This window comes from Arcobacter ellisii, from assembly GCF_003544915.1.
In the GTDB taxonomy this organism is placed as follows: Bacteria; Campylobacterota; Campylobacteria; order Campylobacterales; family Arcobacteraceae; genus Aliarcobacter; species Aliarcobacter ellisii.
The window spans coordinates 173,014-230,684 of the sequence record NZ_CP032097.1 but is presented as its reverse complement, the minus strand read 5'-3'; the positions used below and the strand labels follow the sequence as shown (position 1 = coordinate 230,684).

Here is a 57,671-nt window from a genome sequence, read left to right as displayed (position 1 = left end):
TTGAAAGTTTTTCCAAAGGATAATCTCTAAAAGAACCTCCACTTGCAGTTATCATCATAGAATCAATTTTTTTATCTTGAAGTAAATACCAAAGTCCAAAATGTTCACTATCAATTGGACGTAAATTTTTTTGGTCTATAAACTTTCCTGCAACAACAAGTGATTCTTTATTTGCTAATGCAATCTTTTTGCCACATTCTATTGCTTTTAATGTTGGTTTTAGTCCCAAAAATCCTACAAGAGCATTTACTACTGTTTTAGAGGTACTATTTTCTATTGCTTCTAAAATTGCAGCTTCTCCAAAAGATACATTATCATGTAAAACCAATTTTATATCTTCAGCTCTATCTATAACAACTTTTTTAGGTTTAAACTCTTGTATTTGTTGATTTAATAAATCAATATTTCTTCCTGCAACTAAAACCTCAACATTTAAGTTAAACTTTCGTGCAATGTTTAAAGTATTTACACCAATAGAACCTGTACTTCCAAGAAGTATCAAATTAAAATCCTTAAAACAACAAGCATTGCAATTGAACCAAATAAATAACCATCTGTTCTATCTAATATTCCACCATGTCCTGGTAAGATTGAACCACTATCTTTTACTCCAGCTTCTCTTTTTAGATAGCTTTCAAATAAATCACCAAATACAGAGGCAAAAGATACAATTATTGAAACTAAAACTGCCCCGATAAAATTAATCTCATTTATAGAAGATAAACTTCCTAAAACAACAGCAAAAACAACTCCACCAATTACACCTTCAATAGTTTTATTTGGACTTGTTTCACAAAACTTTGTTTTTCCAAAAGTTCGACCTACAAAATAAGCCCCAATATCAGTACTTGCAACAATTACTAATAACCATAAAAGAGTCATTACTCCATATTCACTATAAAGTGTTAATAAGAATAAAAACGAAGCTGTTGGATATAAAAGAGGTAAAAATAATTTTTGATTTAATGTTCTTTTATAAGCTAATTGAGATGCATAACCAATAGCTACAACAAATATTAAATCAATTGGCATTGGGTAAAAAAATGCTGCAAACCATAATAGTGCAGTATAAACATAAATACTATCACTTTTTAAACTATATAATCTTTTTGATTCAGAAATTGAAATCATTAACATAATTCCAAAAACAAGCCAAAATAAGAAATATGAATCAATATAGCCAAGTATCAACATAGCTAAAATTAAAACAACACCAGTTTTTATACGAGTTGAACTCTCGTTTATTATCTCAGACATTTATCAAACCTTAAATTTAAAAGTTTTCTATTATACAAAATTTTGGCTTTTGGTTGGTTTTTTTTATTATTTTTGATTGTTGTTAGTATAAATAAGAAACACCCTATCTTACTAGATAGGATGTTAATGTAATATAGATATTAGAATAATCCTGCAATTTGACTTGCAATTTGTTTTTCTAAAATTGGTGTAGCTTCTTGTAATGTTAAATTCATTTTTGTTGCTTCTGCAAATAACATCGTTTTATGTTCTATATAATCTGTTTCATATTGTTGAGCAGTTGCATTTGCCATATTTGAATTTAATTTTCCAGAGGCATCAGTATTTTTGATATTTCCTCCAAAACTATTCATAAATCCAGCTTTACTCGAATCACTTACACTTGATTGTCCATTTGCTGTCGCACTTGAAGTATAAACTTTTCCTGAAGCTTTTTCTCTAATCATTATATCAACTTGCATTTGATAAATAGTGTCTTCTGTTGCTTTTGCTATTAATCCACCAACAAGTGCAGCTCCTAAACCAACACCAATTGTTTTTCCAGCTCCTCCACCATTATAAGCTGCAATTCCTGCACCTGCAGCACCAGCTCCTAAAGCTCCACCAACTGCATTATTTTCTTGTTTTTTATCACAATATAATACATTCATCATCAAAACGTATGTTGCTTGTTCTGGGTCATCAACAACTGTATAACCTTTTGTTTGTAATTCATTTAATATACTATTTTCAAGATTTATTTTTTGTCCACTTGTATTTTTACTTGATACAAATATTAATCTTTTACTTTTTGCTACAGGATTAATAAACACACTTTGTGTCATTTTCGCATTTGTTTGTAATTCAGTTGTTGCACAACCTGAAAAAAACAGAGTTGCCACAGCTATACTTAATCCAAATGTTTTAATTTTATTCATCTATTCTCCCTTTTATTAATTAATAAAGTAAATTATATTATCAAAAAGACTCTTATTTGACTCTTTTTTTAATTAAATCAGAAAAATTATTAAATTTTAACAACCGTTGTCGTATATGGATTATATAAAACATTTGCACCCGATTGAATTTTTACATTTCTTCTTTGTGTAAAATCAACTTCATAAACTCCTGAATAATCAACAGAAAATTTTGCGCATAAAGTTGCTGCTTTATTTATAACAGAATCAGGTAACTCTTTTTTTGTATTTTGAACAATTACATGACATGAAGGTCTATCTTTTAAATGAAACCAAAAATCACTTGCTTTTGAGTTTTCTAAAAGATATATATTTTCCCTTTCACTTGTTCCTAACATTATCTTAAATCCTTCAAAAAAGAAACTTTCACACTGTTGAGATTTTTTTGTTTTTGTTTGATTTTTCTCTTTTTTTGGATATAAAAATTCACAATCTTCTAAAGAATTAGCATTTTTTATATTTTGAATTAATCTTAATAAAAACTCTAGTTTTTCAGTTAAATTATCTTTTTCTAAAGAGATATTTGAAGCTTTTTGTTTTGCTCTTTTTGCTTTTTTAAACAAATCATTTGAATATTTTGAAGCACTTGCTTTTCCTTCTAAATCAATTTCTATTTCATTGCCTTCATAATTGTAAACCTTAAAACTTTTTTGATATGGTTTCAAATTATGTAAATTTGATAAAATCAAGTTTGCTTTTTCATATAAACTATTTGACTCAAGTTCAAGTTCCTCTTTTTTAGGCAAAGAATCAATTGTCATTTTTAGTTTTTTTGCTTTTTTTTCAATCAAAGAAATTTTTTGTTTTTTTAAATTTTCAAGATTTTCTTGTTCTCTTTTTTCATAAATTTCATACAAATACTCTTCAATGTTTGGAATAATCTCAATTTTTGGAACAAAACTTTGTTTTGGTATCTCATCTAATTTATGCCCTACTTTTACAACTCTACTTGATGAAAATTCATCAACATGCCGTAATGCTTCTATAACTATTCTATTTTCATCTAAAATAATAACATTTGTATGTTTACCTGTAAACTCTAATTGTAAAATTGTTGTTAATTTTTTATAAGAAGATGAAGAATTAACTTTTATATTTAAAATTTTATCATCATTATATAGTTCAATATTTTCAATTTTTGAATTACTAAATCTCTTTTGTAAACTCACATCAAAAGGGGCATTAAAATCTTTTTTTGAAGATAAAATTTTTTTATGTTTAAAAATTGTTGCATTTCCTTTAGATATATCAAAATATAAAATATTCTTATTATTAAATTCAGTTATAATTAAATTGTTGTCTATTCTTCTAATAGACTTGATTATTTGGGCATTTTCTTTTAAGTAGTTTACTATTTCTTTCAGTAAAAAATATTTCATTTTAATTCACTTTTTTTTATAATTTATAAGATTTGTTTTATCTACATTAGGTATAATTGTAGCTAATTTTTCATTAGGGAGTATAATATGAAATTATTAAAATTAGTTATTGCTAGTACATTAGCTCTAAGTGTGGCATCTACGTCTTTATCTGCTGATGCAGTAAAAGGTCAAAAATTTTTTAGTAAATTACTAAAAGAACCTTGTGGTATGACAGGAGCAAAATTTGCTGCAAAACATACTCAAGAAGAATGGAAACAAATAAAAGAGTCTGGAAAATTTGAAGAAGAAATTATTAAAATTTGTCCAAATGTAAAAGCTGGTGATGTTAAAGAATCTGCAATTGAACATATATTTGATTTTTCAGTTGAATTTGCAAGTGATTCTGGAAACGTTCCATCTTGCTAAAAGTTATAAGTTAAAAGATACTTATTTTAAAGGGTGAATTTTATTCACCCTTTTTTAATGCTTTATAAAGATTTTATAAAGCTATAATAAAGGATTAATATGAAAAAAAATTTGATTAGATTATCAGTAGTCGCTGCGCTAACTACTTCTTCTTTTGCAAGTGATATAAACAAAGAAATGCTTAACCAAATTCAAGCTTTAAAAGCACAAATTGAAGCTTTAGAAAAAAAAGTTGCAGAACAAGATGTAAAACAACAAGCACAAACATCTGCTGTTACAACAGTTGATGAAAAAAGAATTGAAAAAATTGAAAAAAAACTTGATACAGTTTCAAACACTGCAACTGCTGCAAAAATCCAAAGTGGAAATGATAATTTAAAATGGGATGTTGATTTTAGAACTCAAGTTGATAATATTCAATACAAACACGCAGATGGTTCAAAATCAGAAAACAATGCACTTTTAACAAATAGATTATGGTTAGGAATGGCTTATAAAGCTGATGATAATTCATCTTTCCATGGAAAATTATCTTACAATAAAGCATTTGGAGATACAGCAAATCATTCTCAATCAAATACAAATCCAGGGTATGCAAATTTTGATTGGGTTACAAATGAAAATGCAACAGATAATACAATAAAACTAAAAGAGGCTTATTGGTTATATACTCAAGAAAAACTTTTTGGTTCTGATATTCCATGGGCTGCTTCAGTTGGTAGACGTCCTTCAACTGATGGATTACCAATTAATATTAGAAATGACCAACAAGCAAACTCTCCATTATCTCATGTAGTTGATGTAGAATTTGATGGTTTCTCTATCAAATTTGATACAGATACATTAACAGGTCTAACTGGTTCTTGGTTAAAAATTTGTGGAGGAAGAGGGTTAACAAACGCTGTTCCTAGATTTGATATGTTTAGTCCAGCTTATTCACAAGATGACGATAAAAATGTTGATGTAGATATGTTAGGATTTATTGCTGTTCCTTACGATGATGGTCAATATTCTGTTCACATGAATTATGCAAAAGCTTGGAATTTGATTGGATTTGATGGACAATCTTTACAAAGCTTTAACACTGCATATGGGGCATATCAATCGTCTCCTTCTTCAACAACAGCCTATAACTTACAAATGGCAACACCATCATTTAAAGATGTTGGAGATATAGATTTCGCAACAATTTTATTCAAAACAGAAGGAATTGGTGATGGTATTTCTGATTATTTAGACAATACAATTGCTTTTGCATCTTTTGCAGCAAGTAAAACTAACCCAAATTCATTAGGAATGTTAGGTTCAACTGATTCTGAAACTGGAACTTCTGTTTGGTTAGGAATCAATGCACCATGTCCTATAACTCCTGATGTTGCAAAAATTGGCTTTGAATGGAATAAAGGAAGTAAATACTGGAGATCTATGACTTATGGTGAAGATACGTATGCAGGAAGTAAAATTGCAACTCGTGGTCAAGCTTGGGAAGTATATAGAAATCAACAACTTACAAAATCTCTAACTTGGGGAGTAAGTTATGTATTTATGGATTATGATTATACAGGTTCAAACTCTTTCTTTGGAGCTGATGGAACACCAATGACAATGTCACAAGCACAAGCTGCTGGTCAAAATCCTGTAGCAGAAGCACAAGACGTTAGAACTTATATAAGATATAAATTCTAAAAATAAAAGAGCTTAGTCTCTTTTATTTTACAAAATTATATTTATCAAACTTATAGATTACATTTTCTGCAAGCTCAATCATTTTTATATTTAAAGCTCTAAACTCTTTATTTTTTATTTCAATTAATAATTTATCATAAACTTGAGAATAAGGATACAAAAGAAAATATATATATTCTTTTGAACGTGATTCTTTATTCAATTCTTTAAACCATACAGCAAGTAATGAAAAATATAACATAGAAGGATTAAAAGCCTCATTCTCTTTTAAATTTTTAGATATTTCGTCATTTATAAAATTGTATCCATCTAAGACAGCCTTAATTCTATAATGTTTTCTATTTTGTAAATAATAATTTTGAGGAAAAGTAACATTTAAAATTTGTTTTAACATATCATTTCCAATGTTATTAAATTTTTCAATTACCTCTTTATCCATACCATAATCATTTACATCAACTCTATCCTTATATGATAAAATCAAATCTTTGCAAAATAACAATAAGCTTTCTGTTTTTATTTTAGATACGTTTAAAATCATGTCTAATTGTAACGAAATTTCACTAAATTAAGTCATATCTTAATAACTTTAAGTCACTTTGAGGTAAAATAGGCATAATTTAATAAATAATTAAGAAAAAAAGGAAATTATTGGAACCTATTGGTATATTAAAAGATGGTCAAATTTATGACCTTCAAACTGCAGAAGCGTTAAATATCCAAGGAGAAGAGATTAAAGCTGATGATTCAAAAGAATCTTTAGATATTTTAAGACACTCATGTGCTCACTTAATGGCTCAAGCTATCAAAGAACTTTATCCTGAAGCAAAATTCTTCGTTGGACCTGTTGTAAAAGAAGGCTTTTACTATGATTTCAAAGTAGAGAGTAAAATTTCAGATGACGATTTATCTACTATTGAAAAGAAAATGAAAGAAATTGCTGATAGAAAACTTCCTATCACAAGACATGAAACCTCAAAAGAAGAATTCTATGAAAAGTTCAAAAATGATGAATTAAAACAAGCTGTTCTTAAAAATATCAAAGATGAAACTTTAACAATCTATAAGCAAGGTGATTTTGAAGATTTATGTAGAGGTCCTCACTTACCAAATACAAGAATGATAAGAAGTTTCAAACTAACAAGAGTAGCTGGTGCTTATCTTGGTGGTGATGAAAAAAATGAAATGATTACAAGAATCTATGGGATTGCATTCTTTGATAAACAAGCTTTATTTGATTATACAAGAATGCTTGAAGAAGCTAAAAAAAGAGACCATAGAAAATTAGGAACAGAATTAGAACTATTTACATTCAATGATGATGTAGGTGCTGGTCTGCCTATGTGGTTACCAAAAGGTGCAAGATTAAGAAGTAAATTAGAACACCTACTTTATAAAGCGCACAGAATTAGAGGTTATGAACCTGTTAGAGGTCCAGAAATTTTAAAAGCTGAAATGTGGAAAATCTCTGGTCACTATGCAAACTATAAAGAAAATATGTATTTTACAACTATTGATGACCAAGAGTATGGTATTAAACCAATGAACTGTGTTGGACACATTCAAATATTTAAAAATAATCTTGTTTCATATAAAGAACTACCAAAAAAACTTTTTGAATATGGAGTTGTTCATAGACATGAAATGAGTGGTGCAATGCATGGATTATTTAGAGTTAGAGAATTCACTCAAGATGATTCACATATTTTTTGTACACAAGACCAAATAAAACAAGTTATTTTTGAAGTATTAGAGTTTGTTGATACTTTATTAAAAGCTTTTGATTTTAAATATGAAATTGAAGTTTCTACAAAACCAGAAAAAGCAATTGGTGATGATATTTTCTGGGAAAAAACAACAAAAGGTATTATGGATGCCTTAGATGAAAATAATATTTCTTATGGAATTGATGAAGGTGGTGGAGCTTTCTATGGTCCAAAAATTGATATTAAAATTCTTGATGCTATTGGTAGAAAATGGCAATGTGGTACAGTTCAAGTTGATATGAACTTACCTTCAAGATTTGAAGTTGAATATATAAATGAAAAAGGTGAAAAAGAACAACCTGTTATGATTCATAGAGCAATCTTAGGTTCTTTTGAAAGATTTATTGGAATTTTAACTGAACACTGCGCTGGAGAATTCCCATTTATCATTGCTCCAACTCAAGTAATTTTTGTACCAATTGCTGATTCTCATGTTGAATATGCAAAAGAGTTACAAAAATGCTTATTAGAAAATGATATGGATTCTGAAATTTACAACATGAATGAAAGTTTAAATAAAAGAATCAGAATGGCAGAAAAACAAAGAGTTCCAATGATAGTTGTTATTGGAGATGAAGAGGTTGCTAATAAATCTGTTGCATTAAGAAATAGAAGAACTAGAGAACAATCAAATATGAGCAAAGATGAGTTTATATCAATGCTAAATGAAATCAAAAACGGGAGCAAAATTTGAGTAAAGACAAAAGAAAAGATGATGTAATCATGAATGAAATGATTACAGCTAAAGAAGTTAGATGTACAAGTGATGAAGGAACAAACTACGGAATTATAAGCACACAAGATGCATTAAACCTTGCAGATGAAATGGGCTTAGATTTAGTATTAGTTGCTCCAGATGGTAAACCACCAGTTGCAAAAATTATGGATTATGGTAAATTTAGATACCAACAAGAAAAAAAGAAAAAAGAAGCTAAAAAAAATCAAAAAGTTATTGTTATCAAAGAGATTAAACTTTCAGTTAAAATTGCAGAAAATGACATTAATTATAAAGTAAAACATGCAAGAGAATTCTTAGAAGAAGGAAACCATGTAAAATTTAGAGTTTTTCTAAAAGGTAGAGAAATGGCTAATCCTCAATCAGGAATTGAAGTTTTAAATAAAATCTGGCCAATGCTTGAAGATATTGCAATTATGGAAAAAGAACCAAAACTTGAAGGAAGATACGTTAACTTATTAGTTCTTCCTAAAAAAGACTAAAACTCAAATATAAAGAAGAGATTTTTTCTCTTCTTCTCCCAAAAACTTTTATTTATTTAAACTTAAACTAAACAACTTTTAAGTATAATCCAAAACTTTTTCATAATTTAATGAAAATGCAAATTTATAAGGAGGATTCTTCAAATGCCAAAAATGAAAAGTGTTAGTGGCGCTTTAAAAAGATTTAAAGTGAAGAAAAACGGGTCAATCAAAAGAGGTTCTGCTTTCAGAAGCCATATCTTAACTAAAATGACTCAAAAAAGAAAAAGAAATCTACGAGGACCAAAAACTGTACATAGTACAGATGCTGGAAGAATACTTGTAGCATTATGTAAAGCGTAATTACTTAAAATATTAAGTAATTTTTTGTCCCTCCATCAATGATGGATAAGTTCAGCATATGCTGACACCTTATTAAAAATAATGGTAAAGAAAGGAAATATATATGCCTAGAGTTAAAACTGGTGTTGTAAGAAGAAGAAGACATAAAAAAGTATTAAAAGCTGCTAGAGGTTTCTTCAGTGGAAGAAGAAAACACTTTAGAAAAGCTAAAGAACAATTAGAAAGATCTTTAGTTTATGCTTTTAGAGATAGAAGACAGAAAAAAAGAGACATTAGAAAATTATGGATTATAAGAATCAATGCAGCTTGTAGATTAAATGATATTAACTACTCAAGATTCATGAACGGATTAAAATTATCTGGTTTAGAATTAGATAGAAAAATCTTAGCTGATATGGCTATGAATGATTCTGCTGCATTTGCATCATTAGTAGTTACTGCTAAAGCTGCACTAAAATAAATTTGCAACAAAACAAATAAAAAGGGATAGAAGAAATCTTCTATCCCTTTTTTTATGTCTCTAAATAAATCTAATTATTCTAATGGTTCATTTACATCAATTTTACAATCATTACCTTTGCAAGAAATATTTGCATCTAAATAATAAATCTCTGAAATATCAAATTTCTTAGCTTTTAATTTAGCCCAAGCTTCTATAGATCTACCGCCTGCTGTACAATTAAAAATAATTGTTTTTCCTTTTGGTAACTTACTAATTAACTCTTCAGCTGTTAATTTTGCTGCTTCGATATTTATTGCACCTTTTATATGACCATTTTTAAACTCATTTGGTGCAGTTACATCAACAATTTGTATAAATTCAGGTACTTTGTCCTCAAGAATCAACTTTTTAAGCCATTCCCCATCAACACTTCCTTCATCAACTCCAAGCTTCATTCCGTTTTTGCTAAATTGCTCTTTTTTCTCAGTTTTTTCTTCTTTTTTTACTTTAGCATTTGCAGTTGTTCCAAGTCCACTCTCTTTCCAAGCAGGAAGTCCACCTGCATAAACAGTAACATCTTTATAATCTAAAGAGATTAGTTTATTTGCAATAATATGAGATTTTTCACAACTAAATCCACCACAAAAAATTACAATCTTTTCATTTTTATTAATAGGAAATCTTCCAATTAATTTATCTAATTCTGTATCAGGAATTGAAATTGCTCCAGGAATTGTCTCTTGTAAAAATTTTACATAAGGTCTTGCATCTACAATAAAAGCTGAATTATTTTCTTGATAAACTTTCACAACTGAAGTATCAATTTCTAAATAACTTTTTTTAGCCCATTCAGGTTCACCAGCAGAATAAACTTTTACATTTTTATGCCCTTTATCTCTTAAAAGTTTAGCAACAGTTGGACTTTTTGTGCAGTTATATCCACCACAATAAACAATAAGCTCTTTATCCTTTGGAATATCTTTTAAAATATTATAATACTCATCAAAATTAGTATCAGGAATATTTAAACTTGAAGGAATTGTTCCTCTTTGATATTTTATTTCAGGTCTTGCATCAATCAAAATAGAACTTACAGAATTTCTATTTCCATTACCAATTGCACTTTTAACATAATTAAAATCAACCTCTTCAAGATTATATTTTTTAATTAATTCATAAACAGCTTCTGTTGGTTTATTTAAACTCTCTACTTCTTGTGAATAAACAAATCCGTTAAATAACAGAAATGAAATCAAAACACTATTTTTTAAAACTCTTTTCATTAGACTTCCTTTTAAATAATTTGAAAACTAACCTAGGCAATAAAATTATAATATAAATAACAAATGAGAATATTAAAGGATGAAAAACTCCTAAACCATAAGCTCCTGAATTTGGTAAATTAGTTATCTGTTCCAATGGATGATTTAGAAACTCTTTATAATGCATTCCTATAGTTAAAACTATAAGAATGATTAAAAAAATTGTTAACTCTTTTTTCAAAAATTAACCTTACGCTTTTCCGCTTAACATACCATATTGAGTCATTGGTTTTAATAAATAAACTTTTAATAACCACCAAATATATCTTTCTTGAGTTGGGTCAAGAGGGAATGATGGAGTTGGTTTTGCTGTCCAATCAAATTCTGCAAGCATAACTTTTCCAATATCAGTAATTAATGGACAAACTGTATATCCAGCAAATTTTGCTGTTGGTTCTTTACCTTCCATAACAGAAACTAAATTGTCAACTAAAACTTTATATTGTTTTCTAACTGTTCCACCTGTTTTTCCCATAGGAACAGCTGCAATATCACCTAATGAGAAGATATTTTTATATTTTACGTGTTGTAATGTTTCTTTATCAACTGGTACCCAACCTTTTGCTGAACCAATTGCAGATTTTCCAATTTCATCAGGAGCTTTTTGTGGAGGAGTTACATGTAAGAAATCAAATGGTACTTCTACATTTTGGTGTTTAGTTACCATTTCATACTCTTCTAAATCTTTATCATATGCACCTTTTTCTTGCCAATGTTTGTCAAATATAGCAATTTTTTTAGAAATATCTACACCAACTAAATTGTGGTTAAAATTCCATTTCATATCTCTTGCAATAAATTGTTTTTCAATTGCATCAGCATACTCTTTTACACCAAATAATTTTCCACTATCTGCATAAAAAGTTAATTCAGCATTTGCTCTAGCTTTTGCTTCATTTAATCTAGCATTTGTTAAATACATAACTTTTTTAGGTGCTCCACCACATTTTATTGCAGTATTTGGGTCTGTAAATACACCTTTTACTTTTTGTCCATCTTTAGCTTTTTGTATAAATTTTTGCATTTGTTCCCACATAGCAACAGCAGAATCTATATTATAAACAGATGTAATTCCTGTATCTCCAAATACTTTTAAAATTTTTGAAGCATCACCTGCACTATATGCATCACCTATTTCTTCAAATCCTTTAATAGCACCATAATCTAATGCTAATCCAGCTGCAACAATTAAAAAGTCATATGTCAATGTTTCACCTGATTCTAATTCAATTTTATTTGCTTCAGGATTAAAATCTACAGCTCTATCTTTTAATAAAGTTACACCTTTTGGTAAGAAATCTTTTGTATCGTAATCAACATCTTCTCTTTTATAAACACCAGAAGCGATTAAAGTAGTTCCTGGTTGATAAGCAACTGATTTTGGGTTTGGTTCAATAATTGTGATATCAGGATTTGATAAAGTATTTACTAATCTTGCTGCAGTTGAAATACCTGCTAATCCTCCACCAACAATAACAATTTTCCCAGTTGCTTCACTAGCTTTTGCTTCTGTATTAGCTTCTGCTTCACTTCCACCCATTAAAAAAGCAGCACTTCCAAGTCCTGCTAATTTAAAAGCATCCCTTCTTGAAATTCCTGCTTTTTTAATTTCTGAATCGACTAGCTCTAATGCTTCTTCAAGTTCATTTTTAGCCATTTTGTTTCCTTTTTTTATAAAAAAATATATTACTAGGATAACAAAAAAGAAATAATAAGATACTTATAAATTGCAGATTCTTATTTATAAGTATTATAAATATTACTTATATACACCAATGCATCGTTATATTCATTTTTATTATTTATATTCATAAACTCATTATTATTAGTAAAAGTTATAATTTTATGCTTATTATTTTTAATTAGATAGAATATTTTGTGAATATCTGTTTCAATCATTGTTTTAATTGTTGAATTTATATTTGAAGAAAAAACTCCACATAAATTATGAGTTTTTTCAGTTTGCGCAATACAAATATCAACATCAGCTGATTCATCAATAATTTTTTTTATTGATTCTGTTGTTACAAAAGGAGTATCAACTGTTATTATAAAAACTTTTTGATTATTTAATTTTTTAAAAATTGTATTTAATGCAAGGATAGGAGAATAAATATCTTTATTTTCATCTAAAATAAGACTTTTTTCATCAATAAAATCAAATTTATTAGTTTTAGAAGAGATATAAATATCTTTAAAATAAGGTTTTAATCTTTGGTATTGATATTTTATTATTGAATCATTATTAAGAAATGGAAGAAGAGATTTATCTTCTCCCATTCGTGAGCTTTTACCTCCACTTAAAATTACACAAGGTATTTCAAATGGAAATATATTCATTATAAACTTCTTGGGTCTGTAATATATCCAGAAATTGCAGATGCTGCTGCAACAGCACTATTTGCTAAATAGATTTTTGAACTTCTACTTCCCATTCTTCCAACAAAGTTTCTATTAGTTGTAGAAATACAAACTTCTCCATCCCCTAAAATTCCCATATAACCACCTAAACATGCTCCACATGTAGGATTTGATACAACTGCACCAGCATCAACTAAAGTATCAATGTAACCTAATTTTGTTGCTTCTCTAAGAATTTTTTGAGTTCCAGGAGTTAAGATAAGTCTTACGTGACGTGCAACTTTTTTACCTGCTAAAATTTCAGCAGCCATTTTAAAGTCACTTAATCTTCCATTTGTACATGAACCTATAAATACTTGGTCAACTCTTATATTATCACTTACAGCTTGAGAAACTGAGTGACCATTTGATGGTAAAAATGGATATGCAATTACTGGTTCTAATTTAGCAACATCTATTTCAATTACTTGACAATAGTTTGCATCTTCATCACTATAATGAATTTTTGGCTCAGCTCTTAATCCACCATTAGCAGCACTTACTTTATCTAAAAACTCTTTTGTTATTTCATCATAAGCAACAATACCATTTTTAGCACCTGCTTCAATAGCCATGTTACATAAAGAGAATCTATCATCCATTGATAAATATTGAATTGTATCACCAGTGAATTCTAAAGCTTTGTATAAAGCTCCATCAACACCTAAAATTCTAATAATTTCTAAAATTAAATCTTTACCAGTTACAAATGGTGCTGGTTTTCCTTTGAACACTACTTTGATTGATTCAGGAACTTTAAACCAGTTACCACCTGTAATCATTCCAAAAGAAATATCAGTACTTCCCATACCTGTTGAAAATGCTCCTAAAGCACCATGAGTACATGTATGTGAATCTGCACCAATAATTACATCACCTGGAATTACTAAACCTTTTTCAGGTAAAAGTGCATGTTCAATTCCCATATCTTTTTCATCAAAGAAATTCTTTAAGTTGTGTTTCATTGCAAAATCTCTTGAGATTTTTGCTTGATTTGCACTTGCTATATCTTTTGCTGGGATAAAGTGGTCTAAAACAATTGCAAAACCATCTGGATTAGCAAGTTTTTCAAAACCACCATCTTCAAAAGCTCTAATTGAAATAGGAGTTGTAATATCATTTCCAATTACCATATCAATTGGACTTCTTACGATTTCTCCTGCATAAACTTTTTTACCTACGTGTTCACTAAAAATTTTTTCTGTTATCGTTTGACCCATAAAATATTCCTGCTATTTTCTAAAATTTGTTGGATTATATCTAAATTTATTTTAAGCTACAAATCTAGTATTAAATCCCATTTTTCTTCTTTTCTTCTCTTGATTGTTTAATTTGTTTATAAATTATTATCACTACACCTAAATCAATCATTACATCTGCAAAATTAAAAATTGCAAATTCAAATCCATAATGCCAATAAAAATAATCAACTACTCCACCATAGGTAAACCTATCAAGTATATTTGATAATCCACCTGCAAAAAGTAGTGCTATTGGTAAATAATACTCTTTAAAAACCGTTTTGTTCATAAATAAATAAATAGTTGCAATTAAAACTATTACCAATTGAATATATTTTAAATAATGTTCTAAAAAAGAGAACATAGAAAATGCCACTCCATAATTATATGCCAATTTTAAAGACATATATGGACCATCAACATCCCAACCTAAATTTGCAAAACCATATTTAACAACTTGGTCTATTATAAATACAACTACAAATATAGTTGCTGCAATTTTTAACTCTTTTTTCATAATGCTTTTTTAAAAAATGATATTAAAGTTTGTATTCCATCTTCAACATCTTTTTTATTTTTACCTTCTAAAAGAAGTCTAATTTTATTTTCAGTTCCAGAGTATCTAATCAAATCTCTTAAACCTTTATCTCTTAAAGGTTTTAAAAGTTCATCTAAACCTTTAATTTCATTTAATGGTATTTTTTCACTAACTTTCATATTGTGTAAAATTTGAGGATATAATTCAAAAGGATTTAAAACTTCACTTGCTTTTTTTCCTGATTTAATAATCAAGGCTAAAACTTGTAAAGCTGATGCTAGTCCATCTCCTGTTTTTGCAACATCAGAAAAAATAATATGTCCACTTTGTTCACCACCAAAGTTTATATTTTTTTCTTTCATTACTTCTAAAACATATTTATCTCCAACATTAGATCTAAATAGTTTTATTTTGTGATTACTTAAATAATCTTCTAAAGCTTTATTTGACATAACAGTTGCAACACAACCATTACCTTCTAATAAATCTTCATTTTTTAGATAAACACAAAGTGCACCTATTAATTTATCACCATCAACTATTTCACCATTTTCATCAACAACTACTAATCTATCAGCATCTCCATCAAGTGCAAGTCCAATGTCAGCTCTATACTCTTTTACTAATTTTGCAACTGTTTCAGGATGCATTGCACCACAATTATCATTTATATTAAATCCATTTGGTTTATTATTAATTGTTATTACATCAGCACCTAACTCTTCTAAAATCGTAGGTCCAACTTTATAAGCTGCTCCATTTGCACAATCAAGAACAATTCTAAGACCTTTTAGAGTTAAATCTTTAGGAAAAGAACTTTTAATTGAAACAATATATCTTCCAATAACATCATCAATTCTTTTTGATGAACCAATTTCTTTACCTGTTACTTGTTCATTTGTCATTAACTCAACATCGCTAAATATTTTTTCTATCTCTTCTTCAGCTGCAACACTTAATTTATCACCATGATTATCAAAAAATTTAATACCATTATCTTCAAAAGGATTGTGAGATGCACTTATCATAATTCCAGCATCACATCTCATACTTTCAGTTAAATATGCAATTGCAGGTGTTGGCATTGGTCCAATTTGAATTACATCATAACCAACAGCAGTTAATCCACTTACAAGTGCATTTTCAATCATATAACCACTTCTTCTTGTATCTTTTCCTACAAGTATTTTTTTTGTTGTAGAATGTTTTCTAAAATAGATACCTGCAGCCTTTGCCAATTTTAATACTGTAATTGCATCTAGAAAATCGCCAGCTTTCCCTCTAACACCGTCAGTTCCGAATAGTTTCATTAAACCTTCCTAAAATTAAACTTTTTTTAAGTTACTTTAGGTAATATTCTACCCTTAAAATTTTTACAAAGAGGTTAAAAAAAATGGCAAATCACAAATCTTGCGAAAAAAGAGCTAGACAAACGAAAATCAAAACTGAAAGAAATAGATTCTACAAAACTAGAATTAAAAATGTAACAAAAAATGTATTAGCAGCAATTGAAGGTGCTGATAAAGAAAAAGCCGTTGAAGCTATGAAAGCAGCAAACAAATACTTACACCACTGCGTTTCTAAAGGTATTCTAAAAAAAGGTACAGCTGCAAGAAGAGTTGGTAGATTACAAGTAAAAGTTAACGCTATATAATTTGAAATAATTTAAAAAATATATATGTTAAAAAACAGACTACAACCATTTATTAATAGGCATGAAGAAATCAATAATTTATTGATGGCTCCTGATATTACAAATGATATAAAAAGAATGACTGAACTTTCAAAAGAACAGTCAAGCATCCAACCTATAGTTAATAAAGCAAAAGAGTATATAAAAGTTCTTGACGATATTGACGAAAATAAACTTATGTTAGATGATCCAGAACTTGGAGATTTAGCAAAAGAAGAACTTAAAGAATTGGAACAAAGAAAACCTATACTTGAAGATGAGATTAAGTTTTTAATGATTCCAAAAGATCCAAATGATGATAAAAACATCTATTTGGAATTAAGAGCTGGTACAGGTGGGGATGAAGCTGCGATATTTGTAGGTGACCTATTTAGAGGTTATTTAAGATATGCAGAAAACAATGGTTGGAAAGTTGAAATAATGAGCTCAAGCGAGAGTGAATCAGGTGGATACAAGGAAATTGTAATTCTAGTAAAAGGTGACCATGTTTATTCAAAATTAAAATTTGAAGGTGGTACACATAGAGTTCAAAGAGTTCCTGCAACTGAATCACAAGGAAGAGTTCATACATCGGCAATTACAGTTGCAGTTATGCCTGAAGTTGATGATGTTGAAGTTGAAATTGATCCTAATGATTTAAAAATTGATGTTATGAGAGCCAGTGGAAATGGTGGTCAATCTGTAAATACTACAGACTCGGCTGTTAGAATCACTCATATTCCATCTGGAATTGTAGTAACTAATCAAGACCAAAAATCTCAACATAAAAATAAAGATAGAGCTATGAAAGTTTTAAAAGCTAAACTTTATGAAATTGAGATGCAAAAGAAAATGGAAGCAGAAGGTGCTACAAGAAAAGAGCAAGTAGGAACTGGTGATAGAAGTGGAAGAATCAGAACTTATAATTATCCACAAAACAGAATCAGTGATCATAGAATTAACTTGACTCTTTATAGACTTGATTACATCATGAATGATGGTTTATTTGATGAAGTAATTGATCCTCTTATTGCTGATCATCAATCTAAACTCATCGAAGCTAATGGATTATAATCCATTAGCTTTTTTTATCTATGATTGAACTAAACAAAACTTATATCCACTACAAAAATAAAAAATCTTATATTCCTTTAGATTTTTGCAAAATACAAGAAAATGAAATTTGGGTAAAAGCAGTGATTTATAAACCCGAAGATAACGAAGAACTTTTCGTAAGAACTTACCAAGAATTTGAAGAAAAATTTATCAAACAACAAAACTAACTATTGTTTATAGTAACCAAAATGTAACCAACTATCATTAAACTTTCACGGTAAAAAAAATTATCGGAGATAAAAATGACTTTCAAAAAAACATCTATGGCTTTAATTGCAAGTGCTTTATTAGCAACTACTTTAAGTGCAAGAGACCAAATTAAAATTGTTGGTTCTTCTACTGTATATCCTTTTTCATCATCTGTAGCTGAAGAGTTTGGAGCAACTACAAAATTCCCTACTCCTGTTGTTGAATCAACTGGTACTGGTGGAGGTATGAAATTATTTTGTGCTGGTGTTGACTTAAATACTCCAGATATTACAAACGCATCAAGAAGAATGAAAGATAAAGAATTCAAAATGTGTGAAGAAAATGGTGTAACAGATATTACTGAAGCATTAATTGGATTTGATGGTATCGCTATTGCTCAATCTGCAAGTGTTAAATCATTCAATGTAACAAAAGAACAATTAGCTTTAGCAGTTGCTGAAGAAGTACCTTCAAAAGATGGAAAATCATTAGTTAAAAATCCATATAAAAAATGGTCTGATATTGATGCAACTTTACCAGATAGAGAAATTGTTGTTTATGGACCACCAAAATCTTCAGGAACAAGAGATTCTTTTGAAGAATTAGTAATGCAACATGTATTCGAAAAAATGCCTGTTTATACAGATTTATTTAAAGCTGATGAAAAAGCAAACAAAAAATATAAAGCTTATTCAGTTATCAGAACTGATGGTGCTTATGTAGAATCTGGTGAAAATGACAACTTAATCGTTCAAAAATTAACTAAAAATGATGCAGCTTTAGGAATCTTTGGTTACTCATTCTTAGAAGAAAATAAAGATAAAGTTGTTGGAATTACTGTTGATAATATTGCTCCAACTGCTGAAACTATTTCATCTGGAAAATATCCAGTTGCTAGATCAATGTATTTTTATATCAAAAATCAACACGCATCTGAAGTTCCTGCTTTAAAAGAGTATACAAACTTATTTATGTCTGAAAAAATGATTGGGACTGATGGTATCTTAACTGAACTTGGTCTTGTAACATTAACTGATGATGTAAGAGCAGCTGCTAGAACAAAAGTTATGAATAGTGAAAAATTAACTGCTGAGCAATTAAAACACTAAATAAAAGGGAAGAGTTTTCTTCCTTTTTAATACTTAGATTTCATTATAAAGTTTTTACCTGTTAACGCGAACAAAGAGGTAAAAACTTTGTAATGAAATTTTACTTAGGATACCTATGCCAAATTGGACTGAAATTATAAATAAACTTGATTATGCTTTTCAGCCTATCATTTATTCTCATAGTGGTAAAATTTATGCCGTAGAGGCTCTTTTAAGAAATGTACAACAAGTTCCTGGACTTAATTCAATTGATGATTTATTTAATTTAGCATTTAATGATGATTATTTATATGAATTGGATTTACAATTAAGAGAAAAAGCAATTAGTAAATTTTCACAAATTAATATTGATAATTTGAAACTTTTTTACAATCTTGACAATAGAATAATTTACAATAAAAAATATTCACAAGGTAATACTGCAAAAATCTTAAAAAAATATAATCTAACAAAAGATAGAGTCTGTTTTGAACTTAGTGAAAAAGGTACAGCTATTGAACAAAATGCTTTATCAACAATGATTCAAAAATATAGAGATAGCGGTTATTCTATTGCAATTGATGATTTTGGAATTGGTGTATCTGGACTTAAACTTTTATATTTTAGTGAAGCAAAAATCATAAAACTTGATAGATTCTTTCTAACAAATATAGACCAAGACTCAAAAAAGAAACTATTTTGTTCATCAATTATTGAAATGGCTCATATTATGGGAATGTTAGTTGTTGCTGAAGGTATTGAAACAGAAAAAGAGTTTTACACTTGTAAAGATATTGGTGCAGATTTTATACAAGGATATTTAGTTCAAAAACCAACTACAAATCATAAAGATATTACAAGCAACTACTTAAACATAATTACTCTTATAAATGAAGATAAAAGAGTAAGTAACTCTTTTATAGATGAAGAGTTTATAGAAGAGATTTCTCCTTTACATATTAATACATCTTTATATGATTTATTTGTTCATTTTAAAGAGGATACAAAAAACAATTTTGTTCCAATAATTGATGAATTTGAGAATTTTTTAGGAATAATTTATGAAACAGATATTAAAAAAATATCTTATTCTCAATATGGATTGTCTTTAGCTCAAAATAAAACTTTTTCATCAACTTTAGTTAAATATATCAAACCTGCTTTAAATGTAGAGATATCTTGGGGAATTGATAAAATATTAGAAACCTATAATCTAAATTCAAAAAATTCTTTAGGTATATTTATTACACAATCAGGAAAATACAAAGGTTTTATTAACTTAAACTCTTTATTAACTTTGTCATATAAAAGAAATATTGAAATTGCAACAAACCAAAATCCATTAACTAAACTTCCTGGAAATAATCAAATAGAGAAATTTATTGATAAAACATTAAGAAAAAATCAAAAAACAATTACGCACATAATATATTTTGATTTTAATGATTTTAAACCATTTAATGATATTTATGGTTTTAGACAAGGGGATAGAGCAATTTTGATTTTTTCAGAACTGTTACAAAAACGTTATCCTAAAGATGCCTTTATTGCCCATATTGGGGGAGATGATTTTTTTGTTGGACTTAAAAATTATGATTATAAAGAAGTTTATCATCTAACTGCAACTGTCCAAGAAGAGTTTAGTAATAGTGCAAAAAACATCTACACAAAAAAAGATAAAGAAAATGGTTTTATTGTTGCTAAAGATAGATTTAATATGGAAAGAAGATTTGATTTATTATCTGTATCATCTGCAATTATAGAAATAAATTCTAAGTCAAATATCTCTAATTTTGATAACACTTTAAATATTCTAAAAAAAGCATCTAAAGGTTCTAAAGAGCCTATTTCTAGCGTATTGTAACCATACTGTAACCGATTTTACTTAGAATTTCACCTAAATTTAATATAAAGGCAAAAGTATTGAGCACTTTTGAATCAAGAAAAAAACAAAGAGAATTAAATGAAAAACTAATTAAAATTGCACTTATTTGCGCTGCTGCAATATCAATTTTAACTACTTTTGGTATTTTATTTTCAATTCTTTTCGAAGCAATTGAATTCTTTAAACTTCGAAGCTTTTGGTATTTTATAACAGGAACAGTTTGGAGTCCAGGTGTTGTAGGAAGCCAATTTGGAGCTCTTCCAATATTTACAGGAACATTTGTAATAACAATTATTGCACTTGGTGTTGCAATACCAATTGGTCTTGGAAGCGCAATTTATATGAGTGAATATGCAAGTCCTAAATTAAGAGATTATTTAAAACCAATGCTTGAAGTTTTAGCAGGTATTCCAACAGTTGTTTACGGCTTCTTTGCTGCAATTACAGTTGCACCTTTAGTTGTAAAAATTGCTGAATTTGTTGGTTTAGAAGCTACATTTAATAGTGCATTAGCTTCTGGTATTGTAATGGGAATTATGATTATTCCTGTTATCTCTTCACTTTCTGATGACGTTATAAGAGCTGTTCCAGATAGTCAGAGAAAAGCTGCTTTTGGTCTTGGAATGACTCATGGAGAAACAATCAAAAATATTGTTTTACCATCTGCAATGCCAGGAATTATCTCTGCATCACTTCTTGCTTTATCAAAAGCATTAGGTGAAACAATGATTGTTGTTATGGCAGCAGGTTTAAGACCAAATCTTTCTTGGAATCCACTTGAAGATATGACAACAGTAACAGTAACAATCGTAAATGCTTTAGTTGGAGATTTTGAATTTAACTCTCCTGAAACACTATCAGCTTTTGCTTTAGGTTTAGTGCTATTTGTAGTAACTCTAATTTTAAATATGATTTCATTATCACTAATAAGAAAATTTAAAGAAAAATATAAAGTGAATACATTATGATAAAACGAAAAAATAAAAACAAACAACACAATCCATTTTATGACCCAACACTAAAAAAAAGACATACAAGTGCAGCTAGATTTAAAAAGTTTACTTTAACTTCATTAATCTTTTCAATTGCATTTTTAGCTTTTTTCCTTTTTGATATTGTAGGAAAAGGTGTGCCTGCATTTAAAGTTGCTTATATAAAAACTGATGTGATTTTTAATGAAAAATCAATAAATGACTCAAGATTTGCTGTAAAAAAAGAGTATAGAGATATTGTTTCAAGAGCTTGGTTAAGAGATTTACCACTATTATTAAAAAACAATCCTCAATATGAAAATACAACTCAAAACCTATGGGTTTTAGCGGATGACCAAGTTGACCAATATTTAAAAGGTCATAATCATAAATTAAAAGATAAAGAGATTATGCTTGTTGATGAATTATATGCACAAGGTTTAATTGAGAAAAAATTTAATGCAATTTTCTTTACAAATGGAGATTCAAAAATTCCTGAATACGCAGGACTTTATTCAGCTGTAATTGGTTCAGTTTTAACTTTGATTATTACTATGCTTGTTGCATTCCCTATTGGAGTTATGACAGCAATTTATCTTGAAGAGTTTGCAGGTGATAATAAATTTACAAGATTTATTGAAATAAATATCAATAATCTTGCAGCTATTCCTTCAATATTATTTGGTCTTTTAGGTCTTGCAATTTTTATTAATCTTTTTGGATTACCAAGAAGTTCACCACTTGTTGGAGGTTTAACTCTTGCACTTATGACTTTACCAATTATTATTGTAAGCTCACGTGCAGCTCTAAGAGCAGTTCCAGATAGTATAAGACAAGCTGGTTATGGATTAGGATTAAATAAAATTCAAGTTACACGTGACCATGTTTTACCTTTAGCATTTCCAGGAGTTTTAACTGGTTCTATTATTGGTTTAGCACAAGCTATGGGAGAGACTGCTCCGTTAATTATTATTGGAATGATTGCATTTATTCCTGATGCTCCAAGTATGGTAACTCAAGCAGCAACAGTAATGCCAGCACAATTATTTACTTGGGCTGGAATGCCAGAAGGTATGTATATAGAAAAAACAGCAGCTGGAATTATGGTTTTATTAACTATCTTAATTTCATTAAATGCAATAGCAATTTATCTTAGAAAAAAATTAGAAGTGAAATGGTAAAAGGAAAATTTATGATAACAAACGAAAACAAAAGCAAAATTGATGTAAGAAACCTAAACCTTTTTTATGGTTCAAATCAAGCTTTATATGATATTACTGCAAATTTATATGAAAATAAAATTACAGCTTTAATTGGACCATCAGGTTGTGGAAAATCTACATTTCTAAGATGTATAAATAGAATGAATGACTTAATTCCTGTTGTTAAAATAGATGGTTCAATAATTATTGATAATAAAAACATCTATGATAAAGATGTTGATGAAGTAAGCGTTAGAAAAAAAATTGGAATGGTTTTCCAACAACCAAATCCTTTTCCAAAATCAATTTATGACAATGTAGCTTACGCTCCATTAAAACATGGGATTGTAAAAAAAGGTAAAGAGTGTGATGAGTTAGTTGAAACTTCTTTAATAAAATCTGGACTTTGGAATGAAGTAAAAGATAAATTAACTCAACCAGGAACTTCACTTAGTGGAGGTCAACAACAAAGACTTTGTATCGCTAGAACAATTGCAGTTAGACCTGAAGTTATATTAATGGATGAACCGACATCTGCACTTGACCCTATTAGTACAGAAAAAATTGAAGCTTTAATGCTTGAATTAAAACAAGATTATACAATCATAACTGTAACTCATAATATGCAACAAGCAGCAAGGGTAGCTGACTATACAGCCTTTTTCCACTTAGGAAAACTAATAGAATATGATGAAACAGAAACTATTTTTGTAAATCCACACAATAAAAAAACAGAAGATTATATTACAGGGAGATTTGGATAATGTTAAAGCCTTATGAAACAAAATTAAAAAATATAAAAGAAGAGATTTTAAAAATTGGTGTTGATGTTGTTGAAGCTTTAGAAATATGTTTAAAAGCTTTAGAAGAGAAAAAAATTGAAGATTTAAAAAATGTAGAAATTACAGAAAAAAAACTTCTAATTAAATCAAATGAGATTGACAACATTATAGTTACAACTTTGGCTTTATATTCACCAGAAGCAAAAGATTTAAGACAACTTGTTTCATTTTTAAAAATTACAAATGAACTTGTAAGAACAGGAGCAAATGCAAAAGATTTTGCAAAAATGTTCAAAAAATCATATTCTGAGGATTTAAACACTCCTATGATTTTAGAGTATGCTGTTCCTTTATTAAAATCAGCACTATTATCTTTAAGAACTTCAATTTCAATAATTGATGAAACAAATACTGCTCATATTGAAGAAAAATATCATAGAGTTATTGTTGAAGAGAGTAAAACTGATGATTTATATTTAATGATTGAAAAAAACATTTTAAAACTAATCTCTAAAAATCTTGATTTATCAAAAGAGTATTTTGATACATTAAGTGCATTAAGAAGATTAGAAAAAATCGCTGATAGAGCTGTATCTATTGCTAATTTACTTCAATTTGCTCAGGTTGGAGGAGATATAGTACAATCATAATTTTTATGATATACTTTTTAAATGAAAAAAGCAATCAATAAGATAAAAGAGTATTTTAGCACGAACTTTGAAGTTCTTGCTGCAACAATAATTTTCATAGGAATAGTAGCTTCTGGTAAAGAATTTTACAAAGCAATTATTCTTATGTTAGAGTTTATCGTGATTATGGAAGTTGTAAAAATGGTTTCTGATTTTATCAAAAAAGAGACTTTACGACTTAGATATATCATAGATATTTTTATCATTTTTCTAATACGAGATGTGATTATCTTATCGACAAACAAAAATAGAGATTACTTTGATATTACTTTTTTATTATTTGTAATTTTTGTATTTTTTATGTTTAGAATTCTTGCTATTAAATTTTCTCCAGGAATTATAAAAATCTCAAAAGATACTGTTATTGAATATGAAGATGACAGACCAAACAAAAAAATTGTAACTACAAGAGAGTCAACACCAGATGAATAACAAACTTATTTTAATTGTTGAAGATGAAGAAGATATTTTAGAGTTACTTGAATATACTCTTCAAAAAGAGGGATATGAAACTATTGGATTTTTAAGCATTGATAAAAATGTAAGAAAAGTTTTAGATGAAGAACAAATCGATTTAATCTTAATGGATAGAAATCTTCCTGGAATTGAAGGAACAACTTTTATAAACGAAATCAAAAAACAAGGTTATTCAAATCCTGTTATTTATGTAACAGCAAAAGATAATGATGAAGATATAATCGAAGGTTTTGACTCTCATGCTGATGATTACATAACAAAACCCTTTAACTTAAAAGAGTTATGTGCAAGAATAAAAGCTGTTATAAAAAGAAGTTCAAAAGAAGTTGATGTACTAAAAGTTAAAGATATTGTTTATAAATCTTCTAACAAAAAGTTTTTTATAGATGAAAAAGAGATTGAGTTAACTCATCTTGAGCATGATTTACTTTTAGAATTTATAAAAAATAAAGATATTTTGATGACTAGAGAACATTTATTAAATAAAGTTTGGGAAGACTCTTTTGATAAAAAAGAGAAAACAGTAAATGTTGCAATAAAAAGATTAAAAGCCAAAATTGACCCTGATGGCACAAAAGATTATATTCGTTCAATTAGAGGGGAAGGTTATATTTTTTGTTAAAAATTCATCAACTTTTTCTAAGAACATATATCACAATATTTGCAGCTATTTTAATAACTCTTACTTTGGTTACATATTTTTGGGCTAAAAATCTTTATATAAATCAAATTGAAAAAAACCTAATCCAAAATATTGATACCTTATCAATTCTTCTAAAAAATTTTAACAATATCGAAAATATAAAAAGTATTGTAAAAGATTTACATTCAGAATTAAATTTACGAATTACAATAATCGATGAAAAAGGTAATGTTATTGCTGAAAGTGATAAAGATTTATCTGAAATAAAAAATCATTCAAATAGAGTTGAAATTATTCAAGCAAGAAATGTAGGTTTAGGAAAAGATACTAGAAAATCTGAAACAATAAAAAAAGATTTATTATATATTGCAAAAAAAATCACACTAAATGATTCTATTTATTTTGTTAGAATGGCAGATTACACAAATAAAATCACGGATAATTTTGCTAAATTGACTCTTGAAATTTTTATGTATATTACTTTCTTTTTGATTATTGCATTTTTAGCTACATATTTTATTAGTTTACGAATAAAAAAAGAGACAGATAATGTTTTATATTTTTTAACACAATTAACAAATAAAAAAACTTCTTTTCCTTTAAAATCTACCTATACTTATGAATTTTATAAAATCACAAAACTTTTAAATAAAGTTGCTGTAAAACTATCAAAAAAAGAGAAACAAAAAGCAAAACAAACAGCAAAACTTAAACTTGCAAATAGACAAAAAGATGAGATAATTTCTGCTATTTCCCATGAGTTTAAAAATCCAATAGCAATAATTTCAGGATATAGTGAAAGTATTTTAAATGATGAAAAAATGCCACTTATTATGAAAAACAAATTTTTAAATAAAATTTATAATAATGCAAATAAAATGTCACATATTATTGATAAATTAAGACTTACATTAAGACTTGAAGAGGGAAAACAAGAATTACTTTTAATACCTTGTTCTATGAAAAAATTGATTGAAAATTGTATTAGTGATTTAAAAGATAAATATAAAAATAGAGAAATTATACTTCAAGGTGAAGATATAAATTTAAAAGTTGATGAAACACTTATTTCTATGGCCATTTCAAATTTAATTGAAAATGCTTTAAAATATTCAGAACATGAAGTGATTGTAAATATTGGTGAAAATTCAATTTGTGTTATTGATAAAGGAATTGGTATAGAACAAAAAGAACTTGAGAATATCAATCAAAAATTTTATCGTATTTCAAATAATGGGTGGAATAACTCTTTAGGTCTGGGGCTTTTTATTGTTCAATCTATACTTAATTTACACCATTTTTCCCTAGAAATCACTTCTGAAATAAAAAAAGGCTCTCAATTTTGCATAAAATATTAAAAACTACTTAATTTAAGTATTTTTTAAGCATTACTACACTATTATTGCACCTCATTAAAAAAGCGGAGAAAATAAATGAAATTTACTCAAATGGCACATGCTAACGAAATCGAAAGAGATTGGATAGTAGTTGATGCAACTGATAAAGTATTCGGAAGAATTATTACAGAAGTTGCTACTATCTTAAGAGGGAAAAACAAACCTTGTTTTACACCAAATGTAGACTGCGGAGATTTTGTTGTAATTATAAATGCATCAAAAGCAAAATTTTCTGGTAAAAAATTAGAAAGTAAAAATTACTTTACACACTCAGGTTATTTTGGTAGTACAAAAACTCACAAAATGTCTGAAATGTTTGAAAAAAATCCAGAAAAATTATACAAACTAGCTACTAGAGGTATGCTTCCAAAAACTACTCTTGGAAAAGCTATGTTAAAAAAATTAAAAGTATATGCAGGAAGTGAACACCCTCATACTGCGCAAATCAAAGGATAAGAGTAATGGCAAAAGTATATGCAACTGGAAGAAGAAAAACAGCTGTAGCTAAAGTATGGCTAGAAAATGGTAACGGTCAATTAACAATCAATGGTCAAACTCTTGACGCTTGGTTAGGTGGACATGAATCAATTAAAAAAAGAGTTATGCAACCATTAAATGTTGCTAAACAAGAAACTTCTGTAAACATCGTAGTTAAAACTCTTGGTGGTGGATATTCTGCTCAAGCTGATGCTGCAAGACACGGAATTTCAAGAGCATTAGTTGCTTTTGATGAGCAATTTAGATCAATCTTAAAACCTTACGGTTTATTAACAAGAGATGCTAGATCTGTTGAAAGAAAAAAATACGGAAAGAAAAAAGCAAGAAAATCTTCTCAATTCTCAAAAAGATAATTTTTGGAATACAAAAGAGAACTGCTTCTCTTTTGTCAAAAATTATGGCTTTTTATTTTTGCCAAAGGCATATAAAAAGACCGTTGTCAATAGGAGTATATTTCTTTACTATTTTCAAGAAGGAGCGACAAAAGTTGCTCCTTTTTTTATGCCTTTTTTTATAAAAAAACAATACAATACCCTATGAAATTTTTAATCTATAATCTATTATTTTTATCATATCTAACAGCAAGTACTTTAAACTTATCTATGACATCAAGTCCAAGTAGATTAAATCCTATCTTAGCCAATGATTCAGCTAGTTCTGAAATTTCTGATTGGTTATTTAATGGACTTTTTAAATATGATAAAGATGGAAAACCAACTGTTGATTTAGCAAAATCTTACTTTTTTGAAACTCCAACAAAATTAATTATAAAATTAAGAGATGACATTTTTTGGCATGATAATATTAAAGTTACTTCAAAAGATGTATTGTTTACATATGAACAAATCATCAATCCAAAAGTTTTTAACTCTATTAAATCAAATTTTACAGAAGTTCAAAGTGTAACAGCAGTTGATAATTTTACAATTGAAGTTATCTACAAGAAACCTTATTTTAAAGCGATAGAGACTTGGATGGTTGGACTTTTACCTTATCATATTTTAAAAGATGAAAAAGATTTAATGACAAGCTCTTTTAACAAAAATCCAATAGGAACTGGTTCTTATAAACTAAAAGAGTTTAAAACAGGGCAAGATATTGAACTTATAGCAAATGAAAACTATTTTGAAGGGAAACCAAAAATTGAAAAAATAAAATACCAATTTTTGCCAGACCCAAATACCTCTTTTTTGTATTTAAAACAAAAAAAACTTGATATTGGTGGTCTTGACCCAATTCAAGTTGATAGACAAATAGATGATAACTTTAAAAAAGATTACACTATTTTACAAAAACCTAGTTTTTCATTTAGTTATTTAGGATTTAATTTAAAAAATGAAAAGTTTCAAAATAAAAAAATAAGAGAAGCTTTATCTTTAGCTATAAATAGACAAGAGTTAGTTGATATTTTATTTTTTGGTTATGGTAAAGTTTGTAATGGACCATTTTTACCTGGTTCATTTGCATATAATGAAGATGTAAAACCTATAACTCAAGATATAGAAAAAGCAAAAGCTTTATTAAAAGAACTTGGTTATGATGAAAACAATCCTTTTACTTTTGAAGTTATAACAAATACAGGGAATGATATAAGAATAAATGCTGCACAAATTTTACAATACCAATTGCAAAAAGCTGGTGTGATAATGAAAATTCGTGTTATGGAGTGGCAAGCATTTTTAAATACAGTTGTTCATCCAAGAAATTTTCAAGCAGTACTTCTTGGTTGGTCACTTGCTCTAATGCCTGATGCTTATCCTCTTTGGCACAGTTCAAGTGCAAAACTTGGTGGATTTAATTTAGTTTCATATAAAAATGAAACTGTAGATAAACTAATAGAAAAAGGAATGAGTACAATTAATAGAGATGAATTAGGAACTATTTATAAAGAGATATTTCAGATTATAAGTGATGATTTGCCTTACTTATTTTTATATATTCCTGATGGAATAACTGCTATTAATAAAAGAATAAAAAAGGTAGAACCTGCATTTGTAGGAATAATGCATAATCAAAAAGATTGGCAAATAGAAGAATAAAAAACAATAATATAAGGAATAAAATGAATAAAAATAAAATTATACTTTTTGATTTAGATGGAACATTGATTGATTCGACAGATGCAATAGTTTCAACTTTTAAACACTCTTTTGATGAAATGGATTTTAATTTTGAAGGAACTGAACAAGATATAAAAAATTTGATTGGTTATCCCCTTGATATTATGTATAAAAATTTAGGAGTTGATGAATCTAAAGTTTGGGATTTCGTTGATTCATATAAAAATAGATATAGAATTATTTCTAAAGAACAAACTAGTCTTTTAGAAAATGCTTATGAAGCTGTGGAACTTGCATCTAAAATTGCAAGGGTTAGTGTTGTTACAACAAAAACTAGAATGTACACTATTCCTTTACTTGACCATTTTAATATAACTCAATTTTTTGAAATCATAACAGGTAGAGAAAATGTTCAAAATCCAAAACCACATCCTGAACCAATTTTAGTTACCCTTGAACAAATGAATTATAATAAAAATAGAGATGATGTGTGGATGATTGGAGATACAAAACTTGATTTAATTGCCGCACGCGAAGCAAATATCAATTCAATTGGTGTTTTATGTGGTTATGGTGAAAAAGAAGAACTTTTAAAATATACAAATTATATTGAAAAAGATTCTCTTAATGCTATCAAATTCCTTTCAAGCAATATTTAATATATTAAATATTGCTTAATTTATTTAACTACTTTTAAAAAGATATAAAATAACAAGTTTTTATTTCTATAATATAGGATAATCATTCCCTATTGTTAATAATCGCCTCTATTTACTATATTTTGGGCTTACTTGAGCCTTTGATAATTTATAATGTTTTTCATTTTTACTGTTTTTTTTATTTTTTCTACTCAAATGTGTGAATTTTTGTGTCACTTTTTTTCTAAATTTCAGAAATAAAAGTTGATTTAAGTTAAAATCTTCTATAATACAGAAGACTAATTAAATTTTTTAAGTCAAATTTAATATTTTAAATAAGGAGAGCCTCTATGTTAGAAATTAGATGGCATAGCCGTGCAGGTCAAGGTGCTGTAACAGGTGCAAAAGGTCTTGGTTCAATTGTAGCAGAATCAGGTAAACAAGTTCAAGCCTTTGCATTTTATGGTTCAGCTAAAAGAGGTGCGTCAATGACTGCCTACAATAGAATTGACGATAATGTAATTTTAAACCACGAAAAATATATGAGTCCTGATTTTGTATTTATATTAGATCCAGGTCTTGCTATAACAGATAATATCACTGCTAATGGTAAAGATACAACTAAATATATTATTACAACACACCTTAGCAAAGATGAACTAATTTCATTAGTTCCAGAACTAGAGGAAATCAAAGATAGAGTATTTATTCTTGACTGTTTTCAAATTGCAAGAGAGACTATTGGAAAAGCTATTCCTAATACTCCAATGCTTGGTGCATTTATGAAAGTTAGTGGAATGTTTGAAATTGAAGATTTTAAAAATAAAATGAAACACGTTCTTAAAAAGTTACCACCAAATATTATTGAAGCTAATATGGTAGCAATCCAAAGAGCTTATGACGAAGTTCATTAGAAGGATAAAAAATGAGTAAACCAATTAAAGAAATGGGATGGGATGAGTTAGTACCTGGTGCTGCTCTTTATACATTCGATGGAAATATAGATTATAATATAGCTGAAATTCAACCTGAAGATAGACTTTATTCTGAAACAAGTTCAAAAAGTATGAGTGTTGGAGACTGGAGAGTTATTAAACCAGTTTGGAATTCTGAAACTTGTATTGACTGTCAAAACTGTTGGATTTTCTGTCCAGATTCATCAATTATTGCAAGAAATAAAGAGATGAAAGGTGTTGATTATGAACACTGTAAAGGTTGCGGATTATGTGTAAGTGTTTGTCCTACAAATCCTAAATCACTATTAATGTTTAATGAGTATGTTACTACAGAAGAAGCATTGTCTCAATGGCCTGTAAAACAAAAAAAGGGTGAATAATGAATAAAAAAGTAATGGAATTAAAAACTGTTGAAGTTTGGGATGGGAATATGGCAAATTCTCAGGCTTTAAGACAAGCTGATGTAGATGTAGTTGCTGCTTATCCTATTACTCCTTCAACTGCTACAGTTGAAAATTATGCAATGTTCCATGCAAATGGATATATTGATGGTGAAGTTATGATGACTGAATCTGAACACGCTGCTATGTCTGCATGTGTTGGAGCTGGAGCTGCTGGTGGAAGAGTTGCAACTGCAACTTCATCTCAAGGTCTAGCACTTATGATTGAGGTTTTATACCAAGCATCTGGAATGAGAATCCCTGTTGTTTTATGTTTAGTAAATAGAGCATTAGCAGCACCTTTAAATGTAAATGGTGACCACTCTGATTTATATTTAACTAGAGATTCTGGTTGGATATCACTTGATGCATTTAACCCTCAACAAGCTTATGATATGACTTTAATGTCATTTAAAATATCAGAACATCCAGATGTTAGATTACCAGTTATTTCAAATCAAGATGGATTTATGACATCTCACACTGCACAAAATGTTACGCCACTTCCAGATGAAGTTGCTTCTAAATTTGTAGGTGATTATTTACAAGTAAATGCATTATTAAACTTTGACAAACCTGTTACTCACGGTGTTCAAACAGAACAAGATTGGCATTTTGAACACAAAGCAAAACAACATGCTGCATTAATGGGTTCTAAAAAAGTTATTCTTGATGTATTTAAAGAGTTTAAAGAATTAACAGGTAGAGAATATAAACTTGTTGAAACTTATAATATGGAAAATGCAGATATTGCTATCGTTTGTTTAGGTACAACTTATGAAACTGCAATGCTTGCAATTGAGCAATTAAAAGCAGAAGGTATAAATGCTGGTGTTGTTGCACCAAGAGTATTTAGACCATTCCCTCTTGAAGAAATGGCTGAAGCATTACAAGGTGTAAAAGCTATCGCTTGTATGGATAGAAGTGCACCAGGTGGAACAGTTGGAACATTATTTAATGAAATCTCTGGAGCATTAATCAATACACCAAATAGACCTTTAGTATCTAATTTAATCTATGGATTAGGTGGAAGAGATATGACTGTTGCTTTATTAAAAGATATTTATAGAACTTTAGATAAAGAAGCAAAAGAAGGTAAATTATCTGGAAAAATCCAAAGATTTGTTGGAGTAAGAGGACCAGAATTAGCCTTTTATAATGCGCAAGGAGTAGAAAAATGAGTACATTAGTAAATACTCAAAAAGAGATTAAAAACTTAAAAGCTTTCTCAACAGCAGCTGAAAGATTTGAGGGTTCACACCTTTTATGTCCAGGTTGTGCACACTCAATTATCGTAAGAGAAGTTTTAAATGCAACAAATGATAACTTAGTAGTATCAGCTTCAACAGGATGTTTAGAAGTTTGTACAGCTATTTATCCTCATACTTCTTGGGATTGCTCATGGATTCATATTGGATTTGAAAACTCGTCAACAGCAATGGCTGGAGTTGAAACTATGAACAAAGCTTTAAGAAATAAAGGAAGAATCAGTGCAGATACTCCTCAACCAAAATTCGTAACATTTGGTGGAGATGGTTCTACTTATGATATTGGATTCCAATGGATTTCTGGATGTTTTGAAAGAGGACATGACTTTATGTATGTTTGTTTAGACAATGAAGTTTATGCAAATACTGGAGGTCAAAGATCATCTTCAACTCCAATTGGTTCAAGTACAACAACTGCACCAGCTGGTTCTCACTCATATGGTGAAAAAAGACAGAAAAAAGATATCGTTTCTATTATGGCAGCTCATGGTGCACCTTATGTTGCTCAAGTTGCTCCAAATAAATGGAAAGACATGGTTAAAAAAATCCAAAGAGGATTTGATACTCATGGTCCAGTATTTATTAATGCAATGTCAGCTTGTACAACTGAGTGGAAATTTGCTCCAAATCAAACTATTGAAGTTTCTGATTTAGCAGTTGATTCACTTGTATTCCCATTATATGAAATCATTGATGGAAGAGAATTAAATATTACTTACAGACCAAAAAATATTGTTCCAGTAAGAGATTATTTAGGTGCACAACCAAGATTTAAACACTTATTCAAACCTGAATATGAATATTTAATTGATGAGTGGCAAAAAAGAATTGATGAAAGATGGACTTTCTTACAAAAAAGAGAAGAAATCAGAATGTAAAAATAGTTGTCCTAGATACTTTCTAGGACAATTACCTCCTAAAAATTTCAATTTTCCTCATAAAAGTTGAAACTTTAAACCAATCATAATATACTACAAACAAAAAAATCTTAGGCTTTTAATGATAAATATGCAAATCATCTTGAAAATGTTACTTGCACTTTTTATAGGTGTTTGTGGTTCAATTTTATTTATATATTTGCATTTACCACTTCCTTGGCTTTTAGGAGCTATTTTTGCTAGTTCAATTGCCATGAGGTTTGAAAAACTACCTATTCAAAGTCCAAAAACCTTTTCTCCACCTGCTAGGATATTTATAGGTCTTACAATAGGAAGTGCTTTTACACCAGAAATTTTAGATTATATTGATGTTTATTTCTTTTCTTTATTACTTGTAATTCCTTTTACTATTTTAACAATAATTTGTGGAACATATTATTATCACAAGTTTCTAAATTATGATATCAAAACATCTTATTTGGGTTCTATGCCAGGTGGTGTTATAGAGATGGTAATTATTGGTGAAGAGATAAAAGCCAACATTTCAAAGATAACTTTGATGCAAAGCTCAAGACTATTTTTTGTAGTTGTTACTTTACCTTTTGTTATTCAATATATTTTTCAAATTGATATAAGTGGAAATAAACTAATAACTATTCCTCTTAAAAATATTGATTTATATGAATTATCAATTTTAATTCTTTTAGGTTATATTGGAGCAATTGTTGCTAAAAAAGTAAAACTTACTGCTGCATATTTAATGGGACCGATGTTAATTAGTATTGCAGTTCATTCAACAGGACTTATTCATACACCCATTCCTGATGAATTTTTAAAATTTATTCAAGTTGTATTTGGAACAATTATTGGATTTACTTTTAAAGGGGTGAGTCTTCAAACTATTGCAAAAACCCTATTTTCAACTTTAGGTCATTTTATAATACTTGTAATTTTATGTGCAGTATTTATATCTATAACCTATAATCTTTTTGACTTCCCTATTCTTTCTATTTTATTAGCATATGGTCCAGGTGGTCAATCTGAGATAAACTTAATTGCTATATTAGTAGGAGCAAATCTTCCTTTTATCACCTTACATCATATTGTAAGACTTTTAATAGTTATGAATATTGCTCCAATGATTGCCAAAAGATTAGATAAGAGAGAAGTTGTACAATAAATCATTTACAACTTCTTCAAAACTTTTATTTAAAGCCTCTACAAATCCATAAGCATCATTTGTTTTACATAAAACTTTTTTGTCATAACTATATGATTTTATAACTTTTTTATCTTCAATTAAATCAAATTTGATTTTTAAAATTGCATAAGATTTATCATTTTCAAAAGCGTGATAAAGTTTTATAATATCTGTTTTTAAATTGTATTTATGTTCTAGTTTAGAATCTTTTGAGATTACATTTGTAAAAAGTTTACTTGAACTAAAAGAGTCTAATAACTGATTATAAATCATATTACTAGGAACATTTATCCATCTATTTTTTGCGTATTCTTCAAATAAATATGGTTTTGTATTATAGAAAATAGATGTGAGATTAAAACTTTTATTTACGTTAGGTTCTTCAATAAAAATTGACTCCAATTTTGTTTTTTTAATTATCTCTTTTGATTTAAAATCTATTGAATAGTGATTTATCTCTATACTATTTTGTTTTAAATCACATCCAGTAAATATAATCAAAAATATAAAAAGTAAAATTTTGTTAGTTTGTTTTATCATCTTTTTCTCCTGGTCCATATTTTATATTTTTTTGTTTTAGTATTAAATCACTTGGACTTTCATTGATATTATTTATTAAATCTTGCATTTGAAGTAAACTATTTTCCAAACTTTTTAAAACACTATTTAAGTTATCAAAACTCTCTTGAGTTATCTCTTTTAAATTGTAGTTTCCTTTGTTTATTTGAGTTTGTAACTCTTTTGATAATTTACTAAAATCATTTGCTGTATTTTTCATCGTATCAAAAGAATTTCCACCTTTTTTTGTAAGTTCATTAATACCTTTGATTAGTTCATCTAAGCTTTTTTCATTTTTAACTAAATATGAACTAAACTCTTCAATATTTACCATGCTCTTTTCACTTTTATCTAAAAGTGACGAAAAAGTCGAAATATTTTCATCATTTAAAACTTTTTTCATTTGACTTAAAAGTATCATTACCTCTTTTGTAATATCTTCAGTTGAATCAACAAAAGTTGTAAGAGCTGAAGTTTTTGATTTTATTACTTTTACTCCATTTTCATTTTCACTTAAAAGTTTAGAATCATTACTTCCACCTTTTAACTCAATATATTTAAGTCCAGTAATTCCAACATTTCCTAAAATTGCGTAGTTATCCTCTTTGATTGGAGTTCCTTTTTGGATTTGAATATCTATTTGTATCTCTTCTGAATTTTTAGGATTTATTTTTATCTCACTTACATTTCCAACTTGAAATCCCATATATTTAATAGCTGAACCAACATTAAGTCCTGAAACTGATTCCATAAAAAAGATTGAATATTCATCATACTTTTTATCTTCTAAACCATATTTTCCTAACCAAAAAATAGCCATCACAAGTAAAATAAATAGAGCACTTACAAATACTCCTATTTTTAAAAAATTAATTTTTGTATCCATTATGTAGCCTTTTTATTTGATAGAAAATCTTTGATAAATTCATTTTCAGATTTTAGTGCTTCATCTATATTTCCATCAAAGATTATATCTTTTTTGATAATAATAAATCTATCAAGTACAGTTTTAATAGTCTCTAAATCATGGGTTATTATTACTATAGTGATATTTAAACTATTTTTTAAATAAAGCAAAAGTTCATTTATTTTTTGTGTACTTGCTGGGTCTAATCCACTTGTGGGTTCATCTAAAAATAAGATTTTTGGTTGCATTGCTAAACTTCTTGCTAGTGCTACTCTTTTTTTCATTCCACCACTAAGCTCACTTGGATAGAGTTTTGCTGTACTTTTTGGAAGTCCTACTATATCTAAGTTTGTATAGGCAATTTTTTCTATCAATTCCCTTGGTAAATTTGTGTACTCTTTTAACATTACAGAGATATTTTCAATCACATTTAAAAAAGAGTATAAAGCCCCAAATTGAAAAAGATATGAGTATTGAAGTTTTAATTCTTGTATCTCTTGTAAGGATAGTTTTGAAATATCCCTATCAAATATTTTTATCGTTCCTTTTTGGATTTGATTTAACATTACAATTTGTTTTACCAATACACTTTTTCCAGAACCACTTCCACCTAATACACCAAATATTTCACCTTCATTAACGTCAAATGAAATATTATTATGTACTAAATTATCTCCAAAAGCGGTAGTTAAATTTTCTACTTTTATGATTTTCATTTATATTCCCATTTCTGTAAAAATTACAGAGAAAACTGCATCTATTAAAATCACAACAAAAATAGAGTTTACAACACTTATTGTTGTATATTTTCCTATACTTGTTGTATTGTTTTGCACTTGAAATCCTCGATAACATCCAATAATAGCAATTGCAAACCCAAAGAATATAGCTTTAAAAACTCCCATAATAAAATGTTTTACGGGAACTTCATTTCCAAGTCTAGTTATAAACTCTACAAATGAAACATCTAAACTAGTGTAAGCTATAACCATTCCTCCTAGAATACCAATTACATCAGCAAAAAAAACCAATAAAGGTAAAGAAATAGATAAAGCTAAAATTCGTGGAAGTGTTAAAAAAAGTGTCGGTTCAAAGTTCATAGTTCTCATAGCATCTATCTCTTCTGTTATTTTCATAGCTCCAATTTCTGCTGTATATGCACTAGCACTTCGTCCAGCTATTACAATAGCAGTTACAAGAGGAGCAATTTCTCTAAACATAGTTATACTAATCATCTCAACGATAAATATGTTTGCACCAAATTTTTCAAGTTGAACACTGCCTTGATAAGCGATTACAACACCTACTAAAAATGATGTAACTGCAACTATTAAAAGTGCATTTATTGCTGATGTATCAATATATTTTAACGTCGCTTTAAATCTGATTTTTTTTGGATTTAAAAGTGAATATAATAAAAAATAAAAAACTTTTCCAACAAAGTTTAAAAAATGAATTGTAAAAAGATATAATTCATAAGTTTTTTTTCCTACATTTTCAAAAAACTTATTCTCTCTTTTTTCTTCAAAAGCTTCATCTTGATAATGTTTTTCATAAAAATTATAAATCTTTTCATATTTATCAAAATTTTTAAAAGTTATATTCTCTTTTTGGAAGTTTTTTAGAAATGAGATTAGATAGATTATGGCTGAACTATCACACTCTTTTAAATCTTGGAAATTTACACAGAGTTTTGCATTTTTATTTATAGTTATTTTTTCTAGTTTTTGGATTATTTGTGTTAAATTTGTTTTATTCCAAAAATTCAATAAAAAAAGTTCTAAAGTGTTGTTGTCTAAATCTTCTATCTTAAAATAATCATCTAACATAACAACAATTTATCCTTTCAAAAATTATTTAAGTTTAGATTTTATCCCAAAGTTTGCCCTATGTCAAATAGTTTACAAAGGTATAAATATTGCATATCAAAACTTTATGAATGAAAAAGAAAAATTAGAAAACTACGAACGCTTTCTTGGTGAATTTAAAGAACAAGGCAATCACTGGGATAAAATAGAAAAACGAACAGCAACTTTGTTTCAAGTCCTAATTGATGGAGATTTGAAAGAGTTAGTTTTTGTTTTAAAACACTATCCAAAATATATTGAGATTGTTTGTGACCACTTTAGATATTCATATAACTATGGAGGAAATGAAGCTGATATTTATGCTGCTTCAAAACTTTTGACTATGAGTGAAGGTTACCATCAAAAACAGTTTGTTAGAAATCTAATAAGAAAATTACCAAAAATTTCTGATTTTGATATCACAAAATTAAACTCATTTTTAGCTGAATTACTAGAAAAACAAGAACAAATTCACTCGATAATTCTTAGTTTTTATAAAAATGAAATAGAAAGAAATATAAACACAAATAACTATCACAAACTACAAATCAAAGTTTTGGAAAAAAATCTTCAAAAACTTCCTATAAATAATGACTTTGATTTTAGTGCAAGTGATAGAGATGCAAATTTAGATATACCATATATGGACTAAAGGAGAAAAAATGGATTATTTTAAAAAGGCTTATGATTGGGCAACAACTTTTGATTTTGAACCAATACAAATAGAATACGCTTCAAAACTTGCTCTTAAAATGTTAGATGATAGTTGTCAAATGAGTTCACATGATAGAGAAGTTTTTTTCAATGTTTATGATGCTATTTGTGATAGAAGTGATATATCTTTAGAAGATGATGTAAATAGACTGATTATCTTAGCAAGAGATAGAAATACAATCTATTCAAAACCAGAATTTGCAAATATCGTTCATGCGTGTAAAGAAGAGATTATTCCAACAATGATTAGAGATGATATGAAAGCATATAAAGCAATGGTTAGAAAAAATCTTGGCATGAACTAAGTTCATATCAAAGCTAACTTTTTATTTATCTTTGTAAAATTCTACAATTTTAATAAAAGGTAAAAAATGTATCTTCAAAAAAAGCTTCAAATATTATTGGTTTTATTTTCACTTCTATTTTTTGTAGGTTGTATAAAAAAATTTGACGGTGATGGATTAACTTTAAAAGTTCAAGAGAGTGAACTAAACAACTTTTCACAAGAATTTCCAATAAGACAAAATTTTGTAGTTGCAAATATGGAACTTCAAAAACCTCATCTATTTATAAAAGATGGTACAAATAGACTAAGTGCAAATATAAATCTAAATATCTCTGCTATTTTTATACCAAATTCAAATGGAACACTAACTTTTAGTGGAATACCTTATTTTGATAAAGAAAAATCAGCAATTTACCTAAAAGATATAGAACTAGATGAATTAAAAATGACAAATCTAAATATTGATAAAACTATTTTAGATAATGTTGTAGCAAATACAAAACCTATCGTTGATAATATTTTCAACACAATTCCAGTTTATAAAATCGATAAATCATCTTTTAAAGGCTCTTTTGTAAAAGATGTAAAAATAGAAGATTCAGAACTTTTGGTGACTTTTGGACTTTAGAAATTGGATAGCTTAGATTTGATTTTATATCAAATCTAACTCTTCGCTTATATCTTTAATTAGTTTTGAAAGTGGGCGTTTATTCATATCTTTATCTTCTACAAAACCATTTGTTACAAGTCTTAATAAATGTTCTTTATTGTTAAACAATTTCCCTTCATATTCATCCAATAAACTTTCTAAATAATCATCAGAATAAATCACTCTTTTTTGTAAAAGTTCTGAAACAATATCTTTATGTTCATTATATAAATTTTTAATATTAAAAACTTCAATATGTCTTTCAACTTTATCTTTATTATTTAAAATTTTATAATTTAATTCAATTCTTTTTTCATCAAAAAAGTCTAAATTCTCTTTTATTAATTCATCTCTACTTTTTATGCCTTTCAATGAAAATTTTACACTATTATTAAAACTCTCATTATATGGATAAAAAATCGTTTCTTCAATTGTTGATTTTCTTTGATTACAAGTTCCACAGCTAGGAACTAAGTTATAAATACTTATTGCTAAATATGGATATTTCTTTTTATCAAAAAAGTGGTCAAGTTGTGCGGTAGCATTTTCTTTTCCCTTTTTCTGAAAATTTAAAATATAGTTTCTATTACAATAAGGACATACTTTTACATCTAAATCTTTAACAAATAAAGCATTATTTAGTCTTGAATACAAAGTAAGAAATATATCTTTTTCTCTAATTGTTAATTTCGTTTTTAACTGATTTGATTTAATGTACTCAACTAATTTACATAAATCAGAATATTCCATTTTAATCAATTTTTCTAAGTCTAAATTTTCACGAAATCCTTTTAATTTTTTTGAAATCAAACTATTTAATTCAGCTAATGAAATTGACCATTTAACTTTTTTCTTTTCTATTTTAGATAAATCTTTATTATTAAATTTTTCACTTATTTGTTTATAAAAATTATCTATGGTATTTTGTGAAATATTAATCTTTTGCATTTTCTATTTCTTCTAATCTTTTACTTAATTCTTTCATTTGATTTTTTATCAAATCAATTTCATCAATCTTACTCAACCTCTTAGAATCTAACATCTTTTGTAATTGTTTTTTTATAACTGGCTCTCCAATTATATTTATCAAATTTTGTGCATCATCATTTGTTGTGATTAAAGATTTATTCCCATTCAAAAAATTTATTACATCATTTATTTTATCTTTTGCAAACTCCCCCATAAGTCCATCTTTCATAAAAAAACCATGAGAAAGTAAGGTATGAATATTTGCTCCAAATGTTTGTTTTCCATATTCAAAAGGATAAACTTGTTTTCCTTTCTCTAAAAATATTACATTTTCTTTTGGTAAGTCCGATAAAATAAATGGAGAATGAGAAGTTATAATAAGATGAACTTTTTTTTCTAATCTTTCAATAATTTCAATCATCTTATTTATAAAATTCTTTTGCCAATTTGGATGTAGTGTATTGTCTGGCTCATCTAATACAAATAAAAATTCTTCTTTTTTATAATTAATCAAATTAACATAAAAACTATACATTGTTTTTTCTCCATGACTTAATGAACCATAAGTAGAACCATTTTTAGCCATAAAATCAAATCTTAATTCATCAACCATCTTATTGAAGAATAATTCTAAATATTCATTTCCGAATAACTTGACCAAGTCTTCTATTTTTAAAAAAATTCCTTTATTATCTTTTAATAAATCGAATGTTTCTTTTTCCTCAAAAGGAACATTAAAAGATTTTAATATCTTTTGTATTTCTTTGTATTCAACCATTAAATACAAATCTTTAGGATGTAATCTTTCAATTAAATTAATATGTTCAAAAATTTGTGCAATAGTTTCAAATTTGTTAAATAAATAAATTAAATAATCATCAGTCAAATCTCTTAAAACTCTTAAAACATCATATATCTGTGTTGAATCATCTTTGATATTCATTCCTAATGCTGATTTTACATCTTTGATATCATTTTCTTTAAATTCATAATCTGAATCAATCCATAAATCTAAAAAATCATATTTTATAAAATAAGGTTTAAAATCAAAAAGTTCAAAAGAGTAATCTTCTAATTTTAAATAATTTTCTGTAATAAGCTTATTTGTTTCTTGTAAATCTATTGCTTTCAAATAACTTCTTGATTTTGGAACTTCTAATTTGTCCATTGTATAAAATAATACATTATCATTAAAATTAATTTTATATTTATGTACTCTTAATTTAGTTTTAATATTTATATTCCTTAAATAAACTATTAACTCATTATCCTTCTTTACTATAAAAAAACCTTTTCTATTCATTATAAAATCAAAAACTAAACTACTTTTTCCACTCCCATTTTCTCCAACAATAGCAGTAACATTTATATTATCACCAAAAAAGTTTTTAGGATAAAATTCACCCGTTTCATCTTTATCAATAATTTCTAATTCATTTTTCTCTTCATCATATTCACATCTAAACCTAGGAGAAAAATTAAACCCTTGTTTCTTTATATTTTTATACTCTTCAACCCACAAATAAACCAATTCCATAAAAAACTCTTTATAAATAATTTTATTACTAATCTTAGTTAAAAAATTATTTATTTTCTCTTTTTCTTATGCTCATCTTTTTTATACAATAGATTACTTTATATACAAATAACATTTTATTCATTTTCATTTTTTTGTTATACTCAAAATAAAAAAGGCTATTTATGGGTATGTTTGATGTAGAGTTTCAAGAAGAGATAAATCTAAAAGAGGGAAACAAATCTTTATTTGAGTTTGTAAAAAAGCAGTTTTTAAAAGATAAAGATTATGAAACAAAAATAGAAAAAGAGAGTTTATCTATACCAAAATGCAATATAAATACATATTTAAGATACAACCTAAATATCACAACTTCAACAAACAAAAAAGATAAAACTTCTCAAATTTTAGTAAATGCAGAACTTCATGATACACTTATTTTAGCCATTTTAGTAATACTTGCTATTCCTTTTACCTATGGAATTGGAATTATTTTTATAGTGATTTTTACATATTATCAAAAAATTCAAGCCACAAAACACCTAAGAAAACTACTTGAAAATTATAAATCAACCATCTAATTTATTTTAATCCCTCTTTTTTCCTTCAATAAATTTATATACTTTCCAATAAATTAAAAGAAGGAAAATATTATGGAAAATACAGCATTACTATTAATTGATTTACAAAATGATTACTTTGGAAGCTTTGAAAATGCAAAGTGGAAGTTAAAAAATACAGAAGAAGCTGCTTTTAATGCCTTAAAATTATTAAACAAATTTAGAGAAAAAGATATGAAAATAATTCATGTAAAACATGAATTTAATACAGAAAATCCTCCATTTTTTGCTCCAAACTCACAAGGTGCAAAAATTCATGATTCACTAACTCCAAAAGAAAATGAATCACAAGTTTTAAAACATAGTGTAAATTCATTTAAAGATACTAAGCTAAAAGAGATATTGGATGATTCTAATATTACAAATGTTATTATAGTTGGAGCGATGTCTTATATGTGTGTTACTGCGGTTACAAGAGCAGCTAGTGATTTTGGTTATAACTGTTTTGTTGCCCATGATGCTTGTGCAACAAGTGATATTGAATTTAATGGTATAAAAATTGATGCATCAATTTCTCACGCTGTATCTATGGCAGCGCTTCAATTTGCCTATGCAAAAGTTGAAACAGCCGATGAGATTTTAAAATTATTATAAGGTAATAAATGGAATTAAGCGATTTATCTGTACTTCATATCATGGATAATCAAGACAAAGATGAGAAACTTTATTCTCTTCTTTGTAAAACTGTGAGTAAAATCACTTCTAGTTCAACAATAAGTGAAGCAAAACAACAATATCTAAAACAATCTCCTTGTTTAATCATAATTGAAAGTGAATTTGAAAATAGAGATATTATTGATTTTTTAATTGAAATTAGAAAAGATGATATAAAAACTGCATTTGTTGTTTTATCAAATAACAAAAACAATCAGTTTCTAACTGAATTATTAGAACTTTATATTACAAAATATATCATAAAACCATTTGACAATGAAATTTTACTTCAAGCTTTAAATAAATGTATGGAAATCATAGAAAGAAGAATCTATAGTAATTTCAAATTACTTAACAATATCTTTTTTAACTTTCAAACTCAAAGTATCATAAAAAACAATGAATCTTTTGTTTTAAATAAAAAAGAGAGTTTACTAATGAATCTACTCATTCAAAACCAAGGAAGAGTGATTACTTACGAAGAATTAGAATATCACATTTGGAATAATGAATGTACAAACGCTGCACTGAAATCTTTGATAAGAGATTTAAGAAAAAAGACAAATAAAAACATCATAAAAAACTATTCAGGAATTGGATATAAACTAGAACTAAAATCTATATAGACAATTTTCTTAAATTATTTCTTATCACCTATTCATAAATTTTTTGCTACAATCCAAACTTGTTTAAAAAATATTTATTAGATTTATACAATATAAAAGGAAATTATTATGCCATTATTAGATAGTTTTAGAGTTGACCATACGATTATGCCAGCACCTGCTGTTAGAGTTGCAAAAACAATGCAAACTCCAAAAGGTGACAATATCACAGTTTTTGATTTGAGATTTTGTGTACCAAATCAATCAATGATGAGTGAAAAAGGTATCCACACTTTAGAGCACCTTTTTGCTGGATTTATTAGAAATCATTTAAACTCTCCAACAGTTGAAATTATTGATGTTTCTCCTATGGGTTGTAGAACTGGTTTTTATATGAGTTTAATTGGAACTCCAAGTGAACAAGAAGTTGCAAATGCTTGGAAAAAAGCTATGGAAGATGTTTTAAAAGTAGAAAAACAAGATGATATTCCAGAATTAAATATTTTCCAATGTGGTACATGTGCAATGCATTCACTTGATGAAGCAAAAGAGATTGCAAAAGAGATTTTAAAATCTGATATTGGTGTTATGTCAAATGAAAAACTATTTTTATCAGAAGATAAACTAAAATCTTTAGGAAACTAAAAAGTGAAAGAAAAACTAAATCTTTTTAAAGAGTTATTTAGTGATTATACAAATATTGCTATTTTACACATAGATAACTCTTTAGGTTTGGTTGATTCTACTTTAGAAGAAATCAAAGAAAAAAATCAAGGTCAGATAAAATATATTCCTTTTTTAGATGATTCAAGTGCCAAACTAAAAGCAACAGCAAGGGAGTTTGAATACGTAATCTTAGGTGATATTCTTTCATACTGCAAAAATCAAGAAGAGATTTTAAAACTTATGTATAAAGCTTTAGAAAATTCTGGAAATATAATCATCCTTGAAAAAATATCAAATGATAATAGATATGAGATTTTAGATTTATTAGAAAATATAGGATTTCAAGCACCAAATTGTATTGAACTTTTTGATGATATTTATATTTTTACTGCAAAAAAAATGCACCATTGGGACAATGGATTATAAGTTGGAAAATTAATCTTGCAAGATAATATAAACTCTATAGTTTCTACAAAAGATGGCTCAAATACACTTTTCTCACAATTTTATAACCAACACTATCACAATCCTGATGATGGTGCTATAAATGAAGCTTTAACAAAACATATAATCCCTACTTTTACATTTCATCAAAACAAAAAAGAACTAACTATTTTAGATATCTGTTTTGGGATAGGATATAACACTTTTTCTACTATTTATTATTGTTTATCAAATAATCTTGATGTAAAACTAAATTTTTATTCTCCTGAACTTGATGGAAATTTGATTAAATCTTTAAAAGATTTTCCATTTCCAAAAGAGTTTGAAAATATAAAACATATTATAGATTCAATTTCACAAACTTTTAAATATGAAGATGAAAAAATCAAAATAGAAGTTTTTGTAGGAAATGCAAGAGATTATATAAAAAGTTTAAAACCAAACTCTTTTGATATAGTTTTTCAAGATGCTTTTTCAAGTGATGTAAACTTTGAACTTTGGACAAAAGAGTATTTTGATGATATTTACAAACTTTGTAAAGAGGATTGTATAATGAGTTCTTATGCAATAGCAACACCAATTAGACTTTCTATGTATGAAGCAAATTTTTTAATCTATGAACATCGTCCAGTTAAAAGAAAAATAACACTTGCTACAAAAAAAGAACAAAATCTCCTTGGAAAGTTTATAGATATGGAACTCAAAAAGCAAAGAAATACAAAAGCTTTGGCTTTGTATGATAAATAATCTACTCCTTTTATGAAAAGAAAGGCAAATTTGAATATAATTTTATTGAAAAAAATTTCTTTTCAAAATCAAATTCTCAAAATAGGTGCATAAATGAAGTTTCTACTTAGCGTTTTTCTTGTTCTTTTTATTCCATCAATGGCTTTTTCTTATAATGAAACTAAAGTATTTCAAAAAATTGAAAAAGATTTAGATTCAATAATTGTAAAAGACCTAAATAGTAAAAAAACAATTTTTCAAAAAGATGCAAATCAAGCTGTAAGACCAGCAAGTCTTACAAAAATTATGACAGCTATTCTTGCTATTGAGAGTGGAAAAATGAACAATCTTGTAACTATCACAGCAGAAATGAAAAAAGTAGAACCAACAATTTTAAATTTTAAAGTTGGAGAAAAGTTTTATTTAAAAGACTTAGTTCATGCAGCAATGATAAAATCAGCAAATGATGCAGCTAATGCAATAGCAATTTATCTTGGAAATGGCGATAAACAAAAATTTGTTGGAATGATGAACTGGAGAGCAAAAAAACTTGGTATGAAAAATACAAATTTTGAAAATCCTTGTGGATTTGATGCAAAAAATCATAAAACAACAGCAAATGACTTATTAAAACTTACAGAATATGCTATAAAAAACTCTACTTTTAATGCTATTGTAAAAAAGAACTCTTATGCTTTTACAGCAGTTAACACAAAAAGATTATACAGAGTTCATACAAGTAATAAAATGTTAGATAGAGATAAATATGTAATTGGTGTAAAAACTGGATACACAAATCAAGCTGGACCTTGTTTAATTGCAAGAGCTAAAAAAGATAAAAAAGATATTTTACTTGTTATGTTAAATGCTCAAAATAGATGGGAAAACACAAAACTTGCTTTAAATACAATCTTAGAAAAAAAATAAACTATCTACTAAAGAGTAGTTAGTTTATCTAAAATATACTTCTCTAAATCTCTTTTTGAAATTTCATCTTTTATAGAATTATCAAAAATTACATCAATTTTAATAGAATAATCTTCATAAGAAAAAAATGGAAAATGTAACTTCCAAGATTTTTTGATTAACTCTTTAGTCATTATGTCTCTCATTTTATCTCTAAAAAAATTAAAACCTATAAATATAGCAGCTGTAATAATCATAGCACCTAAAATTGAAATATGTGGGTCAATTTTTGCTAATGGTTTATGTGTTAGAAGAGATATTGGCACTAATATAGCTAAAACTATTGCAATATAAACCATATAAGCTCTCATAAGATTTAACCTAAATCCCAATTTTGCTGGGTCAACATGCATTCCTTCATTATACTGTCTATTTGCTACTAATAAATCTTTTAATAAGATTGGTTGTTTAGATACAGTATAGATATACTCTAAAATTTTACTTTTTATTGTTTTTTCTTTAGACATATATTTTCCTAATTTTAATAATGCGTTATTTTATCTTACTTTGTTATAATATTGTGTTAAAATTTGTAAAAAAGGCTATCCAATAAAAAGAGTAATTAATATAATTATGCTATTACTAATCTCTTTCTCTTTTTTAAAAGCTTCTGCTTTACAAAAAACATCAATTCAACTAATGTGGCTTGACCAATTCCAATTTGCTGGTTTTTATATAGCAAAAGAGAAAGGGTTTTATGAAGATGTTGGACTTGATGTTGAATTAAAAAAATATAATTCATCAATAAATGTTTTAGATGAAGTTTTAAATAAAAGAGCTGACTTTGGAACAAACTCTAGTTCATTGATAATCGATAAATCAAACGGAAATGACATTGTTTTACTTGGTTCAGTTTTTCAATCATCTCCACTTATTCTTCTTGCTTTAAAAGATTCAAAACTACAATATTTAGAAGATATCAAAAATAAAACACTTATGATTTCAAAAGAGCAACAAAGATTTGCTACTTTAAAATCAATGCTTTCTAGTAAAGGTGTTGAATTATCTGATATGAAACTAATTGAACACTCTTATGGAGTTGATGATTTAATAAATAAAAAAGCTGATGTAATGTTAGCATATGCAACAAATGAACCTTTTTTATTAAAAGAAAAAGGTTATGAAAGTACGATTTTTAATCCAAAAGATTATGGTTTTGATTTTTATGAAGAGATTATTTTTACATCAAAAGAGTTTGCAAAAGAAAATCCAAAACTTGTAAAAGATTTTTATAAAGCAACAATAAAAGGTTGGGAATATGCTTTTGAAAATATTGATGAAACTGTAAATCTTATATATAAAAAATATAACTCTCAAAATAAAAGTTTACAAAGTCTTCATTTTGAAGCAAATGAGATGAAAAAATTAGCCTATGATAAAAATGGCAAAATTGGAACTATAACACCTGAAAAAATAAATCTAATTGTTAATACGTATAGAATAATGGGGGCTATGAATAATAAAATTGATGTAAATGATTTAATTTATACAAATCCTTTAAATGATGATTTTTTATTAAATGATGAAGAAAAAAGATATTTAGAAAAAAAAGAAAGAATCACTATGTGTGTTGATCCAAATTGGATGCCTTTTGAAAAAATTGAAAATAACAAACACATAGGAATTGCAGCTGATTATATAAAAATTATAGAGAATAAAATAAAAACACCTATAGTTCTAATTCCTACAAAAACTTGGAGTGAAAGTATTGAAAAAGGTAAAAAAAGAGAGTGTGATATTTTTTCACTTGTAATGACAACACCTGAAAGAGAAAAATATCTAAACTTTACTAAACCATTTTTAAATATTCCTGTTGTTTTAGCTTCAAATATAAATGCCCCATTTATTGATAATATAAATCAAATAAAACATGAAAAATTAGCAATTGTAAAAGATTATGCTTATGCTGAAATTTTTAAAATCAAATTCCCAAATATAAATTTTATTGATGTAGTTAATGTAAAAGAGGGTTTAAAAAAAGTTGAAAAAGGTGAAGTATTTGGATTTATTGGTAGTTTAGCAACGGTTGGTTATGAAATTCAAAACAATTATATAGGTCAATTAAAAATTACTGGAAAATTTGATGAAACATTGGATTTAGCAATTGCATCAAGAAATGATGAAGCAATTTTAAATACGATTCTAAGCAAAGCAATAGAAGATATTCCATCTATACAAAGACAAGAAATTTTAAATAAATGGATTTCAATAAATTATCCAAAAGAGGTAGATTACAAACTTTTAATACCTATTACTATTTTTCTTTTTATTTTAGTATTGATTTATAGACAATATTTATTAAAAAAATTAAATAAAAAATTGTTAGATAAAGTAAAATTAGAAATACAAAAAAATGAAGAAAAAAATAGAATTTTAATACAACAATCAAGAATGGCTTCAATGGGAGAAATGCTTGAAAATATTGCTCATCAATGGCGTCAACCTTTATCAACGATAAGTGTTTGTGCAACTGGTATGGAAGTTAAAAAGAAATATAACACCTTAGATGATGAAGAGTTTTTCAAATCAATAAACCACATAAAAAAATCTACACAATATCTTTCTAATACAATAGATGATTTTAGAAATTTCTTTAGTAAAGACAAAATTCTTACAAAAATAAATATTTCAAATGTTATAAACAAAGCCCTTGATTTGGTTTCAACTACTTTTAATTCAAACAAGATTGTAGTTGTTAAACATCTTGAAGATATTAATATTTTATCTTTAGAAAATGAACTAATTCAAGTTTTTATGAATATTTTCGTAAATGCAAAAGATGCTTTAAAAGAACAAAAACAAGAACAGCCTCTTTTGATTATAACTATTACAAAAGAGAATGGTTTTTTAAATATAAAAATTCAAGATAATGCAAATGGAATAAAAGAAGATATTATTGATAAAATATTTGAACCATATTTTACAACTAAACATAAATTTAAAGGGACTGGAATTGGACTTTATATGAGCAAACTTTTAGTTGAAAAACACCTAAATGGTTCTTTATTAGTATCAAACAAAACTTTTGTTTATGAAGAAAAAGAGTATTTTGGAGCTGAATTTATTATTTCATTGCCTTTAGAAAATTCTGATGATTAAAATTTATCTTCTAAGTTTTTTTATCGTTTTTATTTGGTCAGTTATAAATCCAAAAGATTTATTTACTTGGTTTTTAGAAGTATTTCCAGCAATTATTGGTCTTTTTATTCTTTTTATAACATATAAAAAATTTCAATTTACAAATATGGTATATTTTTTGATTTTACTTCACTCTATTATTTTGATGATTGGTGGTCACTATACTTATGCTGAAGTTCCTTTTTTTGATTATATAAAAGAAGTTTTTAATCAAGACAGAAACAACTATGATAAAGTTGGGCACATTGTGCAAGGATTTATTCCTGCAATGATTGCAAGGGAAATTATTATTAGAAAAAACATTATAAATATAAATGTTTGGAGAAACTTTTTTATTATATGTTTTTGTTTAGCTCTTTCAGCATTTTATGAACTTGTTGAGTGGTGGGTTGCAATTTTTACAAATGAAGCAGCAAATGATTTTTTAGGAACTCAAGGTTATTTGTGGGATACACAAAGTGATATGGCATGGGCTTTATTTGGTTCTATTTTAGCTTTACTATTACTTAGTAAATATCATGACCTTGCCCTAAAAAAGATATTAAAGTAGCTATAAAAGCTACTTTAAATTAGTTCAAAGACATTTTAAGAATTTTTTCTACTTTATCTAAGGTAAGATTTCCTCTTTCTCCAATAGCTGTCATACCATGTTTTTTTAATGCGCCTGTAATATTTTCAATAACTTTATCATCAACATCATAATCTTTTAATTTTGTTGAAACTCCGATACTTTTATACATATATTCTATTGCTTCAACTACCATTTCATAATTATGTGGCATATCAAAAACTTCTTTCCCCATTAAAGTTAGTTTGTCTTTTTTATCTTCCATCATAACTCTTAAAAGATGTGGTTGAACAACTGCTAAACTTCTTGCATGGTCAAGTCCATAAAATGCTGTTATTTCATGCCCTATCATATGTGTTGCCCAATCTTGTGGAACACCAGAACCTATAAATCCATTTAAAGCTTGATTTGCTAAAAGCATAAGATTTTCTTGCCAAACTAGAGTCTTTCTATCTTTCCAATTTAATGAAAGATTATGTAAACCTCTTAAAATTGTATGTGCATAACCATCATGTAAAAGTGAAGTATTTGGATAAGTTAGATATTGTTCACAAGTATGAACAAAAGCATCAACTAAACCATTTGCAAGTTGTCTATCATCTAAACTACTCATAATTGTTGGGTCTAAAACTGCAAATTTTGGATAAGTTAAAGATGAACCAAAATATCTTTTTTCATTTGTAGATTTTTTTGAGATAACTGCTGTTCCATTTGATTCACTTCCTGTTGCTGGAATTGTCAAAATTGCACCTAAAGGAAGAGCTTTTTCTATAGTTTTACCCTCTAAAAAATCCCAACCATCTCCATCATAAACTGCACTTGCAACTAAATATTTACTTCCATCAATAACCGACCCACCACCTACAGCTAAAACAAAATCAATATTTTTTTCTTTGATTAAAGCAACTGCTTTATTTAAAGTTTCCACAGATGGATTTGGCTCAACTCCACCAAATTCAAACCAAGTATAACCTTCTAAAGCCTTTGAAACTTGTTCAAAAACTCCATTTTTTTTGATACTTCCTCCACCATAAACAACTAATACTTTTAGATTTTTATCAATATATTTAGTTATTGATTTTATTTTTCCCTCACCAAACTCTATAACTGTTGGATTAAAATATGTATATGTCATGTGAAACCCTTTTTAGAATATTATTACTCATCATACTAAACAGTTACTTAATATTAAAAAGATATAAATCCAAAAATTAAAAATAAAAGGAATTATTATGATGAGTTGTGAGAATAAATTAGCTTGTTCTTTAAACGAAGATATTGGTAAATTAATTTTAAGATTAAGTATCGCTGGACTTATGTTATTTCATGGTTTTGCAAAACTAATTAATGGAATAGATGGAATAAAAGGTTTAGTTACAAATGCTGGTTTACCTGAATTTATTGCTTATGGTGTTTATTTTGGAGAGATTGTTTTTCCTATTTTAATAATTTTTGGTTTATTTACAAGAATTTCATCTTTGTTTTTTGCTTTAACTATGGTTTTTGCAATATTTTTAGCTCATAGTGCAGATATATTTACTTTAGGAAAAACTGGTGGTCCAGTTATTGAACTTCCTTTGATATATCTTTTAGTTTCTCTTTCTATTATGTTTATTGGAGCAGGTAAATATAGTCTTGATGCAAAATGTACAAAATGTAATAAACTTCCTAATTAGGAAGTTTGTTCTCTCTTTTTAAAGTATATAAAGAGTTTATTACAAGTGTAATTACAATTATAGAACCACCTATAAAAGTATAAGAACTTGGAACCTCATCTAAAAATATCCAAACCCAAATTGGTGCCATTATTGTTTCTATTAACATTAATAAGCTTACTTCACTAGCATTTATATATTTTGCACCTGTTCCTAATAATACTCTTGAAATTGGACTTATTAACAATCCCATAATCATTACTATCATCAATGTTTTAAAATCAATTGCTAATTCATCACAGAAAAAATATGCAATGATACTTAAAATAGCTCCACTAAATGCAGTCAAAACTACCCTATTCATATCTTTATATTTTGATAATAAAACAAAGGAAACAGAAAAAAGTAAAGTACATAATAAAGCAAAAATATTACCTTTTACACTTCCTATTTCTAACTTATCATTAAATATTATAAATAATCCAACAAACATAAAAAAAGATGCATAAAAGATATTTTTATTTACTTTTTCTTTATAAACTAAATATCCAATTAAAGCAGAAAAAAGTGCTGATGTACTAAAAATAATAACTACATTTGCAACTGTTGTTGTTTTTACAGCCGTTATAAAAAATATATTTGATACAGCCATAAAAGTTGAACAAATAATTAAAAATGGAAAAGATGTTTTCAAAGCCTTTTTTAAATAATCAAAATCTTTAAATAAAAAAGTTGAAGCCATTGAAGCAAACATAAATATTCCAATATAAAATGAAAAAAGAAAAGATGATATGTTTGTAAATTTTATAAATAATGATTCTAAACTCATTATAAATACACCTAAAGATGTAAGGAGTAATCCTTTTGCACTATTTGACAATTTTAATTCCTAATTGATTGATATAATAAATAATCTAAGAGTATTAACTCTTAGATATTATAGTAGTTAGCTTCTGGGTTAGTTACAACTATTGCACAAGTTGTTTGTTCTGGATGCATTTGGAATGTTTCAGATAATTCTATTCCAAACTCTTCTGGATTTAATAAATCAAAAATATCTCTATTCATAGCTAAATCTGGGCAAGCTGCATATCCTGGAGAATATCTACAACCTACATATTGTTTCATTTGAACATCATTTAAAGTATGTCCCTCTTTTGGCACAATATCTAAATCAAGTCTTATTTGTTTATGTAAAACTTCTGCTAAAGCTTCAGCTAGTTCTACACCTAAACCATGAACTTGGTAGTATTTACTAAATTCACCTTTGTCATATAAACTTCTTTCATAATCAGTGATTTTAAGCCCAGCACTTGCAAGAGTAAAGGCAACTACATCAAGTCTATCATTTGCAAAGAAATCAGCTATACATCTAAATGGTTTTCTTTTTTGTCTAGGGAATTCTAAAACTTTTATTGCTTCACTTAAAGGTGGTACATTTTTTGACTCTTCAAGAGAATTAAACAGATATTTTCTATCAAAAATATAAAGTTTATTATCATATGAAATACAAGGATAATAAGCATAAATTGCAATTGGGTCAAAAATATCTTTGTCAACTAATTCAGCTTTTAATGCTTCATAAGTTGGCTCAACCACTTCTCTTTCATATTTTAAGAAAGTTTCAGAGTCTTGTTTACCTCTTTTATATCCCCATCTTTGTCTAAATAAAACCCTATGATTTATCCATTTGAAAATCAACTCTTTATCTAGTTTTTTCCCCGTTTTTGTAATTCTATCCCAAATTGGAGGGAATACAAATTTTCCACGTTCTGGCATTGGTATTTCTTCATAAGGAGGAATTTCAACAACCTCTTCTTCAACTCTATCACTAGTATCGTGAATTTGAATTAAATCAGCAGCAAGTGCAGTATTATTTTCATCTCCTTTTTCAATTCTTTGCATAGAAACAACACCATCAAAAGCATCTCTACAATAAAAAATTGGTCCATCATAATATGGTCTGCAATACTCATCAATAAAGTTTTTAGTTAAAGCTGCTCCACCTAAAAGTACAGGAACTTTTATTCCCATTTTTTGTAACTCTTCAAGGTTTTCTTTCATAACAGCTGTACTTTTTACAAGTAAACCACTCATTCCAATTGCATGAGCATTATGTTCTTGAAGTTTTTCAACAAATGTATCTAAACCAGCTTTTATACCAATATTTACAACTTTAAATCCATTATTTGAAAGAATAATATCAACTAAGTTTTTACCAACATCATGAACATCACCTTTTACAGTTCCAAGAATTAATGTTGTTTCACTGGCTTTCTCTTGTTTTGGTAAATATGGATTAAGTGCATCTACAGTTGCCTTCATAGTTTCAGCACTTTGAAGAACAAATGGTAACTGCATTTGCCCACTACCAAATAACTCTCCAATAATTTTCATACCATCAATCAACCACTCATTTACAATGATTTCTGGTTGAACTGTATGTCTTAACTCTTCAACAAGTGGTAATAATCTATCTTTATCTCCATCAAGAAGCAGTTTTTTTACTTTTTCAATAGGTTCTAACTTTTGATACTCTTCATCACTTTGCTCTTCTTGTGCTCCAACATTTGAGAAATGCTCAATAAACTTAAATAGTGGGTCACCATTTTCTTGGTTATTGAAAATTAAATCATCACAAGCTTTTCTATCTTCATCACTAATTTTATTTAGAGGTAAAATATGTTTTACATTTACAATAGCACTTGTTAAACCAGCTTTTACACAATGGTCAAGATAGATTGAATTTAGATAAATTCTAGCATCTGTACTTAATCCAAAAGATATATTTGAAAGTCCTAAAGTTGTTCCAACTTCAGGATGTCTGATTTGAAACTCTCTAATTGCTTCAAGTGTATCAATTCCTGCATTTCTATACTCATCATCACCTGAACCAATTGTAAATGTAAGCATATCAAATACAAGGTCAGCTGGGTCAAAGCCATGTCTATTTACGCATAAATCATAAATTCTCTCAGCAACTTCAAGCTTTCTTTCTACTGATTTTGCCATTCCAATTTCATCAATTACTAGACAAACAAGTGCTGCACCAAATTTTTTAGCTAATTTACAAACAGCATCAAACTTCTCTTCTCCATCTTCAAGATTTACAGAGTTGATGATACATCTTCCACCAATTTGTTTAAGTGCTGCCTCAAGTGCCAAAATTTGAGTTGAATCTGGCATAAGTGGAAGAGAAATTTTTTGTGAATAAAGTGAAACAACCTCATCCATATCAAATCTCTCATCACGTCCAGCAAATCCAACACTTACGTCAATTACATGAGCTCCTGCACGAACTTGTTGTTGCCCAACACTTAATGTTCCTTCATAATCATTTGCTTTTAGTAATTCTCGAAAAGCTTTACTTCCAGTTGCATTTGAACGCTCCCCAATTAAAAGTGGTGCTGGTTCTTGTTTTAGTGGAACTGTATTAAATAATGAAGCTAATGATGCCTTTAAAAATCCACAAGGTTTAAGTGGTACCATTCCCTCAACTGCTTTTGCTAAAGCTTCAATATGTTCAGGTGTTGTACCACAACAACCACCTAAAAATGAAACTCCATTTATTTTTAGGAACTCTTTTTGATGTGCTGTAAACTCTTCTGGTTGCATTGGATAATAAGTTTTTCCACCTCTATTTTGAGGAAGTCCAGCATTTGAGTGAACTGAAATTGGAAACTTACAAACTTGGCTTAAAGTTTTAATATGTTTATGAACTTGAACAGGTCCTGTTCCACAGTTAAATCCAAGTGATAAAATATTAAATGGTGCCATAATTGCTGCAATTGTCATTGCGTCTGTTCCAATAAGCATTGTTCCACTTAACTCAATAGTAACTGATACCATTATTGGAATTTGAGGTGCCACATCATTTAGTGCATGAAGTGCTGCTTTTATTTGAAGTGGGTCTTGGCATGTTTCAAGTAAAAAAATATCAGTTCCACCATCAACCAAACCTTTAGCCATGATTTTATAACCTTCATACATCTCATCATATTTAATATGACCAAGTGATGGAAGTTTTGTTCCAGGTCCAATAGAAGCTACACAAAATCTAGGCTTTTCTTTTGTACTATATTTTTCACAAGATTTTTTTACTAGACTTGCACCTAATTTCGATAATTCATAAGACATATGTCCGATATTATATTCATCTAAAACCCAAGGCATTGAACCAAAAGTATTTGTACATATTAAATCAGCACCAGCTTTCGCATAGTTATCGTGAATAGTTTCTAATATATGTGGTGCAGTAAGATTTAAAAGTTCATTACACCCTTCTAAATCTTTATCTTCAAAAAACCACTCTTCTTTTTTTATATCTGCAATTTGAAGTTGTGTTCCCATTGCTCCATCAATAATTAGTACTTTTTTACTAATTAAATCTTCTATTAATTTTTTCATTAAATTCTCTTTTATAAATTATAATTGTTTTTGATAATATTTATTAGATAGTATATTTAAAGAGTGGTTAAAAGATGTTAAATTAAACTTTTTTAATTTTAACTCTTATAACACAAGCCTCGCCTTGATGACCGATTCCTTCATCTAAAATTACAATTTCTTCAGTAATATTTTTTTCGCATAAATTAAAATATCCCATAAAATCTTCAACAGTATAAAGTAAATCTAAATCTTTTGGTCCACCACTATTAAACTCTAATTGTTTTGTTGAAAAAAATTCTCCAATAAAGTAACCACCAGTATTTAATGATTTTTCTATTTTTTTAAATAACTCTTCTCTTTCATCTTTAAACATATGTAAATATGATGCCATGATTACATCATATTTTTCACTTATTTCCCAAAAATTCAAATCCATACAAATAGTTTTTATATTAAGATTTTCTTCTTTTGCTCTTTTATTTAATTTTTCCAATCCAATATCAGAGGCATCAATTGCCGTTATATTAAAACCTTTTTTTGCAAAATATATTGCATTTCTTCCTTCACCTTCACCCAAACACAATATTTTTTTATGATTATCAAAATATTTTTCTTGTGAAGCTAAAAATTTATTTGGATGAATTCCATAAAAAAATTCATCCTTTGAAAATTTACCATTCCAAAACTCTTGTTGACTCATTTTTTTACCTTTTTAAATTAAAGCAAATGCCCCATTTTTTCTTTTTTTGTTGCTAAATAACCTTCATTATACTTATTTGAATTTGTAAT

63 protein-coding genes (2 of these 63 only partly in view) are annotated in these 57,671 nt (G+C 27.5%); 40 read left to right on the top strand and 23 right to left on the bottom strand.

Going from position 1 to position 57,671, the window contains the following annotated elements:
• The 4 genes from dxr to AELL_RS01205 all read right to left on the bottom strand — a co-directional run.
• Nucleotides 1-502, bottom strand: partial view of a 1-deoxy-D-xylulose-5-phosphate reductoisomerase gene (gene dxr / locus AELL_RS01220; protein ID WP_118916195.1) — the 5' portion only. It extends 566 nt beyond the left edge of the window; the window shows 502 of its 1,068 coding nt (coding positions 1-502); the start codon lies at nt 500-502; its stop codon lies beyond the left edge, outside the window.
• A complete protein-coding gene (locus AELL_RS01215; protein WP_118916194.1) occupies nt 499-1,257 on the bottom strand; it encodes a phosphatidate cytidylyltransferase in 759 nt (252 codons plus the stop codon). Before AELL_RS01215 ends, dxr begins: the two co-directional genes overlap by 4 nt.
• A 140-nt stretch (nt 1,258-1,397) precedes the next feature.
• Nucleotides 1,398-2,174, bottom strand: coding sequence for a complement resistance protein TraT (locus tag AELL_RS01210; RefSeq protein ID WP_118916193.1), 777 nt, complete (start codon nt 2,172-2,174; stop codon nt 1,398-1,400).
• A gap of 89 nt (nt 2,175-2,263) precedes the next feature.
• Nucleotides 2,264-3,592, bottom strand: coding sequence for an NFACT RNA binding domain-containing protein (locus AELL_RS01205; protein ID WP_118916192.1), 1,329 nt, complete (start codon nt 3,590-3,592; stop codon nt 2,264-2,266).
• An 87-nt stretch (nt 3,593-3,679) separates the two neighbouring features.
• On the opposite strand from AELL_RS01205, the gene AELL_RS01200 reads away from it, so the two are divergent.
• Entirely contained in the window at nt 3,680-4,000 is a 321-nt protein-coding gene (locus AELL_RS01200) for a cytochrome C (RefSeq protein WP_118916191.1), read from the top strand.
• Between the two features lie 99 nt (nt 4,001-4,099).
• The gene (locus tag AELL_RS01195; protein WP_118916190.1) at nt 4,100-5,686 is read left to right on the top strand and encodes a DUF3373 family protein; all 1,587 of its coding nucleotides are present in this window, start codon (nt 4,100-4,102) and stop codon (nt 5,684-5,686) included.
• Nucleotides 5,687-5,708: 22 nt separating this feature from the next.
• Here AELL_RS01195 and AELL_RS01190 read toward each other — a convergent pair whose 3' ends face one another.
• Nucleotides 5,709-6,188 carry a hypothetical protein gene (locus AELL_RS01190; RefSeq protein WP_226805998.1) on the bottom strand — a complete coding sequence of 160 codons (480 nt, stop codon included), beginning with the start codon at nt 6,186-6,188 and terminating at the stop codon, nt 5,709-5,711.
• Nucleotides 6,189-6,337: 149 nt separating this feature from the next.
• On the opposite strand from AELL_RS01190, the gene thrS reads away from it, so the two are divergent.
• From thrS to rplT, 4 genes are all read left to right on the top strand, one after another.
• Nucleotides 6,338-8,146: a threonine--tRNA ligase gene (gene thrS / locus AELL_RS01185; protein WP_118916188.1), complete on the top strand. Its 1,809-nt coding sequence runs from the start codon at nt 6,338-6,340 to the stop codon at nt 8,144-8,146.
• A 29-nt stretch (nt 8,147-8,175) separates the two neighbouring features.
• Complete coding sequence (gene infC / locus AELL_RS01180) at nt 8,176-8,670, top strand: translation initiation factor IF-3 (RefSeq protein ID WP_206731994.1); 495 nt, start codon at nt 8,176-8,178, stop codon at nt 8,668-8,670.
• Nucleotides 8,671-8,814: 144 nt separating this feature from the next.
• A complete protein-coding gene (rpmI, locus tag AELL_RS01175; protein ID WP_118916186.1) occupies nt 8,815-9,012 on the top strand; it encodes a 50S ribosomal protein L35 in 198 nt (65 codons plus the stop codon).
• Nucleotides 9,013-9,115: 103 nt separating this feature from the next.
• Nucleotides 9,116-9,472 (top strand): 50S ribosomal protein L20, encoded by a 357-nt coding sequence (gene rplT / locus AELL_RS01170; RefSeq protein ID WP_014472981.1) that lies wholly within the window; start codon nt 9,116-9,118, stop codon nt 9,470-9,472.
• Nucleotides 9,473-9,546: 74 nt separating this feature from the next.
• Here the strand turns inward: rplT and AELL_RS01165 are convergent, their stop codons facing one another.
• The 6 genes from AELL_RS01165 to glmM all read right to left on the bottom strand — a co-directional run bounded on the left by AELL_RS01165 (nt 9,547) and on the right by glmM (nt 16,265).
• On the bottom strand, nt 9,547-10,737 hold the full coding sequence (locus tag AELL_RS01165; RefSeq protein WP_118916185.1) for a rhodanese-like domain-containing protein: 1,191 nt from the start codon (nt 10,735-10,737) through the stop codon (nt 9,547-9,549).
• Nucleotides 10,738-10,966: 229 nt separating this feature from the next.
• Nucleotides 10,967-12,433: an NAD(P)/FAD-dependent oxidoreductase gene (locus tag AELL_RS01155; RefSeq protein WP_118916183.1), complete on the bottom strand. Its 1,467-nt coding sequence runs from the start codon at nt 12,431-12,433 to the stop codon at nt 10,967-10,969.
• Between the two features lie 80 nt (nt 12,434-12,513).
• Nucleotides 12,514-13,116 (bottom strand): molybdenum cofactor guanylyltransferase MobA, encoded by a 603-nt coding sequence (gene mobA / locus AELL_RS01150; protein ID WP_118916182.1) that lies wholly within the window; start codon nt 13,114-13,116, stop codon nt 12,514-12,516.
• The gene (locus AELL_RS01145; protein ID WP_118916181.1) at nt 13,116-14,396 is read right to left on the bottom strand and encodes a 3-isopropylmalate dehydratase large subunit; all 1,281 of its coding nucleotides are present in this window, start codon (nt 14,394-14,396) and stop codon (nt 13,116-13,118) included. The genes mobA and AELL_RS01145 overlap by 1 nt, the downstream gene beginning before the upstream one ends.
• A 70-nt stretch (nt 14,397-14,466) precedes the next feature.
• A complete protein-coding gene (lspA, locus tag AELL_RS01140; RefSeq protein ID WP_118916180.1) occupies nt 14,467-14,934 on the bottom strand; it encodes a signal peptidase II in 468 nt (155 codons plus the stop codon).
• A complete protein-coding gene (gene glmM / locus AELL_RS01135) occupies nt 14,931-16,265 on the bottom strand; it encodes a phosphoglucosamine mutase (RefSeq protein WP_118916179.1) in 1,335 nt (444 codons plus the stop codon). The genes lspA and glmM overlap by 4 nt, the downstream gene beginning before the upstream one ends.
• Before the next feature lie 83 nt (nt 16,266-16,348).
• On the opposite strand from glmM, the gene rpsT reads away from it, so the two are divergent.
• The 21 genes from rpsT to AELL_RS01030 all read left to right on the top strand — a co-directional run bounded on the left by rpsT (nt 16,349) and on the right by AELL_RS01030 (nt 34,984).
• Nucleotides 16,349-16,609: a 30S ribosomal protein S20 gene (rpsT, locus tag AELL_RS01130; RefSeq protein ID WP_118916178.1), complete on the top strand. Its 261-nt coding sequence runs from the start codon at nt 16,349-16,351 to the stop codon at nt 16,607-16,609.
• Nucleotides 16,610-16,633: 24 nt separating this feature from the next.
• Entirely contained in the window at nt 16,634-17,701 is a 1,068-nt protein-coding gene (gene prfA, locus AELL_RS01125; protein WP_118916177.1) for a peptide chain release factor 1, read from the top strand.
• 20 nt (nt 17,702-17,721) lie between these two features.
• Complete coding sequence (locus tag AELL_RS01120) at nt 17,722-17,910, top strand: DUF1653 domain-containing protein (protein ID WP_118916176.1); 189 nt, start codon at nt 17,722-17,724, stop codon at nt 17,908-17,910.
• A gap of 75 nt (nt 17,911-17,985) precedes the next feature.
• Nucleotides 17,986-19,041: a substrate-binding domain-containing protein gene (locus AELL_RS01115; RefSeq protein ID WP_118916175.1), complete on the top strand. Its 1,056-nt coding sequence runs from the start codon at nt 17,986-17,988 to the stop codon at nt 19,039-19,041.
• 115 nt (nt 19,042-19,156) lie between these two features.
• Entirely contained in the window at nt 19,157-20,884 is a 1,728-nt protein-coding gene (locus AELL_RS01110) for a GGDEF domain-containing protein (RefSeq protein ID WP_118916174.1), read from the top strand.
• Between the two features lie 59 nt (nt 20,885-20,943).
• A complete protein-coding gene (pstC, locus tag AELL_RS01105) occupies nt 20,944-21,873 on the top strand; it encodes a phosphate ABC transporter permease subunit PstC (protein ID WP_118916173.1) in 930 nt (309 codons plus the stop codon).
• Nucleotides 21,870-23,057, top strand: a complete 1,188-nt coding sequence (pstA, locus tag AELL_RS01100) for a phosphate ABC transporter permease PstA (RefSeq protein WP_164967200.1) — start codon at nt 21,870-21,872, stop codon at nt 23,055-23,057. The genes pstC and pstA overlap by 4 nt, the downstream gene beginning before the upstream one ends.
• A gap of 11 nt (nt 23,058-23,068) precedes the next feature.
• On the top strand, nt 23,069-23,842 hold the full coding sequence (gene pstB, locus AELL_RS01095) for a phosphate ABC transporter ATP-binding protein PstB (RefSeq protein WP_118918592.1): 774 nt from the start codon (nt 23,069-23,071) through the stop codon (nt 23,840-23,842).
• The gene (locus AELL_RS01090) at nt 23,842-24,510 is read left to right on the top strand and encodes a phosphate signaling complex PhoU family protein (protein ID WP_118916172.1); all 669 of its coding nucleotides are present in this window, start codon (nt 23,842-23,844) and stop codon (nt 24,508-24,510) included. The genes pstB and AELL_RS01090 overlap by 1 nt, the downstream gene beginning before the upstream one ends.
• A gap of 21 nt (nt 24,511-24,531) precedes the next feature.
• Complete coding sequence (locus tag AELL_RS01085; RefSeq protein ID WP_118916171.1) at nt 24,532-24,981, top strand: phosphate-starvation-inducible PsiE family protein; 450 nt, start codon at nt 24,532-24,534, stop codon at nt 24,979-24,981.
• Nucleotides 24,974-25,648, top strand: coding sequence for a response regulator transcription factor (locus AELL_RS01080; RefSeq protein ID WP_118916170.1), 675 nt, complete (start codon nt 24,974-24,976; stop codon nt 25,646-25,648). Before AELL_RS01085 ends, AELL_RS01080 begins: the two co-directional genes overlap by 8 nt.
• The gene (locus tag AELL_RS01075; protein ID WP_118916169.1) at nt 25,642-27,027 is read left to right on the top strand and encodes a sensor histidine kinase; all 1,386 of its coding nucleotides are present in this window, start codon (nt 25,642-25,644) and stop codon (nt 27,025-27,027) included. Before AELL_RS01080 ends, AELL_RS01075 begins: the two co-directional genes overlap by 7 nt.
• 75 nt (nt 27,028-27,102) lie before the next feature.
• Nucleotides 27,103-27,522, top strand: coding sequence for a 50S ribosomal protein L13 (gene rplM / locus AELL_RS01070; RefSeq protein WP_014472963.1), 420 nt, complete (start codon nt 27,103-27,105; stop codon nt 27,520-27,522).
• A 5-nt stretch (nt 27,523-27,527) separates the two neighbouring features.
• On the top strand, nt 27,528-27,917 hold the full coding sequence (rpsI, locus tag AELL_RS01065; RefSeq protein ID WP_118916168.1) for a 30S ribosomal protein S9: 390 nt from the start codon (nt 27,528-27,530) through the stop codon (nt 27,915-27,917).
• Nucleotides 27,918-28,100: 183 nt separating this feature from the next.
• A complete protein-coding gene (locus AELL_RS01060) occupies nt 28,101-29,603 on the top strand; it encodes a peptide-binding protein (RefSeq protein WP_118916167.1) in 1,503 nt (500 codons plus the stop codon).
• A 23-nt stretch (nt 29,604-29,626) separates the two neighbouring features.
• Nucleotides 29,627-30,283, top strand: coding sequence for an HAD family hydrolase (locus tag AELL_RS01055; RefSeq protein WP_118916166.1), 657 nt, complete (start codon nt 29,627-29,629; stop codon nt 30,281-30,283).
• 329 nt (nt 30,284-30,612) lie between these two features.
• Nucleotides 30,613-31,176 carry a pyruvate flavodoxin oxidoreductase subunit gamma gene (locus AELL_RS01050; protein WP_118916165.1) on the top strand — a complete coding sequence of 188 codons (564 nt, stop codon included), beginning with the start codon at nt 30,613-30,615 and terminating at the stop codon, nt 31,174-31,176.
• A gap of 11 nt (nt 31,177-31,187) precedes the next feature.
• Nucleotides 31,188-31,598, top strand: coding sequence for a 4Fe-4S dicluster-binding protein (locus AELL_RS01045; protein WP_192941206.1), 411 nt, complete (start codon nt 31,188-31,190; stop codon nt 31,596-31,598).
• On the top strand, nt 31,598-32,839 hold the full coding sequence (locus AELL_RS01040; RefSeq protein ID WP_118916164.1) for a 2-oxoacid:ferredoxin oxidoreductase subunit alpha: 1,242 nt from the start codon (nt 31,598-31,600) through the stop codon (nt 32,837-32,839). Before AELL_RS01045 ends, AELL_RS01040 begins: the two co-directional genes overlap by 1 nt.
• The gene (locus tag AELL_RS01035) at nt 32,836-33,804 is read left to right on the top strand and encodes a thiamine pyrophosphate-dependent enzyme (protein ID WP_118916163.1); all 969 of its coding nucleotides are present in this window, start codon (nt 32,836-32,838) and stop codon (nt 33,802-33,804) included. The genes AELL_RS01040 and AELL_RS01035 overlap by 4 nt, the downstream gene beginning before the upstream one ends.
• A 121-nt stretch (nt 33,805-33,925) precedes the next feature.
• Nucleotides 33,926-34,984 (top strand): AbrB family transcriptional regulator, encoded by a 1,059-nt coding sequence (locus AELL_RS01030; RefSeq protein WP_118916162.1) that lies wholly within the window; start codon nt 33,926-33,928, stop codon nt 34,982-34,984.
• Here AELL_RS01030 and AELL_RS01025 read toward each other — a convergent pair.
• The 4 genes from AELL_RS01025 to AELL_RS01010 are packed head-to-tail and all read right to left on the bottom strand — an operon-like array spanning nt 34,958 to nt 38,299.
• Nucleotides 34,958-35,545, bottom strand: coding sequence for an ABC-type transport auxiliary lipoprotein family protein (locus AELL_RS01025; RefSeq protein ID WP_118916161.1), 588 nt, complete (start codon nt 35,543-35,545; stop codon nt 34,958-34,960). The two genes, AELL_RS01030 and AELL_RS01025, sit on opposite strands and share 27 nt — an antisense overlap.
• Nucleotides 35,529-36,449: an MlaD family protein gene (locus tag AELL_RS01020; protein WP_118916160.1), complete on the bottom strand. Its 921-nt coding sequence runs from the start codon at nt 36,447-36,449 to the stop codon at nt 35,529-35,531. The genes AELL_RS01025 and AELL_RS01020 overlap by 17 nt, the downstream gene beginning before the upstream one ends.
• Nucleotides 36,449-37,186 carry an ABC transporter ATP-binding protein gene (locus tag AELL_RS01015; protein ID WP_118916159.1) on the bottom strand — a complete coding sequence of 246 codons (738 nt, stop codon included), beginning with the start codon at nt 37,184-37,186 and terminating at the stop codon, nt 36,449-36,451. Before AELL_RS01015 ends, AELL_RS01020 begins: the two co-directional genes overlap by 1 nt.
• Nucleotides 37,187-38,299, bottom strand: a complete 1,113-nt coding sequence (locus AELL_RS01010) for an MlaE family ABC transporter permease (RefSeq protein WP_118916158.1) — start codon at nt 38,297-38,299, stop codon at nt 37,187-37,189.
• A gap of 106 nt (nt 38,300-38,405) precedes the next feature.
• Between AELL_RS01010 and AELL_RS01005 the strand changes: the two genes are divergently transcribed.
• From AELL_RS01005 to AELL_RS00995, 3 genes are all read left to right on the top strand, one after another.
• On the top strand, nt 38,406-38,969 hold the full coding sequence (locus AELL_RS01005; RefSeq protein WP_118916157.1) for a hypothetical protein: 564 nt from the start codon (nt 38,406-38,408) through the stop codon (nt 38,967-38,969).
• A 10-nt stretch (nt 38,970-38,979) separates the two neighbouring features.
• Nucleotides 38,980-39,336, top strand: coding sequence for a hypothetical protein (locus AELL_RS01000; protein WP_118916156.1), 357 nt, complete (start codon nt 38,980-38,982; stop codon nt 39,334-39,336).
• Nucleotides 39,337-39,402: 66 nt separating this feature from the next.
• A complete protein-coding gene (locus AELL_RS00995) occupies nt 39,403-39,945 on the top strand; it encodes a DUF1439 domain-containing protein (protein WP_118916155.1) in 543 nt (180 codons plus the stop codon).
• A gap of 24 nt (nt 39,946-39,969) precedes the next feature.
• On the opposite strand, the gene AELL_RS00990 is transcribed toward AELL_RS00995, so the two are convergent.
• Together AELL_RS00990 and AELL_RS00985 are read right to left on the bottom strand one after the other, a co-directional pair.
• Entirely contained in the window at nt 39,970-40,914 is a 945-nt protein-coding gene (locus tag AELL_RS00990; protein ID WP_118916154.1) for a hypothetical protein, read from the bottom strand.
• The gene (locus AELL_RS00985) at nt 40,901-42,472 is read right to left on the bottom strand and encodes an AAA family ATPase (protein ID WP_118916153.1); all 1,572 of its coding nucleotides are present in this window, start codon (nt 42,470-42,472) and stop codon (nt 40,901-40,903) included. Before AELL_RS00985 ends, AELL_RS00990 begins: the two co-directional genes overlap by 14 nt.
• A gap of 164 nt (nt 42,473-42,636) precedes the next feature.
• Here AELL_RS00985 and AELL_RS00980 point away from each other — a divergent pair, with 164 nt between their 5' ends.
• The 7 genes from AELL_RS00980 to AELL_RS00950 all read left to right on the top strand — a co-directional run bounded on the left by AELL_RS00980 (nt 42,637) and on the right by AELL_RS00950 (nt 47,093).
• Nucleotides 42,637-43,032 (top strand): hypothetical protein, encoded by a 396-nt coding sequence (locus tag AELL_RS00980; protein WP_118916152.1) that lies wholly within the window; start codon nt 42,637-42,639, stop codon nt 43,030-43,032.
• Nucleotides 43,033-43,104: 72 nt separating this feature from the next.
• A complete protein-coding gene (locus tag AELL_RS00975) occupies nt 43,105-43,665 on the top strand; it encodes a cysteine hydrolase family protein (protein ID WP_118916151.1) in 561 nt (186 codons plus the stop codon).
• Nucleotides 43,666-43,673: 8 nt separating this feature from the next.
• A complete protein-coding gene (locus tag AELL_RS00970; RefSeq protein ID WP_118916150.1) occupies nt 43,674-44,351 on the top strand; it encodes a response regulator transcription factor in 678 nt (225 codons plus the stop codon).
• 108 nt (nt 44,352-44,459) lie between these two features.
• A complete protein-coding gene (gene luxS, locus AELL_RS00965) occupies nt 44,460-44,975 on the top strand; it encodes an S-ribosylhomocysteine lyase (RefSeq protein ID WP_118916149.1) in 516 nt (171 codons plus the stop codon).
• A 3-nt stretch (nt 44,976-44,978) separates the two neighbouring features.
• Nucleotides 44,979-45,422 (top strand): hypothetical protein, encoded by a 444-nt coding sequence (locus AELL_RS00960; RefSeq protein WP_118916148.1) that lies wholly within the window; start codon nt 44,979-44,981, stop codon nt 45,420-45,422.
• Nucleotides 45,423-45,437: 15 nt separating this feature from the next.
• Entirely contained in the window at nt 45,438-46,187 is a 750-nt protein-coding gene (locus tag AELL_RS00955; protein ID WP_118916147.1) for a tRNA (5-methylaminomethyl-2-thiouridine)(34)-methyltransferase MnmD, read from the top strand.
• A gap of 93 nt (nt 46,188-46,280) precedes the next feature.
• Nucleotides 46,281-47,093: a D-alanyl-D-alanine carboxypeptidase family protein gene (locus AELL_RS00950; RefSeq protein ID WP_118916146.1), complete on the top strand. Its 813-nt coding sequence runs from the start codon at nt 46,281-46,283 to the stop codon at nt 47,091-47,093.
• A gap of 8 nt (nt 47,094-47,101) precedes the next feature.
• Here the strand turns inward: AELL_RS00950 and AELL_RS00945 are convergent, their stop codons facing one another.
• Nucleotides 47,102-47,599, bottom strand: a complete 498-nt coding sequence (locus tag AELL_RS00945) for a hypothetical protein (protein ID WP_118916145.1) — start codon at nt 47,597-47,599, stop codon at nt 47,102-47,104.
• A gap of 106 nt (nt 47,600-47,705) precedes the next feature.
• Between AELL_RS00945 and AELL_RS00940 the strand changes: the two genes are divergently transcribed.
• Together AELL_RS00940 and AELL_RS00935 are read left to right on the top strand one after the other, a co-directional pair.
• Nucleotides 47,706-50,231 (top strand): ABC transporter substrate-binding protein, encoded by a 2,526-nt coding sequence (locus AELL_RS00940; protein ID WP_118916144.1) that lies wholly within the window; start codon nt 47,706-47,708, stop codon nt 50,229-50,231.
• Nucleotides 50,224-50,820, top strand: coding sequence for a DUF2238 domain-containing protein (locus tag AELL_RS00935; RefSeq protein ID WP_118916143.1), 597 nt, complete (start codon nt 50,224-50,226; stop codon nt 50,818-50,820). Before AELL_RS00940 ends, AELL_RS00935 begins: the two co-directional genes overlap by 8 nt.
• Nucleotides 50,821-50,839: 19 nt before the next feature.
• Here the strand turns inward: AELL_RS00935 and AELL_RS00930 are convergent, their stop codons facing one another.
• Nucleotides 50,840-51,973, bottom strand: a complete 1,134-nt coding sequence (locus AELL_RS00930; RefSeq protein ID WP_118916142.1) for an iron-containing alcohol dehydrogenase — start codon at nt 51,971-51,973, stop codon at nt 50,840-50,842.
• A gap of 97 nt (nt 51,974-52,070) precedes the next feature.
• On the opposite strand from AELL_RS00930, the gene AELL_RS00925 reads away from it, so the two are divergent.
• A complete protein-coding gene (locus tag AELL_RS00925) occupies nt 52,071-52,514 on the top strand; it encodes a DoxX family protein (RefSeq protein ID WP_118916141.1) in 444 nt (147 codons plus the stop codon).
• On the opposite strand, the gene AELL_RS00920 is transcribed toward AELL_RS00925, so the two are convergent.
• From AELL_RS00920 to ribA, 4 genes are all read right to left on the bottom strand, one after another.
• Nucleotides 52,507-53,373, bottom strand: coding sequence for a DMT family transporter (locus tag AELL_RS00920; protein WP_118916140.1), 867 nt, complete (start codon nt 53,371-53,373; stop codon nt 52,507-52,509). The genes AELL_RS00925 and AELL_RS00920 overlap by 8 nt on opposite strands.
• Before the next feature lie 50 nt (nt 53,374-53,423).
• A complete protein-coding gene (metH, locus tag AELL_RS00915; protein WP_118916139.1) occupies nt 53,424-56,900 on the bottom strand; it encodes a methionine synthase in 3,477 nt (1,158 codons plus the stop codon).
• 82 nt (nt 56,901-56,982) lie between these two features.
• Nucleotides 56,983-57,582 carry a class I SAM-dependent methyltransferase gene (locus tag AELL_RS00910; protein ID WP_118916138.1) on the bottom strand — a complete coding sequence of 200 codons (600 nt, stop codon included), beginning with the start codon at nt 57,580-57,582 and terminating at the stop codon, nt 56,983-56,985.
• 17 nt (nt 57,583-57,599) lie between these two features.
• Nucleotides 57,600-57,671, bottom strand: partial view of a GTP cyclohydrolase II gene (ribA, locus tag AELL_RS00905; RefSeq protein WP_118916137.1) — the end only. It continues 504 nt past the right edge of the window; only the last 72 of its 576 coding nucleotides appear in the window; its start codon lies off the right edge, out of view — the gene reads right to left on this strand; its stop codon occupies nt 57,600-57,602.

Excerpts from the sequence above, each read along its gene's own strand:
- AELL_RS01215 (WP_118916194.1), bottom strand. The coding sequence starts at position 1,257 with ATGTCTGAGATAATAAACGAGAGTTCAACTCGTATAAAAACTGGTGTT.
- AELL_RS01210 (WP_118916193.1), bottom strand. The coding sequence starts at position 2,174 with ATGAATAAAATTAAAACATTTGGATTAAGTATAGCTGTGGCAACTCTG.
- AELL_RS01205 (WP_118916192.1), bottom strand. The coding sequence starts at position 3,592 with ATGAAATATTTTTTACTGAAAGAAATAGTAAACTACTTAAAAGAAAAT.
- AELL_RS01200 (WP_118916191.1), top strand. The coding sequence starts at position 3,680 with ATGAAATTATTAAAATTAGTTATTGCTAGTACATTAGCTCTAAGTGTG.
- AELL_RS01195 (WP_118916190.1), top strand. The coding sequence starts at position 4,100 with ATGAAAAAAAATTTGATTAGATTATCAGTAGTCGCTGCGCTAACTACT.
- infC (WP_206731994.1), top strand. The coding sequence starts at position 8,176 with ATGAATGAAATGATTACAGCTAAAGAAGTTAGATGTACAAGTGATGAA.
- rpmI (WP_118916186.1), top strand. The coding sequence starts at position 8,815 with ATGCCAAAAATGAAAAGTGTTAGTGGCGCTTTAAAAAGATTTAAAGTG.
- rplT (WP_014472981.1), top strand. The coding sequence starts at position 9,116 with ATGCCTAGAGTTAAAACTGGTGTTGTAAGAAGAAGAAGACATAAAAAA.
- AELL_RS01165 (WP_118916185.1), bottom strand. The coding sequence starts at position 10,737 with ATGAAAAGAGTTTTAAAAAATAGTGTTTTGATTTCATTTCTGTTATTT.
- AELL_RS01155 (WP_118916183.1), bottom strand. The coding sequence starts at position 12,433 with ATGGCTAAAAATGAACTTGAAGAAGCATTAGAGCTAGTCGATTCAGAA.
- mobA (WP_118916182.1), bottom strand. The coding sequence starts at position 13,116 with ATGAATATATTTCCATTTGAAATACCTTGTGTAATTTTAAGTGGAGGT.
- AELL_RS01145 (WP_118916181.1), bottom strand. The coding sequence starts at position 14,396 with ATGGGTCAAACGATAACAGAAAAAATTTTTAGTGAACACGTAGGTAAA.
- lspA (WP_118916180.1), bottom strand. The coding sequence starts at position 14,934 with ATGAAAAAAGAGTTAAAAATTGCAGCAACTATATTTGTAGTTGTATTT.
- glmM (WP_118916179.1), bottom strand. The coding sequence starts at position 16,265 with ATGAAACTATTCGGAACTGACGGTGTTAGAGGGAAAGCTGGCGATTTT.
- rpsT (WP_118916178.1), top strand. The coding sequence starts at position 16,349 with ATGGCAAATCACAAATCTTGCGAAAAAAGAGCTAGACAAACGAAAATC.
- prfA (WP_118916177.1), top strand. The coding sequence starts at position 16,634 with ATGTTAAAAAACAGACTACAACCATTTATTAATAGGCATGAAGAAATC.
- AELL_RS01120 (WP_118916176.1), top strand. The coding sequence starts at position 17,722 with ATGATTGAACTAAACAAAACTTATATCCACTACAAAAATAAAAAATCT.
- AELL_RS01115 (WP_118916175.1), top strand. The coding sequence starts at position 17,986 with ATGACTTTCAAAAAAACATCTATGGCTTTAATTGCAAGTGCTTTATTA.
- AELL_RS01110 (WP_118916174.1), top strand. The coding sequence starts at position 19,157 with ATGCCAAATTGGACTGAAATTATAAATAAACTTGATTATGCTTTTCAG.
- pstA (WP_164967200.1), top strand. The coding sequence starts at position 21,870 with ATGATAAAACGAAAAAATAAAAACAAACAACACAATCCATTTTATGAC.
- pstB (WP_118918592.1), top strand. The coding sequence starts at position 23,069 with ATGATAACAAACGAAAACAAAAGCAAAATTGATGTAAGAAACCTAAAC.
- AELL_RS01090 (WP_118916172.1), top strand. The coding sequence starts at position 23,842 with ATGTTAAAGCCTTATGAAACAAAATTAAAAAATATAAAAGAAGAGATT.
- AELL_RS01085 (WP_118916171.1), top strand. The coding sequence starts at position 24,532 with ATGAAAAAAGCAATCAATAAGATAAAAGAGTATTTTAGCACGAACTTT.
- AELL_RS01080 (WP_118916170.1), top strand. The coding sequence starts at position 24,974 with ATGAATAACAAACTTATTTTAATTGTTGAAGATGAAGAAGATATTTTA.
- rplM (WP_014472963.1), top strand. The coding sequence starts at position 27,103 with ATGAAATTTACTCAAATGGCACATGCTAACGAAATCGAAAGAGATTGG.
- rpsI (WP_118916168.1), top strand. The coding sequence starts at position 27,528 with ATGGCAAAAGTATATGCAACTGGAAGAAGAAAAACAGCTGTAGCTAAA.
- AELL_RS01060 (WP_118916167.1), top strand. The coding sequence starts at position 28,101 with ATGAAATTTTTAATCTATAATCTATTATTTTTATCATATCTAACAGCA.
- AELL_RS01055 (WP_118916166.1), top strand. The coding sequence starts at position 29,627 with ATGAATAAAAATAAAATTATACTTTTTGATTTAGATGGAACATTGATT.
- AELL_RS01050 (WP_118916165.1), top strand. The coding sequence starts at position 30,613 with ATGTTAGAAATTAGATGGCATAGCCGTGCAGGTCAAGGTGCTGTAACA.
- AELL_RS01045 (WP_192941206.1), top strand. The coding sequence starts at position 31,188 with ATGAGTAAACCAATTAAAGAAATGGGATGGGATGAGTTAGTACCTGGT.
- AELL_RS01040 (WP_118916164.1), top strand. The coding sequence starts at position 31,598 with ATGAATAAAAAAGTAATGGAATTAAAAACTGTTGAAGTTTGGGATGGG.
- AELL_RS01035 (WP_118916163.1), top strand. The coding sequence starts at position 32,836 with ATGAGTACATTAGTAAATACTCAAAAAGAGATTAAAAACTTAAAAGCT.
- AELL_RS01030 (WP_118916162.1), top strand. The coding sequence starts at position 33,926 with ATGATAAATATGCAAATCATCTTGAAAATGTTACTTGCACTTTTTATA.
- AELL_RS01025 (WP_118916161.1), bottom strand. The coding sequence starts at position 35,545 with ATGATAAAACAAACTAACAAAATTTTACTTTTTATATTTTTGATTATA.
- AELL_RS01020 (WP_118916160.1), bottom strand. The coding sequence starts at position 36,449 with ATGGATACAAAAATTAATTTTTTAAAAATAGGAGTATTTGTAAGTGCT.
- AELL_RS01015 (WP_118916159.1), bottom strand. The coding sequence starts at position 37,186 with ATGAAAATCATAAAAGTAGAAAATTTAACTACCGCTTTTGGAGATAAT.
- AELL_RS01010 (WP_118916158.1), bottom strand. The coding sequence starts at position 38,299 with ATGTTAGATGATTATTTTAAGATAGAAGATTTAGACAACAACACTTTA.
- AELL_RS01005 (WP_118916157.1), top strand. The coding sequence starts at position 38,406 with ATGAATGAAAAAGAAAAATTAGAAAACTACGAACGCTTTCTTGGTGAA.
- AELL_RS01000 (WP_118916156.1), top strand. The coding sequence starts at position 38,980 with ATGGATTATTTTAAAAAGGCTTATGATTGGGCAACAACTTTTGATTTT.
- AELL_RS00995 (WP_118916155.1), top strand. The coding sequence starts at position 39,403 with ATGTATCTTCAAAAAAAGCTTCAAATATTATTGGTTTTATTTTCACTT.
- AELL_RS00990 (WP_118916154.1), bottom strand. The coding sequence starts at position 40,914 with ATGCAAAAGATTAATATTTCACAAAATACCATAGATAATTTTTATAAA.
- AELL_RS00985 (WP_118916153.1), bottom strand. The coding sequence starts at position 42,472 with ATGGAATTGGTTTATTTGTGGGTTGAAGAGTATAAAAATATAAAGAAA.
- AELL_RS00980 (WP_118916152.1), top strand. The coding sequence starts at position 42,637 with ATGGGTATGTTTGATGTAGAGTTTCAAGAAGAGATAAATCTAAAAGAG.
- AELL_RS00975 (WP_118916151.1), top strand. The coding sequence starts at position 43,105 with ATGGAAAATACAGCATTACTATTAATTGATTTACAAAATGATTACTTT.
- AELL_RS00970 (WP_118916150.1), top strand. The coding sequence starts at position 43,674 with ATGGAATTAAGCGATTTATCTGTACTTCATATCATGGATAATCAAGAC.
- luxS (WP_118916149.1), top strand. The coding sequence starts at position 44,460 with ATGCCATTATTAGATAGTTTTAGAGTTGACCATACGATTATGCCAGCA.
- AELL_RS00950 (WP_118916146.1), top strand. The coding sequence starts at position 46,281 with ATGAAGTTTCTACTTAGCGTTTTTCTTGTTCTTTTTATTCCATCAATG.
- AELL_RS00945 (WP_118916145.1), bottom strand. The coding sequence starts at position 47,599 with ATGTCTAAAGAAAAAACAATAAAAAGTAAAATTTTAGAGTATATCTAT.
- AELL_RS00940 (WP_118916144.1), top strand. The coding sequence starts at position 47,706 with ATGCTATTACTAATCTCTTTCTCTTTTTTAAAAGCTTCTGCTTTACAA.
- AELL_RS00935 (WP_118916143.1), top strand. The coding sequence starts at position 50,224 with ATGATTAAAATTTATCTTCTAAGTTTTTTTATCGTTTTTATTTGGTCA.
- AELL_RS00930 (WP_118916142.1), bottom strand. The coding sequence starts at position 51,973 with ATGACATATACATATTTTAATCCAACAGTTATAGAGTTTGGTGAGGGA.
- AELL_RS00925 (WP_118916141.1), top strand. The coding sequence starts at position 52,071 with ATGATGAGTTGTGAGAATAAATTAGCTTGTTCTTTAAACGAAGATATT.
- metH (WP_118916139.1), bottom strand. The coding sequence starts at position 56,900 with ATGAAAAAATTAATAGAAGATTTAATTAGTAAAAAAGTACTAATTATT.
- AELL_RS00910 (WP_118916138.1), bottom strand. The coding sequence starts at position 57,582 with ATGAGTCAACAAGAGTTTTGGAATGGTAAATTTTCAAAGGATGAATTT.